The organism is Ralstonia sp. RL, assembly GCF_001683835.1.
Classification (GTDB): Bacteria; Pseudomonadota; Gammaproteobacteria; order Burkholderiales; family Burkholderiaceae; genus Ralstonia; species Ralstonia mannitolilytica.
This window is the reverse complement of the sequence record NZ_LWRX01000044.1, coordinates 1-53,822: the sequence shown is the minus strand read 5'-3', so window position 1 is coordinate 53,822 and position 53,822 is coordinate 1. Positions and strand designations below refer to the sequence as shown.

61 protein-coding genes, 1 tRNA gene and 2 pseudogenes (1 of these 64 running past the window's edge) are annotated in these 53,822 nt (G+C 63.5%); 24 read left to right on the top strand and 40 right to left on the bottom strand.

The genetic code is table 11. The annotated features are described in order from the left end of the window. The 15 genes from ssuD to A6M56_RS04950 form a co-directional block, all read right to left on the bottom strand. Positions 1-954 carry the 5' portion of an FMNH2-dependent alkanesulfonate monooxygenase gene (gene ssuD / locus A6M56_RS05020; RefSeq protein ID WP_045787851.1) on the bottom strand. The gene continues 210 nt to the left of window position 1, outside the view, so the window shows 954 of its 1,164 coding nt (coding positions 1-954); the start codon lies at positions 952-954; its stop codon lies beyond the left edge, outside the window. Between the two features lie 46 nt (positions 955-1,000). Next, on the bottom strand, positions 1,001-2,023 hold the full coding sequence (locus tag A6M56_RS05015; protein ID WP_102079743.1) for a sulfonate ABC transporter substrate-binding protein: 1,023 nt from the start codon (positions 2,021-2,023) through the stop codon (positions 1,001-1,003). A gap of 5 nt (positions 2,024-2,028) precedes the next feature. Continuing rightward, positions 2,029-3,045: a sulfonate ABC transporter substrate-binding protein gene (locus tag A6M56_RS05010; RefSeq protein ID WP_102079742.1), complete on the bottom strand. Its 1,017-nt coding sequence runs from the start codon at positions 3,043-3,045 to the stop codon at positions 2,029-2,031. Positions 3,046-3,153: 108 nt separating this feature from the next. Continuing rightward, positions 3,154-3,777: an NADPH-dependent FMN reductase gene (ssuE, locus tag A6M56_RS05005; protein ID WP_045787849.1), complete on the bottom strand. Its 624-nt coding sequence runs from the start codon at positions 3,775-3,777 to the stop codon at positions 3,154-3,156. Positions 3,778-3,814: 37 nt separating this feature from the next. Then, positions 3,815-4,822, bottom strand: a complete 1,008-nt coding sequence (locus A6M56_RS05000) for a sulfate ABC transporter substrate-binding protein (protein ID WP_045786693.1) — start codon at positions 4,820-4,822, stop codon at positions 3,815-3,817. A 280-nt stretch (positions 4,823-5,102) separates the two neighbouring features. Continuing rightward, on the bottom strand, positions 5,103-7,691 hold the full coding sequence (clpB, locus tag A6M56_RS04995; protein ID WP_062739644.1) for an ATP-dependent chaperone ClpB: 2,589 nt from the start codon (positions 7,689-7,691) through the stop codon (positions 5,103-5,105). Positions 7,692-7,862: 171 nt separating this feature from the next. After that, complete coding sequence (locus A6M56_RS04990; protein ID WP_102079740.1) at positions 7,863-10,040, bottom strand: 3-hydroxybutyrate oligomer hydrolase family protein; 2,178 nt, start codon at positions 10,038-10,040, stop codon at positions 7,863-7,865. A gap of 156 nt (positions 10,041-10,196) precedes the next feature. Further along, positions 10,197-10,577, bottom strand: coding sequence for a fluoride efflux transporter CrcB (gene crcB, locus A6M56_RS04985; protein ID WP_102079739.1), 381 nt, complete (start codon positions 10,575-10,577; stop codon positions 10,197-10,199). Positions 10,578-10,591: 14 nt separating this feature from the next. Continuing rightward, positions 10,592-11,101: a molybdopterin synthase catalytic subunit MoaE gene (gene moaE / locus A6M56_RS04980; RefSeq protein ID WP_102079738.1), complete on the bottom strand. Its 510-nt coding sequence runs from the start codon at positions 11,099-11,101 to the stop codon at positions 10,592-10,594. 13 nt (positions 11,102-11,114) lie between these two features. Then, entirely contained in the window at positions 11,115-11,372 is a 258-nt protein-coding gene (gene moaD, locus A6M56_RS04975) for a molybdopterin converting factor subunit 1 (RefSeq protein WP_102080254.1), read from the bottom strand. Between the two features lie 20 nt (positions 11,373-11,392). Next, entirely contained in the window at positions 11,393-12,652 is a 1,260-nt protein-coding gene (locus tag A6M56_RS04970) for a molybdopterin molybdotransferase MoeA (protein ID WP_062739646.1), read from the bottom strand. Positions 12,653-12,730: 78 nt separating this feature from the next. Beyond that, positions 12,731-13,348, bottom strand: a complete 618-nt coding sequence (locus A6M56_RS04965) for a uracil-DNA glycosylase family protein (protein ID WP_102079737.1) — start codon at positions 13,346-13,348, stop codon at positions 12,731-12,733. Between the two features lie 4 nt (positions 13,349-13,352). Then, the gene (gene thrC, locus A6M56_RS04960; RefSeq protein WP_102080253.1) at positions 13,353-14,798 is read right to left on the bottom strand and encodes a threonine synthase; all 1,446 of its coding nucleotides are present in this window, start codon (positions 14,796-14,798) and stop codon (positions 13,353-13,355) included. A gap of 19 nt (positions 14,799-14,817) precedes the next feature. Next, positions 14,818-16,137, bottom strand: a complete 1,320-nt coding sequence (locus A6M56_RS04955; RefSeq protein ID WP_045786686.1) for a homoserine dehydrogenase — start codon at positions 16,135-16,137, stop codon at positions 14,818-14,820. Positions 16,138-16,230: 93 nt separating this feature from the next. Further along, complete coding sequence (locus tag A6M56_RS04950; protein WP_045787846.1) at positions 16,231-17,472, bottom strand: pyridoxal phosphate-dependent aminotransferase; 1,242 nt, start codon at positions 17,470-17,472, stop codon at positions 16,231-16,233. 290 nt (positions 17,473-17,762) lie between these two features. Here A6M56_RS04950 and A6M56_RS04945 point away from each other — a divergent pair, with 290 nt between their 5' ends. From A6M56_RS04945 to A6M56_RS04890, 12 genes are all read left to right on the top strand, one after another. Continuing rightward, entirely contained in the window at positions 17,763-18,143 is a 381-nt protein-coding gene (locus A6M56_RS04945; RefSeq protein ID WP_045786685.1) for an Mth938-like domain-containing protein, read from the top strand. Positions 18,144-18,147: 4 nt separating this feature from the next. Further along, the gene (locus tag A6M56_RS04940) at positions 18,148-19,818 is read left to right on the top strand and encodes a glycosyltransferase family 39 protein (protein ID WP_102079736.1); all 1,671 of its coding nucleotides are present in this window, start codon (positions 18,148-18,150) and stop codon (positions 19,816-19,818) included. A 112-nt stretch (positions 19,819-19,930) separates the two neighbouring features. Then, a complete protein-coding gene (locus A6M56_RS04935) occupies positions 19,931-20,302 on the top strand; it encodes an SMR family transporter (RefSeq protein ID WP_045786683.1) in 372 nt (123 codons plus the stop codon). Positions 20,303-20,331: 29 nt separating this feature from the next. After that, entirely contained in the window at positions 20,332-21,489 is a 1,158-nt protein-coding gene (locus A6M56_RS04930; RefSeq protein WP_102079735.1) for a DegT/DnrJ/EryC1/StrS family aminotransferase, read from the top strand. Between the two features lie 7 nt (positions 21,490-21,496). Then, on the top strand, positions 21,497-22,495 hold the full coding sequence (locus tag A6M56_RS04925) for a glycosyltransferase (protein WP_045786681.1): 999 nt from the start codon (positions 21,497-21,499) through the stop codon (positions 22,493-22,495). Continuing rightward, entirely contained in the window at positions 22,492-23,421 is a 930-nt protein-coding gene (locus A6M56_RS04920) for a formyltransferase (RefSeq protein WP_045786680.1), read from the top strand. Before A6M56_RS04925 ends, A6M56_RS04920 begins: the two co-directional genes overlap by 4 nt. A gap of 16 nt (positions 23,422-23,437) precedes the next feature. Next, positions 23,438-24,496 (top strand): bifunctional UDP-4-keto-pentose/UDP-xylose synthase, encoded by a 1,059-nt coding sequence (locus tag A6M56_RS04915; RefSeq protein ID WP_052698604.1) that lies wholly within the window; start codon positions 23,438-23,440, stop codon positions 24,494-24,496. 21 nt (positions 24,497-24,517) lie between these two features. After that, a complete protein-coding gene (locus tag A6M56_RS04910) occupies positions 24,518-25,411 on the top strand; it encodes a 4-deoxy-4-formamido-L-arabinose-phosphoundecaprenol deformylase (RefSeq protein ID WP_062739651.1) in 894 nt (297 codons plus the stop codon). A gap of 94 nt (positions 25,412-25,505) precedes the next feature. Beyond that, complete coding sequence (locus A6M56_RS04905; protein WP_286757829.1) at positions 25,506-25,970, top strand: peroxiredoxin; 465 nt, start codon at positions 25,506-25,508, stop codon at positions 25,968-25,970. A 438-nt stretch (positions 25,971-26,408) separates the two neighbouring features. Next, on the top strand, positions 26,409-28,127 hold the full coding sequence (locus A6M56_RS04900) for a PhoH family protein (protein WP_062739652.1): 1,719 nt from the start codon (positions 26,409-26,411) through the stop codon (positions 28,125-28,127). Positions 28,128-28,246: 119 nt separating this feature from the next. Then, entirely contained in the window at positions 28,247-28,672 is a 426-nt protein-coding gene (locus A6M56_RS04895) for a hypothetical protein (protein ID WP_045786676.1), read from the top strand. 141 nt (positions 28,673-28,813) lie between these two features. Next, a complete protein-coding gene (locus tag A6M56_RS04890; RefSeq protein ID WP_102079734.1) occupies positions 28,814-29,563 on the top strand; it encodes a C40 family peptidase in 750 nt (249 codons plus the stop codon). Positions 29,564-29,632: 69 nt separating this feature from the next. Here A6M56_RS04890 and A6M56_RS04885 read toward each other — a convergent pair whose 3' ends face one another. The 9 genes from A6M56_RS04885 to A6M56_RS04845 form a co-directional block, all read right to left on the bottom strand. Continuing rightward, positions 29,633-30,643, bottom strand: a complete 1,011-nt coding sequence (locus tag A6M56_RS04885) for an inorganic phosphate transporter (RefSeq protein WP_045786674.1) — start codon at positions 30,641-30,643, stop codon at positions 29,633-29,635. A 14-nt stretch (positions 30,644-30,657) separates the two neighbouring features. After that, a complete protein-coding gene (locus tag A6M56_RS04880) occupies positions 30,658-31,284 on the bottom strand; it encodes a DUF47 domain-containing protein (protein WP_045786673.1) in 627 nt (208 codons plus the stop codon). Positions 31,285-31,433: 149 nt separating this feature from the next. Beyond that, positions 31,434-32,825: a replicative DNA helicase gene (locus A6M56_RS04875; protein WP_045786672.1), complete on the bottom strand. Its 1,392-nt coding sequence runs from the start codon at positions 32,823-32,825 to the stop codon at positions 31,434-31,436. A gap of 142 nt (positions 32,826-32,967) precedes the next feature. Then, positions 32,968-33,420 carry a 50S ribosomal protein L9 gene (gene rplI / locus A6M56_RS04870; protein WP_045786671.1) on the bottom strand — a complete coding sequence of 151 codons (453 nt, stop codon included), beginning with the start codon at positions 33,418-33,420 and terminating at the stop codon, positions 32,968-32,970. 24 nt (positions 33,421-33,444) lie between these two features. Beyond that, on the bottom strand, positions 33,445-33,723 hold the full coding sequence (gene rpsR / locus A6M56_RS04865; RefSeq protein ID WP_180964250.1) for a 30S ribosomal protein S18: 279 nt from the start codon (positions 33,721-33,723) through the stop codon (positions 33,445-33,447). 12 nt (positions 33,724-33,735) lie between these two features. Continuing rightward, a complete protein-coding gene (gene priB, locus A6M56_RS04860; protein ID WP_045786669.1) occupies positions 33,736-34,062 on the bottom strand; it encodes a primosomal replication protein N in 327 nt (108 codons plus the stop codon). A 41-nt stretch (positions 34,063-34,103) separates the two neighbouring features. Further along, positions 34,104-34,472, bottom strand: coding sequence for a 30S ribosomal protein S6 (gene rpsF / locus A6M56_RS04855; protein ID WP_286757828.1), 369 nt, complete (start codon positions 34,470-34,472; stop codon positions 34,104-34,106). A 93-nt stretch (positions 34,473-34,565) separates the two neighbouring features. Next, complete coding sequence (locus tag A6M56_RS04850) at positions 34,566-35,558, bottom strand: asparaginase (protein WP_045786667.1); 993 nt, start codon at positions 35,556-35,558, stop codon at positions 34,566-34,568. Between the two features lie 139 nt (positions 35,559-35,697). After that, a complete protein-coding gene (locus A6M56_RS04845; RefSeq protein WP_286757826.1) occupies positions 35,698-36,474 on the bottom strand; it encodes a ferredoxin--NADP reductase in 777 nt (258 codons plus the stop codon). A 243-nt stretch (positions 36,475-36,717) separates the two neighbouring features. Between A6M56_RS04845 and lexA the strand changes: the two genes are divergently transcribed. Further along, on the top strand, positions 36,718-37,371 hold the full coding sequence (gene lexA, locus A6M56_RS04840) for a transcriptional repressor LexA (RefSeq protein WP_045786666.1): 654 nt from the start codon (positions 36,718-36,720) through the stop codon (positions 37,369-37,371). 136 nt (positions 37,372-37,507) lie between these two features. Beyond that, on the top strand, positions 37,508-37,693 hold the full coding sequence (locus A6M56_RS04835; RefSeq protein ID WP_045786665.1) for a hypothetical protein: 186 nt from the start codon (positions 37,508-37,510) through the stop codon (positions 37,691-37,693). 309 nt (positions 37,694-38,002) lie between these two features. Here A6M56_RS04835 and A6M56_RS04830 read toward each other — a convergent pair whose 3' ends face one another. Both A6M56_RS04830 and A6M56_RS04825 read right to left on the bottom strand, forming a co-directional pair. Continuing rightward, entirely contained in the window at positions 38,003-38,314 is a 312-nt protein-coding gene (locus tag A6M56_RS04830) for a cupin domain-containing protein (RefSeq protein ID WP_045786664.1), read from the bottom strand. 16 nt (positions 38,315-38,330) lie between these two features. Continuing rightward, positions 38,331-40,061, bottom strand: a complete 1,731-nt coding sequence (locus A6M56_RS04825; protein WP_062739655.1) for a dipeptidase — start codon at positions 40,059-40,061, stop codon at positions 38,331-38,333. A 134-nt stretch (positions 40,062-40,195) separates the two neighbouring features. Between A6M56_RS04825 and A6M56_RS04820 the strand changes: the two genes are divergently transcribed. Then, a complete protein-coding gene (locus A6M56_RS04820) occupies positions 40,196-40,588 on the top strand; it encodes a nuclear transport factor 2 family protein (protein WP_102079733.1) in 393 nt (130 codons plus the stop codon). A gap of 140 nt (positions 40,589-40,728) precedes the next feature. Here the strand turns inward: A6M56_RS04820 and A6M56_RS04815 are convergent. After that, positions 40,729-40,833: pseudogene (locus A6M56_RS04815) on the bottom strand (SDR family oxidoreductase); the annotation flags it as partial. Between A6M56_RS04815 and A6M56_RS04810 the strand changes: the two are divergent. Beyond that, positions 40,831-41,088 (top strand): annotated as a pseudogene (locus A6M56_RS04810) (4-hydroxylaminobenzoate lyase); the annotation flags it as partial. The pseudogenes A6M56_RS04815 and A6M56_RS04810 overlap by 3 nt on opposite strands. Positions 41,089-41,481: 393 nt before the next feature. On the opposite strand, the gene A6M56_RS04805 reads toward A6M56_RS04810, so the two are convergent. Together A6M56_RS04805 and dusA are read right to left on the bottom strand one after the other, a co-directional pair. Then, positions 41,482-41,557: transfer RNA gene (locus A6M56_RS04805), tRNA-His, on the bottom strand. A gap of 86 nt (positions 41,558-41,643) precedes the next feature. Continuing rightward, the gene (dusA, locus tag A6M56_RS04800; RefSeq protein WP_102079731.1) at positions 41,644-42,663 is read right to left on the bottom strand and encodes a tRNA dihydrouridine(20/20a) synthase DusA; all 1,020 of its coding nucleotides are present in this window, start codon (positions 42,661-42,663) and stop codon (positions 41,644-41,646) included. 139 nt (positions 42,664-42,802) lie between these two features. Here dusA and A6M56_RS04795 point away from each other — a divergent pair, with 139 nt between their 5' ends. The 6 genes from A6M56_RS04795 to A6M56_RS04770 all read left to right on the top strand — a co-directional run bounded on the left by A6M56_RS04795 (position 42,803) and on the right by A6M56_RS04770 (position 47,001). Further along, positions 42,803-43,885 carry a site-specific integrase gene (locus tag A6M56_RS04795; RefSeq protein ID WP_102079730.1) on the top strand — a complete coding sequence of 361 codons (1,083 nt, stop codon included), beginning with the start codon at positions 42,803-42,805 and terminating at the stop codon, positions 43,883-43,885. A 231-nt stretch (positions 43,886-44,116) separates the two neighbouring features. Next, on the top strand, positions 44,117-44,458 hold the full coding sequence (locus A6M56_RS04790) for a hypothetical protein (protein ID WP_102079729.1): 342 nt from the start codon (positions 44,117-44,119) through the stop codon (positions 44,456-44,458). A 10-nt stretch (positions 44,459-44,468) separates the two neighbouring features. Continuing rightward, on the top strand, positions 44,469-44,762 hold the full coding sequence (locus tag A6M56_RS04785; protein WP_102079728.1) for a hypothetical protein: 294 nt from the start codon (positions 44,469-44,471) through the stop codon (positions 44,760-44,762). Positions 44,763-44,810: 48 nt separating this feature from the next. Next, positions 44,811-45,746 carry an SOS response-associated peptidase family protein gene (locus A6M56_RS04780; protein ID WP_102079727.1) on the top strand — a complete coding sequence of 312 codons (936 nt, stop codon included), beginning with the start codon at positions 44,811-44,813 and terminating at the stop codon, positions 45,744-45,746. A 115-nt stretch (positions 45,747-45,861) separates the two neighbouring features. Next, a complete protein-coding gene (locus A6M56_RS04775) occupies positions 45,862-46,299 on the top strand; it encodes a gamma-glutamylcyclotransferase family protein (RefSeq protein ID WP_102079726.1) in 438 nt (145 codons plus the stop codon). 123 nt (positions 46,300-46,422) lie between these two features. After that, positions 46,423-47,001: a cysteine hydrolase family protein gene (locus tag A6M56_RS04770; RefSeq protein WP_102079725.1), complete on the top strand. Its 579-nt coding sequence runs from the start codon at positions 46,423-46,425 to the stop codon at positions 46,999-47,001. A gap of 134 nt (positions 47,002-47,135) precedes the next feature. Here A6M56_RS04770 and A6M56_RS04765 read toward each other — a convergent pair whose 3' ends face one another. The 3 genes from A6M56_RS04765 to A6M56_RS04755 all read right to left on the bottom strand — a co-directional run bounded on the left by A6M56_RS04765 (position 47,136) and on the right by A6M56_RS04755 (position 48,905). Continuing rightward, on the bottom strand, positions 47,136-47,924 hold the full coding sequence (locus A6M56_RS04765) for a hypothetical protein (protein WP_102080251.1): 789 nt from the start codon (positions 47,922-47,924) through the stop codon (positions 47,136-47,138). A 202-nt stretch (positions 47,925-48,126) separates the two neighbouring features. Beyond that, complete coding sequence (locus tag A6M56_RS04760; protein ID WP_102079724.1) at positions 48,127-48,567, bottom strand: DUF4279 domain-containing protein; 441 nt, start codon at positions 48,565-48,567, stop codon at positions 48,127-48,129. 71 nt (positions 48,568-48,638) lie between these two features. Then, positions 48,639-48,905 carry a CPCC family cysteine-rich protein gene (locus A6M56_RS04755; RefSeq protein ID WP_102079723.1) on the bottom strand — a complete coding sequence of 89 codons (267 nt, stop codon included), beginning with the start codon at positions 48,903-48,905 and terminating at the stop codon, positions 48,639-48,641. 215 nt (positions 48,906-49,120) lie between these two features. On the opposite strand from A6M56_RS04755, the gene A6M56_RS04750 reads away from it, so the two are divergent. Together A6M56_RS04750 and A6M56_RS04745 are read left to right on the top strand one after the other, a co-directional pair. Then, positions 49,121-49,303, top strand: coding sequence for a type II toxin-antitoxin system HicA family toxin (locus A6M56_RS04750; protein WP_102079722.1), 183 nt, complete (start codon positions 49,121-49,123; stop codon positions 49,301-49,303). Between the two features lie 60 nt (positions 49,304-49,363). Then, complete coding sequence (locus tag A6M56_RS04745) at positions 49,364-49,765, top strand: type II toxin-antitoxin system HicB family antitoxin (RefSeq protein ID WP_102079721.1); 402 nt, start codon at positions 49,364-49,366, stop codon at positions 49,763-49,765. Positions 49,766-49,817: 52 nt separating this feature from the next. Here A6M56_RS04745 and A6M56_RS04740 read toward each other — a convergent pair whose 3' ends face one another. From A6M56_RS04740 to A6M56_RS04705, 8 genes are all read right to left on the bottom strand, one after another. Next, positions 49,818-50,429, bottom strand: coding sequence for a hypothetical protein (locus A6M56_RS04740; RefSeq protein WP_145997189.1), 612 nt, complete (start codon positions 50,427-50,429; stop codon positions 49,818-49,820). 16 nt (positions 50,430-50,445) lie between these two features. Continuing rightward, positions 50,446-51,024, bottom strand: a complete 579-nt coding sequence (locus tag A6M56_RS04735) for a hypothetical protein (RefSeq protein ID WP_219622885.1) — start codon at positions 51,022-51,024, stop codon at positions 50,446-50,448. A 116-nt stretch (positions 51,025-51,140) separates the two neighbouring features. After that, on the bottom strand, positions 51,141-51,404 hold the full coding sequence (locus A6M56_RS04730) for a hypothetical protein (RefSeq protein ID WP_145997188.1): 264 nt from the start codon (positions 51,402-51,404) through the stop codon (positions 51,141-51,143). Positions 51,405-51,564: 160 nt separating this feature from the next. After that, positions 51,565-52,053, bottom strand: a complete 489-nt coding sequence (locus A6M56_RS04725; protein WP_102079718.1) for a hypothetical protein — start codon at positions 52,051-52,053, stop codon at positions 51,565-51,567. Positions 52,054-52,087: 34 nt separating this feature from the next. Beyond that, entirely contained in the window at positions 52,088-52,450 is a 363-nt protein-coding gene (locus A6M56_RS04720) for a DUF2750 domain-containing protein (protein ID WP_102079717.1), read from the bottom strand. After that, positions 52,447-52,971, bottom strand: coding sequence for a DUF2199 domain-containing protein (locus tag A6M56_RS04715; protein WP_102079716.1), 525 nt, complete (start codon positions 52,969-52,971; stop codon positions 52,447-52,449). Before A6M56_RS04715 ends, A6M56_RS04720 begins: the two co-directional genes overlap by 4 nt. Before the next feature lie 8 nt (positions 52,972-52,979). Next, positions 52,980-53,237, bottom strand: coding sequence for a T6SS immunity protein Tdi1 domain-containing protein (locus A6M56_RS04710; protein WP_102079715.1), 258 nt, complete (start codon positions 53,235-53,237; stop codon positions 52,980-52,982). An 88-nt stretch (positions 53,238-53,325) separates the two neighbouring features. Beyond that, a complete protein-coding gene (locus A6M56_RS04705; RefSeq protein WP_102079714.1) occupies positions 53,326-53,703 on the bottom strand; it encodes a hypothetical protein in 378 nt (125 codons plus the stop codon). Between the last annotated feature and the right edge of the window lie 119 nt (positions 53,704-53,822).

Genomic DNA, 53,822 nt, shown 5'->3' with positions numbered 1-53,822 from the left:
CACGGTCTGCGGGTCGCCCACCAGGGCCGTGCCGGCACCGCCGCGCACCAGCCCCACCCCGGCCCACAGGTTCGGGCTGATCTCGAGATCGGCACGCGTGCGCTTGACGCCGTTGGCATGCAGGGCGGCCATGCGTTGCTGGCCGGCCGAATCCATCTTGCGGAAGGCCTCCTGCGCGCGGGCGACGGTGTCGTCGTCGAGCTTGCTGATGAGCTTGTCGGCGGCCGCCCATGCCTCGTCTTCCGTCTCACGCACGATCACGTGCAGGCGGATGCCGAACTTGACCGTGCGGCCATGCCTGGCGGCGCGCTTGCGCACGTCGGCCAGCTTGTCGGCCACGGCCGCAGGCGGTTCTCCCCAGGTCAGGTACGTGTCGACCTGCTCGGCGGCGAGCTCATGCGCCGCCTCCGACGAACCGCCGAAATACACCGGCGGATACGGCTTCTGCACCGGCGGGTACAACACCTTCGCGCCCTTCACGCTGAGGTGCTTGCCGCTGTAATCGAGCGCGGCGCCTTCGTGGCTCGCGGCCAGGGTTTCACGCCAGATGCGGATGAACTCTTCCGATGCCTCGTAGCGCTGCGCGTGGTCCAGGAACAGGCCATCGCCGGCCAGCTCGGCCGGATCGCCACCGGTGACGAGGTTCACCAGCAGGCGGCCGTTCGACAGGCGGTCATACGTCGCCGCCATGCGCGCAGCAAGGGTCGGCGCCATCAGGCCCGGGCGCACCGCCACCAGGAAGCGCAGGCGCTTCGTCACGGGAATCAGGCTCGCTGCAACGATCCACGGGTCTTCGCACGAACGCCCCGTCGGGATCAGCACGCCCTCGTAGCCGAGCGTATCGGCGGCCACGGCCACCTGCTGCAGATAAGTGTGATCGACCTGGCGTGCGCCCTCGGCCGTGCCGAGGTAACGGCTGTCGCCGTGGGTCGGGATGAACCAGAAGACTTGCATGACAGCTCCTTGGATGGTGTTGTTCTCGCCGTTCTGGGCCGGCCCCTCACGCGCGGGCAATCGCCAGCTGCGCCGGGCTGGGATGCCAGACCAGCTCGATCGGCTTGACCGCGCGCGGAATCAGCCCCAGTCCGTGGAACGCATCGGCCACGCGCTGCTGCTCGGCAATGGCCTCGGGCGTGACGGGCCGCACCGGAGACTGCGGCCGCCGCGACAGGAACAGATGCACCGTCGCGAGCGACAGGCCCGAGAAATCGGCAATGCGCTGCGCGGCTTCCTTGCGGTTCTCCTGCACGAGCCGGTCTGCGCGCGAGAGTTCGGCAAAGATCGCGGCGATGGTGTCGCCGTGCTGCTCGGTAAAGGCGCGCGGCGCGAAATAGAACGAGTTGTTGGACGACAGCGTGCGCCCCGTCGCCAGCACGCGCGGCTTGATGGCCAGCTCCGTGGCGGCGTAGTAAGGGTCCCAGATGCCCCAGGCGTCCACGGCGCCACGCTCGAAGGCGGCGCGCGCGTCGGCGGGCGTCAGGTACACGGGCTGGATATCGGCAAAGCCGAGCCCCGCTTTCTGCAGGGCGCGCACGATCAGGAAGTGCGAGCTCGATCCTTTCTGAAACGCCACGCGCTTGCCCTTCAGATCGGCCAGCGTCTTCAGTGGCGAGGCCTGCGGCACCAGAATCGCCGAGCTGTCCGGCTTGGGCGGCTCCACGCCCACGTAGCGCAAGTCCTTGCCGGCGGCCTGTGCAAACACCGGCGGGGTATCGCCAGTGAAGGCCAGGTCAAGGCTGCCTGCGGACAGCGCCTCCAGCTGCTGCGGCCCGGCCGGAAACTCCAGCCAGCTCACCTTCGATTCGGGAAAACGCTGCTCCAGCGCGCGGCTTTCCTTGACGATGACGAGGTTGACCGCGCTCTTCTGGAAACCGATGCGCAGTTGCGCAGGCGGGGTGATCTTCGGCAGGTTGGCCGGCACGCCCGCAGCGTTGGCCGCCTGCGACACCGGCGCCAGCGTTGCCAGCGACGCACCGGCCACGGAAGCGCCCAGCAGACGACGACGTTGGATATCGATGGTCATGGCAGTCAGCGAGCGGCTTGTTGCGTGGCGGCCGGCGCGACCGGCTTCCAGGCGGAATCGGCCACCTTCACCTGACGCGGAATCAGCTTGAGCGTGTGGAACGTATCGGCAATGCGCTGCTGGTCGGCCAGCGCCTCGGCGCCGACCGGCTGGATGCCGTACGCAATGCGCGACACCGAACGCGCCACCACCGCCGGCTCCAGGCCAAGCTGCGGGCCCAGAATGGTCGTCACCTCCTTCGGGTTGGCCGCGGCCCAGGTGTCGGTCTTCTTCAGTTCATCCAGCACGATGTTCAGCACATCGGGCCGCGCGCCCGCATAGCCCTTCGATGCCAGGAAGTACTGCGAGTTGTTGACCACGCCCGTGCCGTCGGCCAGCACGCGCGCGCCCAGCTGCTGTTCAGCCGCGGCAAAGAACGGATCCCAGATCACCCAGGCGTCGACGGCGCCGCGCTCGAAGGCAGCGCGCGCATCGGCGGGCGTGAGGTACACGGGCTGGATATCGCTGTACGGCACGTTGGCCTTTTCCAACAGCTTCACCAGCAGGTAATGCACGTTCGAACCCTTGTTGAAGGCGACGCGCTTGCCTTTCAGATCAGCCACGCTCTTGAGCGGCGAGTTCTTCGGCACGATGATCGCCTCGCCGGTGGGCGCAGGTGGCTGGTTGCCGACATAGACGAGATTCGCGCCGGCAGCCAGCGCGAAGATCGGCGGCGCTTCACCCGTGGTGCCGAAATCGATGGCGCCCACGTTCAGGCCTTCCAGCAGCTGCGGGCCCGCGGGAAACTCGGTCCACTTCACTTCGATGCCCTGCGCGGCAAGGCGCTTTTCCAGCGTGCCGCGTGCCTTGAGCACCGTCAGCGTGCCGTACTTCTGATAGCCGATGCGCAGTTGCTTGGCAGCGGTTGGCGGCGGGGCATCGCTGTTGGCAGACACGGCCGGTGCACCGAGCGTGGCGAGCAGCGCTGCGAGCGTCAGGGAAGCGCGGGTCAAGGTCCTGCGCAGTTGTGAGTGGTTCTTCATGGCAAGTTCGGTCGATGCGAAATGTTGGGGCGGCACGATCCGCGCGCAGGCGCTGCGCGGGCATGACAACAACGGGAAACTCAGGAACAGGCGTGCGCGATCAGCGCATCACGCCAGACATCGCATTCGTTCTTCGTCGGCGGCCTGGAACGTGGCACGCACCGCGCTGCGGCTCGAAACGATGACCTGCGCCACGGCCGGATGCCGTGCCAGCGCCAGTGCCTGATGCACGCGCTCCACGCCGTCATCCAGGCGCTGCTGCAGCGCCGGGTCGACGCTCACGCCGTCATCTGCCACGACGATCTGCGAGTCGACTGCAAAGATGCCCGGCAGGATCGAGCGCGCCGCCAGCGCCGTCAGTACGGGGCGCAGCGCGTAGTCGATCGCCAGCGTATGGGCAAGGCTGCCGCCGGTGGCAATCGGCAGCACGACCTTGTCGCGCAGCCCGCTCTGCGGCAGCAGATCGAGAAATGTCTTGAGCAGCCCGCTGTAGGCCGCCTTGTAGACCGGCGTGGCGAGAATCACCACGCCCGCCGCTTCCACCCGCGCCACCGCATCGGCGATGGCGGGGTCCGACACCTGCGCGCCGAGCAGCGCGTCGGCCGGAAGGCTGCGCAGGTCCAGGTGGTCCGCCTGCTCGCCGGCGCGTTCGAGCTGCGCACGCACGTGGCCCAGCAGGCGCGCAGATCGCGATTGCGCCGAAGGGCTGCCGGAAATCGTCAGGATTTGCATGATGCGGATCACCCGATGTCGTTACGTCATGTGGGCCTTACTTGCCCGGTTGGTAGAGCTGGTCAAACTGCCCGCCGTCGGCAAAGTGCGTCTTCTGCGCCTTCTGCCAGCCGCCGAACGTGTCGTCGATGGTCACAAGCTTCACCTTCGGGAATTCGCTCTCGTGCTTCTTCGCCACGGCCGGGTCGGTCGGGCGATAGAAATTCTTCGCACCGATCTCCTGCCCTTGCGGCGTGTACAGGAACTTGAGATACGCCTCCGCGGCCTTGCGCGTGCCCTTCTTGTCGGCCACCTTGTCCACCACCGCCACCGGCGGCTCGGCCAGGATGGAAATCGACGGCACCACCACGTCAAACTTGTCCTTGCCTTCCACGCGTGCCGCCAGCAGCGCCTCGTCTTCCCACGCGATCAGCACGTCGCCGATACCGCGCTCGGTAAAGGTGGTGGTCGCACCGCGCGCGCCCGAATCGAGCACCGGCACGTTCTTGTAGAGCTTCTGCACGAAATCCTTGGCGGTGGCGTCCGAACCGCCCGGCTGCTTCAGCGCATAGGCCCAGGCGGCCAGGTAATTCCAGCGTGCACCGCCGGAGGTCTTCGGGTTCGGCGTGATGACGGCGATGCCCGGCTTGACCAGGTCATTCCAGTCCTTGATGCCCTTCGGGTTGCCCTTGCGCACCAGGAAGACGATGGTCGACGTGTACGGCGAGGCGTTGTGCGGCAGGCGCTTCTGCCAGTCCTTGCCGGTCAGCCCCTTCTCGGCGATCGCGTCGATGTCGTAGCCGAGCGCCAGCGTCACCACATCGGCCTCCAGCCCGTCGATCACGGAGCGGGCCTGCTTGCCCGAACCGCCATGCGAAGCGCGCAGGGTGATGTCCTCACCCGTTTCGGCCTTCCACTTCTTGGCGAATTCGGTGTTGATTTCCTTGTACAGCTCGCGCGTCGGGTCGTACGACACGTTCAGCAGTGTCGTTGCCGCATGCGCACCCACGGTTCCCCCCGCCACGATGGCAGCCGCGATGGTGTTGAAGACAAACTTGCGAATCATCTTGCAGCTCCGTTTCTGATCTCTGATGGATTTGGAATAGGAGCAAGACTACCGAGCGGGTCTTGTACGGGGAACGAATGGTTTCAGGGAATGTTCATCGTTTTTTGCATAAGGTGGAGGTGGGGGCTGCGCGGAGGGGGGCGGTCTGTGCGTGGGGGGTGTTTGTGGTGCATCCCTTGTTTCGCCCCCGGCAGGGGGGTGAAACAAGGGATGCACCACCAACAAAAAAAGCCGCTCCAGAACCCTCCGGAGCGGCTTTTCAACGCACCAAACCACAGCCTCAGTGCACAACCCTCTCAAACGTAAACTGACCATCCCGATAATCCACCGGCACCACATCCTTGGGCGCGAACTTGCCCTCCAGGATCATCCGTGCCACCGGATTCTCAAGCTGCTGCTGGATCGCCCGCTTCAACGGCCGTGCCCCAAACACCGGGTCGTAACCCGCTGAAGCGAGCTTGGCCACCGCTTCGTCGCTGATCTCCAGCGTCAGGTCCATCTGCGCGAGACGTGCCGCCAGGCGCTTGAGCTGGATCCGCGCGATCGATTCGATGTTGCGTTGGTCCAGTGCGTGGAACACCACCACCTCGTCGATCCGGTTCAGGAATTCGGGCCGGAAATGCGTCTTCACTTCCTGCCACACGGCACCCTTGATCACATCCGCGGGTTCGGTCGCCATCTGCTGGATGAGCTGCGAGCCGAGGTTCGACGTCATCACGATCACCGTGTTCTTGAAGTCGACCGTGCGGCCCTGGCCGTCGGTCAGACGGCCATCGTCCAGCACCTGCAGCAGCACGTTGAAGACGTCCGGGTGCGCCTTCTCCACTTCATCGAGCAGCACCACGCTGTACGGCTTGCGGCGCACGGCTTCGGTCAGGTAACCGCCTTCCTCGTAGCCGACATAGCCCGGCGGCGCGCCGATCAGGCGGCTCACGGAATGCTTCTCCATGAACTCGCTCATGTCGATGCGGATGAGGTGGTCTTCCGAATCGAACAGGAAACTGGCCAGCGCCTTGCACAGCTCGGTCTTGCCGACACCCGTGGGGCCGAGGAACAGGAACGAGCCGTAGGGCTTGTTCTCGTCCGCGATGCCGGCGCGTGAGCGGCGGATGGCATCCGCCACCAGGCGCACGGCCTCGTCCTGGCCGACCACGCGCTCGTGCAGGCGGTCTTCCATCTTCAGCAGCTTCTCGCGCTCGCCGGTCATCATCTTCGACACGGGGATGCCCGTGGCGCGGCTGACGACTTCGGCAATCTCTTCGGCACCCACCTGCGTGCGCAGCAGCTTGTTCGGCTGCTTCTGGCTGGCCGACTCGGCGGCGGTCGCGGCCTTCAGCTTACCTTCCAGCTCGGGCAGCTTGCCGTATTGCAGTTCGGCTACCTTGTCGAGCTTGCCTTCGCGCTGCAGCTTGGTGATCTCCAGCTTGATCTTGTCGATCTCCTCCTTGAGCGCGGCCGCACCTTGCGCGGCGCCTTTCTCGGCCTTCCAGATTTCGTCCAGATCGGCGTATTCCTTCTGCAGGCGTTCGATCTCCTGCTCGATCAGCTCCAGGCGCTTCTGCGAGGCTTCGTCGGTTTCCTTCTTCACCGCCTCGCGCTCGATCTTGAGCTGGATCAGGCGGCGGTCGAGCTTGTCCATCGCCTCCGGCTTCGAGTCGATTTCCATCTTGATGCGCGCCGCAGCCTCGTCGATCAGGTCGATGGCCTTGTCCGGCAGGAAGCGGTCGGTGATGTAGCGGTGGCTGAGTTCAGCCGCGGCCACGATCGCCGGGTCGGTGATCTCCACGCCATGGTGCAGTTCGTACTTCTCCTGCAGACCACGCAGGATGGCGATGGTCGCCTCCACGCTGGGCTCATCAACGAGCACCTTCTGGAAGCGGCGCTCCAGCGCAGCATCCTTCTCGATGTACTTGCGGTATTCGTCCAGCGTGGTCGCGCCGATGCAATGCAGCTCGCCACGTGCCAGCGCCGGCTTGAGCATGTTGCCGGCGTCCATCGCGCCCTCGGCCTTGCCCGCGCCCACCATGGTGTGGATCTCGTCAATGAAGAGGATGGTCTGGCCCTCTTCCTTGGCGATGTCGTTCAGCACGGCCTTCAGGCGCTCTTCGAACTCGCCGCGGTACTTGGCGCCGGCCAGCAGGCCCGCCATGTCGAGCACCAGCACACGCTTGTTCTTCAGGCTCTCGGGCACTTCGCCGTTGACGATGCGCTGCGCCAGGCCTTCGACGATGGCCGTCTTGCCGACGCCCGGCTCGCCGATCAGCACCGGGTTGTTCTTGGTGCGGCGCTGCAGGATCTGGATGGCACGGCGGATCTCGTCATCGCGGCCGATGACGGGGTCGAGCTTGCCGATGCGTGCACGCTCGGTGAGGTCGATGGTGTACTTCTTGAGCGCTTCACGCTGGCTCTCGGCCTCGGCGCTGCCGACGGTCTGGCCGCCGCGCACGGCGTCGATGGCGGCTTCGAGCGGCTTGCGCGAGAGGCCGTGTTCGCGCGCAATGCGGCCGGCCTCGCCCTTGTCGTCAGCCACGGCCAGCAGGAACAGCTCGCTGGCGATGAACTGGTCGCCGCGCTTGATGCCTTCCTTCTCGGTCTGCTGCAGCAGGCTGCCGAGGTCTCGGCCGACCTGGACTTGCTCACCGCCCTGCACCTGCGGCAGGTGCTTGATGGCGCGGTCCAGCGCCGTGTCGAGCGCGCTCGTGTTGACGCCCGCCCGAGCGAGCAGGTTGTTGGTCGCCCCATCCGGCTGGCGCAGCATGGCCAGCAGCAGGTGGACCGGTTCGATGTACGGATTGTCGTTGCCCAGCGCCAGGCTCTGCGCGTCCGCCAGCGCTTCCTGGAAGCGGGTGGTCAGTTTGTCCAAACGCATTAAAAAACCCCTTGCGGAAAATGTTTCACTGACCCGAAAGATAGGGAGCTTCGGTGCCATTTCAAGCACAGAAGCGCCGGTTTTCATGCAGTTTTTGCGCAAGAACAAGCGGCGGCACGCCTGCCGACGCGCCGCCGCCCGAAGTGCCTCAAAGCCGTCCCGGCTACGGCATCAGTTCGGCACCGACACCGTCACCACCCCGCCCGACACGTTCACCGAAATGCGGTCGCCCGCGGCTGGCGTGTTGGTGAAGTTCGGCACGTTCGTCGCGCTGATGGCCGGCGCAGCACCGGGCGTGCCGCCGCGCGGCGTGGTGCGCACCACCTGGGAAGGCGGCAGCGGCGTGCCGTTCTTCAGGTACGCATACATCGCGTCCAGCGCGCGCTGCTCGTACAGCACCAGCGGCACGAACAGCGAGTCGTAACCCGGGACGAGGTCGATGAAGCCGTCGAAATGCTGCGCGTTCATCACCTCGATGTACGACAGCTTGCTGGAGCCGCCTTCCACCTTGGCATTGAGGCCCAGATACGGCCGCGCGCCGTGGTTGACGGGCAGCAGCGCATCGTTGCGGCCCTGCACGATCAACGCAGGCTTGCCCTGCAGGTTGCCGGTGCGCAGCGTCTGGCTGATGCCGGTCTGCAGCGATTGCGACGCCGCGTCGCTGCCGGTCAGCAGATTGCGCAGGCACAGCGCGCCATCGAGGTTGGCCGCCTGCGTGCCGCTGGAATCGATGGACTGGTTGCTGCGCATGGGACCGCCCTGCGCGTTGTTGTTGACGAGCTGCACGCCGGAGGTGGGCGGAATGCCGTTGCCCAGCGCCGCCATCTGCGCCAGCGATGTGGCGTTCACGGCGGTCGGGTGGAACGCGGCATCCGTGGCGGCAAAGCTGAAGCCACACAGGTTGTCGGCCACGCTTGCGCGCGAGAGCGCATTGCCGAAGGTCGTCGCCACGGACGGATCGATCTCGTAGAACGACATCGATGCGTGCACGAGGTCAGACTCGGGCTCCCAGCCGTAGGCGCGCATCTTCTGCAGGGCTTCGTCGGCCTGGGCGGCAGGCGTGGCCGCCGTCAGCAATCCCGCCGCCTTGAGCGCGGCGCAACGGTTGGCCTGCACGCCGGCCGGGAACGTCGTCAGGCTCGTAAAGAAGGCCTGTGCCGGCGCCGCCCCCACGCTCGCGGACGAGGCTGCGCACAAGCGGAAGACGTTGGCATAGCTCACGTAGTCGAAGAGCGGTTTGCCCGTGGTCGGCAAGGTTGCGCCGCCGCGCACCACCTGCACGCCGGTGTTGGGCGGCAGGTTCAGGCCCGGCTCGCCGACGGCCACACCGTCGATCCAGCCGCCGGTGTCCTGCTCGGCCGCCGCAATCGCGGCCCCGCCCCCGTTGGAGATGCTCGACGCGATGACGATGGTGTTGTCGGGCCGTACCGGTAGCGCGCTGCCGACGAGCACGCCATTGGTCGGCGTGATCTTGTCGTTGATGGCCCAGAACGCGAACTGCACGGCTTGCAGCGTGAACTGGCCCCAGTCTTTCTCCGGGTTGCGCTGCGAATGCGCGTGCTTGAACGCCAGCCGGTTCGGCGTGGCCGCATTGAAGGCCGCGAGCTGGCTGCTCGTGAGCGGCGCGGCAAAGTGCGCATTGGTGCCGGCGGCGTTGCGCGTGGTGCGCGTGCCGTCCTGCAGGGCGACGGTATCGGTGGCAAGGTCATGCGGGCCGGCGCCGGTGCCCTTGTCGGTGTAGGCGACGGCGCACTTGCGCTTGAGCCCCCATTCGCCGGTCGAAATCGCACCGTAGACGCCGCGCGAGCCCGACGAGGTGGCGGTGATGATGCAGGGGTTGTTGACGTCGAAGCTGTCCGGAATCTGCACAAGCAGCACGACGTTCTGCTGCCCGGTGCCGTCATCGGAGTACGCCACGTATTCGGTGCCGGCGATCATGCCGGAGCCGCCGGTCGGGTTGCCGTTGACGTCGACACTCGGGCCGTACAGCGTGCCGTAGCCGCCCTTGGCCGCGGTGTCGACCAGCGCGCGGTAGTTGGCCCAGATCGCGAGACGGCGCAGCTCGGCTGCCGTGGGCGATGTTGCATTGGCAACGGCGGGCGCGGTGGCCGACGCCAGCCCATTGGCGCCCAGGCCCGCGGTCAGCAGGTCATCGGAGGTGCCGTCGTAATGCGTGATGGTCACCTTACCGACGAAGGCCGGCTTGGTGTTGCCCGGCACGTTGTTGCCGTCGTTGCCGCCGCCGCAGGCACTCAGCACGCCGCAGCCGGCCAGCAGCATCGCGGTGGCCGTGACGAGGTTGCCGGCCGAGACGTGCCGTCGCAGGCGCGCGGTTCGGGTTGGTTTCATTGCGTCTCCTTCTCGTTATGGATGGAACAACACAAGACACCCCGCGGCAGCCTCCGGGACTGCCCGTCCTACGCCGCCGCGGGCGCTACCAGTATGTGAACCGTACGTATCATGCGCAAGGACAAAAAACCCGTAAGCCCAACGGGCGGCCTGCCATCAACTGAACGTACGCACCGTCCAGAGACCGAGCAGCGTGAGGAACAGAGAACCGCTCAGATGCACTGCCACGTGCAGCGCGCCAACCACGTAGTCGCCGGCCAGGATATTGGCGACCACCTCGCTCGAAAAGGTCGAGAACGTCGTCAGCCCACCAAGGAAGCCCGTCACAGCCAGCAAACGCCATTCCGGCGGCAGCCCGGCATGTGTATCAAAGAAGCCGACCGCCACGCCGATCAGGTAGCCGCCGAGCAGATTGGCGGCCAACGTGCCATACGGCAGCGCCGGATTGATCGCATTCCACAGCACGGCAAACAGCCAGCGCAGCCACGCCCCCAGCGCAGCCCCCACCCCGACGGCCACAAACCCCATCCCGCTCATGCGGTTGCTCCTTGTTATTCGTCATCGTTCGGCTGCGCGGGGGCCTCCGGGCTGCCGGCAGCGTTGTTCGTGGTGATGCCCCAGCGGGCGAGCGCCTTGTCGTCGGTCACGCGGGCGTCCACCCAGCGCGCGCCTTCGGGTGTCTGCTCCCTCTTCCAGAACGGCGCCTCGCTCTTGAGGTAATCCATGATGAATTCGCACGCCGCGAAGGCTTCGCCGCGGTGCTTCGATGCCACCGCCACCAGCACGATCTGGTCTTCGGGCTTGAGCTTGCCGACGCGGTGGATGACGAGCGCGTCGATCAGGTCCCAGCGCTGCATTGCCGCATCGACGATGTTGGCGAGCGCCTTCTCGGTCATGCCGGGATAGTGCTCCAGCTCCAACTCGGACACGCCGCTGCCATCGTTGACGTCGCGCACGGTGCCGATGAAGCTCGCCACCGCGCCGATGCTCGGACGGCCGGCACGCAGGGCTGCGATTTCAGCGCCAAGGTCGAAGTCGGCTTCTTGTACGCGGACGGTCATGTCGATCCCCGGCTCAGCCGCCCGTGACTGGCGGAAAGAATGCGACTTCGCAGCCATCGTGCACGGCCGTATCGGCGGACACGATCTGGTGGTCCACCGCCATGCGCAGCGCGCGGCCCTCGGCCAGTGCTTCACCCCACACGGGACCACGCTGCGCCAGCCAGCGGCGCACATCGCCGACCGTGCGCACGGTGTCCGGCACGGTGGCCGTCTGCTGCGAGAGCCCCAGCTGCTCTCGCACACTGGCAAAGAAGCGGAGTTCGATCTGCATGCTCATCGCTCCTTCACTCCTTACACCAGCCCCGCGAACGGCAGGAAGCTGACGACATCGCCCTGCGCGATCGGCTGGTTGGGCGGGTTGTCGATCAGGCCATCGCCCCACACGGTGGAGGTCAGCACGCCCGAGCTCTGGTTCGGGAACAGGTCCAGCCCGCCGTTGGCATTGATGCGTGCGCGCAGGAACTCGTTGCGGCGATCGCCCTTGGGCAAGGCAAAGTCGGCGCGCATCGGGATGCGCTTGGGCGCCACGTCCTGCACGCCCTGCAGGCGCAGGATGAACGGCCGCACGAACAGCAGGAAGGTGACGAAGCTCGACACCGGATTGCCCGGCAAGCCAATGAAGAACGCCGTCGGGCCGCCCACCATGCCTTCCGGCCGACGCACCTCGCCAAAGGCGAGCGGCTTGCCCGGCTTGATGGCGATCTGCCACAGGTTCAGGCGCCCTTCGGCTTCCACGGCGGGCTTGATGTGGTCTTCCTCGCCGACGGACACGCCGCCCGACGTGATGATCAGGTCGTGCGCCTCGGCAGCTTCGCGCAACGTCTCGCGCGTGGCTTGCAGCGTATCGGGCACGATGCCGAAATCGGTGATCTCGCAGCCCAGGTTTTCGAGCAGCGCACGCAGCGTGAAGCGGTTGGAGTTGTAGATGGCGCCGGGCTTGAGCGGTTCGCCCGGCATGGCGAGCTCGTCGCCGGTAAAGAAGACGGCCACGCGCGGGCGGCGCACAACCTGCAGATGGGCGCAGCCCACAGACGCCGCCAGCCCCAGTTGCTGCGCGCCAAGGCGCGTGCCACGCGGCAGGATCTCCGCACCCGCGGCAATGTCCTCGCCGGCACGGCGGATCCACTCGCCCGACTCCGGCACATGTTCGATGACGACGGTGCCGGTGTCCGGCTCGGCCTTGCATTGCTCCTGCATGACCACCGCATCGGCGCCCGGCGGAATCAGCGCGCCGGTAAAGATGCGTGCGGCCTCGCCGGCATTCAGCGGCTGGCCGACGTGGCCGGCAGGAATGCGCTGCGCCACCGTCAGCCGCGTGCCCGGTGCGCCAATGTCCGCCGTGCGCACCGCGTAGCCGTCCATCGACGTGTTGTCGGCCGGCGGCACGTTCAGGCTGCTGTGCACCGGTTGCGCGAGGATGCGGCCATTGGCGTGCAGCGTCGGCACGGTTTCGATGTCATGCAGAGGGCGCGCAGCAGCAAGCAGTTGCGACAGTGCCGCATCGAGCGTCAGCAGAGACGGTTTGACGGCGGGAGCATCGTTGGCGGACATGCGAGGCGGGAACACGAAATCGGTAGAGATTTCGATTGTATCGGTTCCACGCGGGCGCCATGCATCAGCGCAGGCGTATCACGCGAATGCGTTGGCCAGCGCGGCCCGCAGCGCGGGCACGATGTGCGCGTCAAACCACGGGTTGTGTTTGAACCAGGCGAGATTGCGCGGGCTCGGATGCGGCAGCGGAAACAGCACGCGGCGCTGGGCGTCGTGCACGGGCCCGTTGCGCACCACGTCGCTGAGCGACCAGTCGCGCGGCACGGCGAGGTAATAACGCTGGGCGTAGGCGCCCACCAGAAGGGCGAGCTTCACGTCGGGCATGGCCGTCAGCAGCGGACGATGCCAGCGCGGCGCGCATTCGCGGCGCGGAGGCAGGTCGCCATTCGCGCCGGTGCCGGGAAAGCAGAACCCCATCGGCACGACGGCGATGCGCTTGTCGGCGTAAAAGTCGTCGTACGGGATCTGCAGCCACTGGCGCAGCCGATCGCCGGAGCGGTCATTCCACGGGATGCCCGTTTCATGCACCATGCGCCCGGGCGCCTGCCCGACGATCAGCACGCGGGCGCGGCGGTCCGCCACGACCACGGGGCGAGGCGTGTGTGCGAGCGCCCCGCTGCACGTGCGGCACGCGCGGATGTCGCGCAGGCAGCGTTCGAACGCTGCCGCGGTCGCGCCATCCGGCACCGCCATCACCGCGTCAAAGACCCGTGTGTTGCGCGATGTAGGCCTTCACGCGATCCACATCGGCGGGCATGACTTCGAAGCGCTGCGGCAGCGATTCGATATCAGCGTAGCCGGCCGGGCGCTCCGGCTCGCGGTCCAGCGCTTCGCGGATCGTGTCGCCAAACTTGGCCGGCAGCGCGGTTTCCAGCACCACCATCGGCACGCCTGGCGTCAGGTTTTCGCGCGCGACCTTTACGCCGTCTGCGGTGTGCGTGTCGATCATCGTGCCGTAACGGGCAAACACGTCGCGGATCGTATTGACGCGATCTTCGTGCGTGCTACGGCCCGAGACAAAGCCGAACTCGCCGATGCGGTCGAACTCCGGCTTGCCGGTCATCGAGAAGCCCCCCTTCTCGTCCACGTCGCGGAACAGTTGTGCCAGGCGTGCCGGATCGCGATCCAGCAGGTCGAACACGAAGCGCTCGAAGTTCGAGGCCTTGCTGATGTCCATGCTCGGGCTGGACGTGTGGTATGTCTGGGCGGCCGAGCGCACGCGGTACGTGCCGGTGCGGAAGAACTCGTCCAGCACGTCGTTCTCGTTGGTCGCCACGACGAGCTTGTCGATCGGCAAACCCATCATGCGCGCGATGTGGCCCGCGCAGACGTTGCCGAAGTTGCCCGATGGCACGCAGAACGACACCTTCTCGCCAATCGACGGGGCAGCCAGCAGGTAACCTTTGAAGTAGTAGACGACCTGCGCCACGACGCGCGCCCAGTTGATGGAGTTGACCGTGCCGATCTTCTGGCGCGCCTTGTACTCGTGATCGTTCGACACCGCCTTGACGATGTCCTGCGCGTCGTCGAACACGCCTTCGATGGCGATGTTGAAGATGTTCGCGTCCTGCAGGCTGAACATCTGCGCGGTCTGGAACGCGCTCATCTTGCGGTGCGGGCTCAGCATGAACACGCGCACGCCGCGCTTGCCGCGCATGGCGTATTCGGCCGCGCTGCCGGTGTCGCCGGAGGTGGCGCCGAGGATGTTCAGTTCGGCGTGCTCACGGTCGAGCGCGTATTCGAACAGGTTGCCCAACAACTGCATTGCCATGTCCTTGAAGGCCAGCGTCGGGCCGTTGGACAGGCACAGCAGCGACAGCGAGGTGCCGCCCTCGTCGCCAAGCTTGTGCAGCGGCGTGATATCGGCGGTGTTGTCGCCGGCGCGTGCGTTGCAGTAGACCTCGGGCGTGTAGGTGCGGCGAGTCAGCGCACGCAGGTCATCCTCGGGGATGTCGGTGGCGAACTTGCGCAGGATCTCGAACGCGAGGTCCGCGTACGGCAGGTCGCGCCAGCGGGTCAGTTCCTCAACGCTGACCTGCGGGTATTGCTCGGGCAGGTACAGGCCGCCGTCCGGCGCGAGGCCGCCGAGCAGGATGCGGGAGAAGCTCTGCGGCTCTGCGTGGCCGCGGGTCGATCGGTATTGCATGCTCATCTCTTACGCGTGCTCAGTTCAGTTCTTCCATGCGGATGCGCGTGACCTTCGACAGCACGGTCGGCAGCGCCTCGATGGCGGCGATGGCACCGTTGACGTGCTTCTCGACGGCCGTGTGCGTCAGCATGATGATGTCGGTCTGCGGCTCGCCTTCGCGCGATTCCTTCTGCAGCATCGCGTCGATCGAGATACCGGTCTTGGCGAGAATCTGCGTGATGTCGGCCAACACGCCCGTCTGGTCGGCCACGCGCATGCGCAGGTAGTAGCTCGAGCGCACCTCGTCGATCGGCAACACCGGCGTGTCGGACAGCGCGTCGGGCTGGAACGCCAGGTGCGGCACGCGGTGCTCCGGGTCGGCCGTGTGCAGGCGCGTCACGTCCACCAGGTCGGCGACGACGGCCGAGGCGGTCGGCTCGGCGCCCGCCCCTTTGCCGTAGTACAGCGTCGGGCCGACGGCGTCGCCGTTGACGACCACGGCGTTCATCGCGCCTTCCACGTTGGCGATCAGGCGCTTGGCCGGCACGAGCGTCGGGTGCACGCGCAGCTCGATGCCCGCGTCGACCCGGCGCGTGATGCCCAGCAGCTTGATGCGGTAGCCGAGTTCTTCGGCATAGCGGATGTCGACGGCTTCCAGCTTGGTGATGCCCTCCACGTACGCGCGCTCGAACTGCACCGGCACGCCAAACGCGATCGCGCTCATGAGCGTGAGCTTGTGCGCGGCGTCAAAGCCCTCGATGTCGAAGGTCGGATCGGCTTCGGCATAGCCCAGGCGCTGGGCTTCCTTCAACACGGTGTCGAAGTCCAGGCCCTTGTCGCGCATCTCGGACAGGATGAAGTTCGTGGTGCCGTTGATGATGCCGGCGATCCACTCGATGCGGTTGGCCGTCAGGCCTTCGCGCAGTGCCTTGATGATGGGGATGCCACCGGCCACGGCGGCTTCGAATGCCACCATCACGCCCTTGTCCTGCGCGGCCTTGAAGATCTCGTTGCCGTGCACGGCCAGTAGCGCCTTGTTGGCGGTGACGACGTGCTTGCCGTTGGCGATGGCACGCAGCACGAGGTCGCGCGTCAGGTCATAGCCGCCGATCAGTTCCACGACGATGTCGATCTCGGGCGAATCCACGACGGCAAACGGGTCGTTCACCACCGGCACGGTCGCGCCGGCTTCCTGCACGATGGCGCGCGCGCGCTCGAGATTGCGCACCGCAATCATGGCGACTTCAATGCCGCGCCCCGCACGACGGCGGATTTCTTCCTGGTTCCGTTGCAGAACCTTGAGGGTACCGCCACCGACGGTACCGAGCCCGAGCAGGCCGATCTTGATGGGATTCATGAGACGTATCGTTGAAACGGAAGGGCAAAAAACAGACAGGGCAGACACTTCGGTCTGCCCCGCAACAACAACTGATCTGGCGGATGACCGAGTCTAGGCTGCCCGGATGCCAGTACCGTGACGCTGACGGTACCGCTCCAGGAAGCGCGCAATTCGGCCGATCGCTTCACGCAGATCGTCTTCGTGCGGCAGGAAGACGATGCGGAAGTGGTCCGGCGAGTGCCAGTTGAAGCCGGTGCCCTGCACCAGCAGCACGCGCTCTTCTTCCAGCAACTGGCGGATGAAGGTCTGGTCGTCCTCGATCGGGTACACGGCCGGATCGAGGCGCGGGAACATGTACAGCGCCGCTTTGGGCTTCACGCACGTCACGCCGGGAATGGCCGTGATCAGCTCGTGCGCCAGGTCGCGCTGACGGCGCATGCGGCCGCCCGGTGCCACCAGGTCTTTGATGCTCTGGTAGCCGCCCAGCGCCGTCTGGATGGCCCACTGGCCCGGCACATTGGCGCACAGGCGCATCGACGACAGCATGTTCAGGCCTTCGATGTAGTCCTTGGCCGGGCGCTTGTCACCCGAGACGACCATCCAGCCCGCGCGGTAGCCGCACGAGCGGTAGCTTTTCGACAGGCTGTTGAACGTGACAGTCAGCACGTCTTCCGACAGCGACCCGATGGCAGTGTGCTTGTTGTCGTCAAACAGGACCTTGTCGTACACCTCGTCGGCGAAGAGCACAAGGCCGTGCTCGCGCGCGATGGCGACGATGCCGCGCAGGAGTTCGTCCGAATACAGTGCGCCGGTCGGGTTGTTGGGGTTGATGACGACGATGCCCTTGGTGTTGGGCGTGATCTTGGCGCGGATGTCGTCCAGATCGGGCATCCAGCCATTGGATTCGTCGCAGTAGTAGTGCACCGGCGTGCCGCCCGAGAGGCTCGTCACGGCGGTCCACAGCGGATAATCGGGAGCCGGCAGCAGCAGCTCGTCGCCCTCGTCGAGCAGCGCGTTGGTCGCCAGCGAGATCAGCTCGGACGCACCGTTGCCGAGATAGATGTCATCCAGCGTGACATTCTTGATGCCCTGCTCCTGCGTGTAGTGCATCACCGCCTTGCGCGCCGCGAAGATGCCCTTCGAATCCGAATAGCCTGCCGAATTCGGCAGGTTGCGGATCATGTCCTGCTGGATTTCTTCCGGAGCATCGAAGCCGAACGGGGCAAGGTTGCCGATGTTCAGCTTGATGATCTTGTGGCCCTCTTCCTCCATCTGCTTGGCCTTTTCGAGCACGGGGCCGCGAATGTCATAGCAGACGTTGTTGAGCTTGGCGGATTTTTGGATCGTTTTCACGGGCAAGGGACGATAAACGACGTCGAGCGGGCTTGGATTGCGACGGATCGGTGCAGCAAAGCGGCGACGGTGACACCGCCTGGCAGGAGAAAGCGCTGCGCTCTTCCTTGCCGGGCGTCGCTTGTGGCGCGGCGGGCAAAGGAGAGAAAAAGATATAATTTAGCCCATTATGACAGACTTCGGCGGGCATTTTTGCAACGCAGCGAGATCCGCCGGACAGTCCGAAACCGCGCCCTTGCCACCGTGTCGCCGCGTGCGCCGCAGCCATCGCGCCTGATGGGATTCCCGCCTTGAAGCTCCATTCGTCCGACCCGTCCGCCATTCTCAATACCGTCACCGCGTATGGCGACGGCTATATCGAAATCAACAAGGTGCGTTACACGCACTCCGTGCTGGTGATGCCCGAAGGCGCCATCGTGCCGTGGGACGTCGCGCGCTTTGAAGACCTGACGCCCGAACACTTCGCCCGCTTGCTCGAACTCGGCGCGGAGGTAGTGGTCTTCGGCACGGGAAGCCGGCTGCGCTTTCCCCACCCGCGACTCACTGCGCCGCTGACCGAGAAGCGTATCGGCGTGGAAGCGATGGACATGCAGGCCGCCGGCCGCACCTACAACATCCTGATGCTGGAAGGCCGCAAGGTGGCCGCGGCGCTGCTCATCGAAACCGCCTGAGCGCATGCCGATCGACCGCTCGACCAACGCGCCGGCCCTGCCCTGGCGCAACGCTTCCCTGTGGCTGCTCGCCACGGCACTGTTGGCCATCTGGCTCGGCACGCTGGGCTACCGCCACCTGATCCCCACCGACGAAGGCCGCTACGCCGAAATCGCCCGCGAGATGTTCACCTCCCGCGACTGGGTGACGATCCGCTACAACGGCCTCAAGTACTTCGAGAAACCGCCCCTGCAGATGTGGGGCACCGCGCTGGCCTACACGCTGTTCGGCGTTGGCGACTGGCAGGCGCGGCTGTTCACGGCGCTCTCGGGCATCGTCGGCATCGTCTTCACCATGCTGGCGGCGGCACGCTGGTGGGGCAAACGTGTGGCGGTCGTCAGCGGCCTGGTGCTCGTCAGCGCGCCGATGTGGAATGTAGGCGCGCATTTCAACTCGCTCGACATGGGCGTGGCCGGCTGCATGACGATGGCGCTGGCGGCGCTCCTCCTGGCCCAGCACCCGGACGCAAGCCGTGCCCAGCAGCGCGGATGGATGTGGGCGTGCTGGGCGTCCATGGCGCTGGCGGTGCTGAGCAAGGGGCTTATCGGCGTGGTGCTGCCCGGCTTCGTGCTTATCGTCTATACGCTGGTCGCGCGGGACTGGGCGCTGTGGAAACGCCTGCATCTGGTGAGCGGCCTCATCGTGTTCTGTGCCGTGGCAGCGCCCTGGTTTGTGCTGATCTCCGCTCGCAACCCGGAGTTCGCGTGGTTTTTCTTCGTGCACGAGCACTTCCAGCGCTTCACCTCGACTGTGCACAACCGCAATGCGCCGGTCTGGTATTTCGTGCCGCTGCTGCTGGCCGGCTTCCTGCCATGGCTTGCGCAGTTGCCCGGCGCCGCCAGGCTGACCTTCGCGCGCACCGAGACCGCGGCCAACGGCTTCCGCCCGACGCTCGTGCTTGGCCTGTGGGCGATCCTGATCTTCGTGTTCTTCAGCATTTCCGATTCGAAGCTGCCGGGCTACATCTTCCCGATCATCCCGGCGTTGGCGATGCTGGCTGCCCTGGTGCTCGAACACGCCAGCGAGCGTGCCTGGCGCTGGCAGCTCCGCGCTTTCCTGGCCTTGGCGCTGGTCGGGCTCGCCGCCAGCGGCTACGTGGCGACGATGTCGTCGGCGATGTATCCGAATGCGGTGTTCGCGCGGTTCGCGGTGTTCCTGGCCGTGGCGTTCGGGGCGGGCGCTGCGTTCACGTGGATCGCGTTGCGCCGGGCGAACGGGCGCTTTGAGAGCCTCGCCGCCTTTGCATGTGCGTGGTTCCTGACATTCACGGCGGCCACCCTCGGCCATGAAGCGTTCGGGCGCTCGATGTCGGGTATCGACCTCGTACCGGCCGTCAGACCGTGGCTCAAGCCGGATGTGCCGTTCTATGCGGTAGAGCGCCTGGACCATACAATGCCGTTCTACCTCGGCCGGCCGACCATCATGGTGCAGGAGCCTGACGAACTGGCCTTCGGCGTGCAGCAGGAGCCGGCCAAGTGGATTCCGACCACGGAGGCCTTCGTGGCCCGCTGGAAGGAGGGCGGCCAGGCCATCGCGATGATGGGCCCGGGCACGTATGACCGCCTGGCAGCCCAGGGCGTCCCGATGGTGCCGGTGGCCCGCGATGCCCGCCGCGTGATCGTTCGGCGCCAGTAGCGGGACCAAAGCGACGCGGCGAAAGAAGCGCGCAAGCGGAATTGTCGTAACATGCGGCCCGGCGGTGGGGTCTCGGGGAAGCCACCGCAGTCGGAACACTACAAAACAACCTATGAATCTGGTCACATTCGGGCTGATCCTGACAGGTGTCATGCTCAATGCCTGCGCTCAGCTCTTGCTCAAGGCGGGCGTCAACAATATCGGCCGCTTTGCGTTTTCGGCCGACAACATCGTGCCGATCGGCATCAAGCTTGCAACGCAGTGGCCCATCATCGGCGGGCTGTCGTGCTACGTGATCTCCGTGGTGGTGTGGATCCTCGGGCTCTCGCGCGTGGATGTGACCATTGCGTATCCGATGCTCTCGCTGGGCTACGTGGTCAATGCCTTCCTGGCGTGGTATCTGTTTGGCGAAGTGCTGTCGGTGCAGCGCCTGATCGGCATCGCCATCATCCTTGTCGGCGTTTTCGTGCTGGCTCGCTCATGAGCGGCGCGCGCCCAACCTTCTCTGCTGCCATGACGCAAACCAACGCCACCGAACTGCCTTTCCTGCCCTTCGTGCGTCCGACCATCGACGAGGCGACCATCGCCGCCGTCGCCGAGGTGCTGCGTTCGGGATGGATCACCTCGGGCCCCAAGGTTGCCGCCTTTGAAGCCGCACTGTCGGAGTACTTCGGCGGCCGCATCGTGCGGACGTTCGCCAATGGCACGGCCACGATGGAAGTCGCGCTGCGCATCGCAGGTATCGGCCCCGGGGATGAAGTCATCACCACGCCGATCTCGTGGGTCGCCACGTCGAACGTGGTGCTGACGGTCGGCGCCAAGCCGGTCTTCGTCGACGTGGACCCCGTCACGCGCAACATCGACCTGAGCAAGGTCGAAGCCGCCATCACGCCGCGCACGAAGGCGATCATCCCGGTGTACCTGTCCGGCCTGCCCGTCGACATGGACCGCCTGTACGACATCGCCCGCCGCCACAAGCTGCGCGTGGTGGAAGACGCCGCGCAGGCCATCGGCTCGCGCTGGGGCGACAAGCGCATCGGCGAGATCGGCGATCTCGTCAGCTTCAGCTTCCAGGCCAACAAGAACATCACGACCATCGAGGGTGGTGCGATCGTCCTGAACACGCCCGAAGAAGCGGTGCTGGCCGAAAAGTACCGCCTGCAGGGCGTCGTGCGCACTGGCTTCGACGGCATGGAAGTCGACCTGGTGGGCGGCAAGTTCAACCTGACCGACGTGAACGCCGCCATCGGGCTGGGCCAGTTTGCGCAACTCGAAAACGTCACCGCGCGCCGCGCCGCGCTCGCCCGCCGTTACTTTGCCGCCATGCGCGCCGCCGACATCGAATCGTTCGGTGTCGAACTGCCGGTCGAGAATTTTACGAACACCAACTGGCACATGTTCCAGATCGTGCTCCCGCTCGATCGCCTGAAGGTCGATCGCGCCGGGTTCATGGCCGGCCTGAAGGCGCTGGGCATCGGCGCGGGCGTGCACTATCCGCCGATCCACCTGTTCAAGCTCTACCGCGAACTCGGCTGGAAGCCGGGCATGTTCCCGGTGGCCGAACGCATCGGCCGCGCCATCGTTACGCTGCCGATGTTTGCCGGCATGGAAGATTCCGACGTGGACCGCGTCGTCAACGCGGTCCGCCAACTTTGCGCCCAGTACCAATAATCCAATAATGAAGACACCTGCTCTCTCGGTTGTCATTCCTGTCTACAACGAAGAAGACGGGCTTGCCGCGCTGTTTGCGCGCCTGTACCCCGCGCTCGACGCACTCGGCATCTCGTATGAGGTGGTGTTTGTCAACGACGGCAGCCGCGACCGCTCCGCCGCCATGCTGGCCGAGCAATTCCGTGCGCGCCCCGACACGACGCGCGTCGTCCTGTTCAATGGCAACTATGGCCAGCACATGGCCATCCTGGCCGGCTTCGAACATGCGCGCGGCGAACGCGTCATCACGCTCGACGCCGACCTCCAGAATCCGCCTGAAGAAATCGGCCGCCTGGTCGAGAAGCTCGACGAAGGCTACGACTACGTCGGCACCATCCGCCGCAACCGCCAGGACAGCTGGTTCCGTCGTACCGCGTCGCGTGCCATGAACTCGCTGCGCGAGCGCATCACGCACATCAAGATGACCGACCAGGGCTGCATGCTGCGCGCGTACAGCCGCACCATCGTCGACACCATCAACCGCTGTCGCGAAGTCAACACGTTCATTCCGGCACTGGCCTACACGTTCAGCAAGAACCCGACGGAAATCGAAGTCGATCACGAGGAGCGGTTCGCGGGTGAATCGAAGTATTCGCTCTACAAGCTCGTACGCCTGAACTTCGACCTGGTGACGGGTTTCTCTGTGGTGCCGCTGCAGTGGTTTTCGGCGATCGGCATGCTGCTGTCGCTGGCCTCGGCCATCCTGTTCATCCTGCTGGTGGTACGGCGCTTCGTCCTTGGCGCGGAAGTCCAGGGTGTGTTCACCCTGTTCGCCATCACGTTCTTCCTGATCGGCGTGCTGCTGTTCGGCATCGGCCTGCTGGGCGAGTACATCGGCCGCATCTATCAGCAGGTGCGCGAGCGTCCGCGCTACCTTGTGCAGGGTGTGCTGGAAGACACGCCGCACCTGCACGAAGCCAGCGCGGCGGACCTGAAGGGCGGCGGCCCACAGCGAGGTGTGGCATGACCCGGCGTGCCGTCGTCTTTGCGTATCACAACGTCGGCGTGCGCTGCCTGCGCGTCCTGGCAGCGCGCGGCATCCGGGTCGAGCTCGTCGTCACGCACGAAGACAACGCGGCGGAGAACATCTGGTTCGGCAGTGTGCGCGCCACGGCGCAAGAGCTCGGCATCCCGTTCGTCACGCCGGACGACGCCCACGGTGAAGACCTGCACGCGCGCATCGCAGACATCGCGCCGGATTTCATCTTCTCGTTCTACTACCGGCACATGATCCCGATGCGCCTGTTGAGCCTGGCCAAACTTGGCGCGTTCAACATGCACGGTTCGCTGCTGCCCAAGTACCGCGGCCGCGTGCCGATCAACTGGGCGGTGCTCCACGGTGAAACCGAGACCGGCGCGACCCTGCACGAGATGGTCGAAAAGCCCGATGCCGGTTACATCGTCGACCAGACCGTCGTGCCGATCCTGCCGGACGACACCGCGCACGAAGTCTTCGAAAAAGCCACCGTTGCCGCCGAGCAGACGCTCTGGCGCGCCCTGCCCGCCATGATTGCCGGGCAGATTCCCAAGCACCCGAACGTGCTGGCCGAGGGCAGCTATTTCGGCGGCCGCAAGCCCGAAGACGGCCGCATCGACTGGTCCAGGCCGGCGCAGCAGGTCTACAACCTCATCCGGGCCGTCGCGCCGCCCTATCCTGGTGCATTCACGGACGTCGGCGGCGAGCGCTACGTCGTCGCGCGCGCCCGTCTGGCACATCAAATCTTTACGAATTTGCCGCCGGGCTTGCACGTCGTGGATAATGCGATGTTTGGCGTGTGCGGCGATGGAGCAGCCATCGCCATCCACGAGCTCTGGCGCGTGGACACCCAGGCTGCCGGCGGATCGTGCGCCGTGACTGCGCAGCAGCTCGCCAGCCAGCTTGCCCTCTCCTGATCTTGAGTTTGCCTTCATGAAAAAAGTACTGATCCTCGGCGTCAACGGCTTCATCGGCCACCACCTGTCCAAGCGCATCCTGGAGACCACCGACTGGGAGGTCTACGGCATGGACATGCAGACCGAGCGTCTGGGCGACCTGGTCAACCACCCGCGCATGCATTTCTTCGAGGGCGACATCACCATCAACAAGGAGTGGGTCGAGTATCACGTGAAGAAGTGCGACGTGATCCTGCCGCTCGTGGCCATCGCCACGCCGTCGACGTACGTGAAAGACCCGCTGCGCGTGTTCGAGCTGGACTTCGAAGCCAACCTGCCGATCGTTCGCTCGGCTGCCAAGTACGGCAAGCACCTCGTCTTCCCGTCGACCTCCGAGGTCTACGGCATGTGCAGCGATTCGGAATTCGATCCGGAAGCCTCGCCGCTGATCTACGGCCCCATCAACAAGCCGCGCTGGATCTACGCCTGCTCCAAGCAGCTGATGGACCGCGTGATCTGGGGTTACGGCATGGAAGGGCTGAACTTCACGCTGTTCCGTCCGTTCAACTGGATCGGCCCCGGCCTCGACTCGATCTACACCCCGAAGGAAGGTTCGTCGCGCGTGGTGACGCAATTCCTCGGCCACATCGTGCGCGGCGAGAACATCAAGCTTGTCGACGGCGGCAGCCAGAAGCGCGCCTTCACGTATATCGACGACGGCATCGACGCGCTGGTGCGCATCATCGCCAACAAGGACGGCGTGGCCTCGGGCAAGATCTACAACATCGGCAACCCGTCGAACAACTACTCGGTTCGCGAGCTGGCCAACATGATGCTCGAGCTGGCCGCCAACATCGACGAGTACAAAGACAGCGCCAAGCAGGTCCAGCTGGTGGAAACGACGTCCGGCGCCTACTACGGCAACGGCTACCAGGACGTGCAGAACCGCGTGCCGAAGATCGCCAACACCATGGAAGACCTCGGCTGGAAGCCGACGACCGTGATGAAGGACGCGCTGGCGAAGATCTTCGAAGCCTATCGCACGCACGTGGCCGAAGCACGCAGCCTGGTCGAAGAAGGCAACGGCAACAAGTAAGGCAATACCCGCGCAGGTTCAATGGCTCTCATCGTCCTCAAGATCGACGTCGACACCCTGCGCGGCACCCGCGAAGGCGTGCCCAATCTCGCGCGCATGCTGCGTGAGCACGAGGCGGGCGCGACCTTCCTCTTCAGCCTTGGCCCCGATCACACCGGCTGGGCGCTGCGCCGGGCGTTCCGCCCAGGCTTCCTCAAGAAGGTTTCGCGTACCTCCGTGGTGGAGCACTACGGCCTGCGCACGCTGATGTACGGCGTGCTGCTGCCCGGTCCTGACATCGGCCGCAAGGCTGCCGCCGAAATGCGCGCCATTGCCGAGGCAGGCTTCGAGACCGGCATCCACACGTGGGACCACGTGCGCTGGCAAGACAACGTCCGCCAGCGCGACGCCGCGTGGACGGCCAACCAAATGCGCGCCGCACACGCACGCTTCGTGCAGATCTTCGGCAAGCCGCCCGTCACGCACGGCGCTGCCGGCTGGCAGATGAACAACCATGCCTTCCGCCAGATCGACGCCTGGGGCATGGCTTACGCCTCCGACGGCCGCGGCACGCATCCGTACATCCCGAGCGTCGGCGGTCAACCGCTGAACCACGTGCAGCTGCCAACCACGCTGCCCACACTGGATGAGCTGATCGGCGTGGACGGCCTGACGACGGACACCGTCGCGCGGCACATCCTGAACATGACCGAATCCGATCACGACCAGGTCTTTACCTTGCACGCCGAGCTTGAAGGACAGAAACTCGCCCCGATCTTCCGCGAGTTGCTGCGCGGCTGGCGCGCGCAGGGTCACAGGCTGGCTTCGATGGGCGACTACTATGCGACGCTGGATCGCAATACCCTGCCCGTGCAGCCCGTCACGTGGGGCGAGGTTGCCGGCCGCAGTGGCAGCCTGATCGTCCAGCCGACGTGAGCCCGCGCTGCCGCAAGCACGGCAGCCTACGGAGTTGTAGACGCGCCCGTCCGTGCGCCAGCAGTCTTTTTTCCGCGGTTTTCCGGATCACACCATGCCCGTCTCCCTCGACAAGCCCCTTCCCGATTTCTCCGCGCCCGCGACCAGCGGCGTCACGTTCTCGCCGGCTTCGCAGCGCGGCAAGATCGTCGTGCTGTATTTCTATCCGAAGGACAACACGCCCGGCTGCACGACCGAGGCGATGAACTTCCGCGACCAGTACGAGTTGTTCGAAGCCGCAGGCGCCGTGGTGTTTGGCATCTCGCGCGACAGCCTGAAGTCGCATGAGAACTTCAAGGCCAAGCTGGAACTGCCGTTTGAATTGATCTCCGACGCCGATGAAGCCGTATGCCATCTCTTCGACACCATCAAGATGAAGAAGATGTACGGCAAAGACGTGCGCGGCATCGAGCGCAGCACCTTCCTGATCGACACCAAGGGCGTGCTGCGCCAGGAATGGCGCGGGGTTAGGGTGCCCAACCATGTGGAAGAGGTGCTGACGGCGGTACGCGCCCTGTAAAAGGCGCTGCGGCAAGCGCCGGGCAGCGCACGCCCCGCTTGCCTTTCGCCACACTGTTTCATCCATTCGCGCTGTCGCCTCCACACCGGACGTCACATGTGACAGATTGCAAATCACAAAGGGTTCCGATACAGTCGGAACCGATGAGTACGAAATCCGGATGCCATTCCGATAGCCCACGACGGTACCGGCGGCCAAGTTGGCCGGATACCGCTTCAGCGTTTTTCCCGGCAGCCAGACTTGGGAGAACGTCTGAAACGTGCAGCCTGTTGTGGCGTTCATCCAGGCCGCCCCGCCTCTCGCAGGTCATGGCGGCTTTTTTGTGGCCGTCATTCGCGCGGCGCTCCCGCATCCCCTCCCACGTTTCCCGCCAGCATCGCGCCGTGATCAACGGGCGCGGTGTTTTGTCGCTGTTCCACCCAGAGAGGTAATCGAAGCATGCCGCTGCCGACCATGCCCACCCAGCCAGCCCAGTTGCTTGACCCGGCTGAATTCAAGCCTTTCGGCAAAGCCGGAAAGCCCAAGGCGGGTCAGGAACCTCGAAAACCGGTGCCCGCACTCGAACGCGAAGCCTTGTCGGAAACCGGCCGTGCGCAGCCCAAACGCAACGTGACCCGCGCGCGTTCCGGCGAGGCATCGCCCATGGCAAAGGAAGAGTCGCGCGAACATGCCGGCATTCTTGCCAAGGCGGTCGACAAGGTCAGCGCCACGGGCGATTCGACCGAAACCGCCGTGCGCCGCCGCACCCGCCGCGATGAAGGGCCGACCAAGCTGTTCGTGCTCGACACCAACGTGCTGATGCACGACCCCACCTCGCTGTTCCGCTTCGAAGAGCACGACGTCTATCTGCCGATGATGACGCTGGAAGAGCTCGACAACCACAAGAAGGGCATGAGCGAAGTGGCGCGCAACGCCCGGACGGTCAGCCGCACGCTCGACCAGCTCGTGGCCGGCACGGACGGCGTGATGGACGACGGTCTGCCGCTGGCCAAGCTCGGCAACCGCGATGCGCAGGGGCGCCTGTTCTTCCAGACACGCCTGAACGACATCAAGCTGCCCGACGGTCTGCCGCAAGGCAAGGCCGACAACCAGATCCTGGGCGTGGTGGCCGCGCTGCAGCAGCAGCGCCCCGACCGCAACGTCGTGCTGGTGTCCAAGGACATCAACATGCGGATCAAGGCGCGCGCGCTTGGCCTGCCGGCAGAGGATTATTTCAACGACCGCGTGCTGGAAGACACCGACCTGCTTTACAGCGGTGTCATGGCCTTGCCCGCCGATTTCTGGCAGAAGCACGGCAAGAACATCGAGAGCTGGCAGGACCCGAAGACCGGCACCACGTTCTATCGCCTGTCGGGCCCGCTCGTGCCCTCGTTCCTGGTCAACCAGTTCGTGTACCTGGAGCCCAACGACGGCAGCCTGCCCCTGTATGCACAGGTCAAGGAGCTCAACGGCAAGACCGCCGTGCTGCAGACGCTCAAGGATTTCACGCATCAGAAAAACAACGTCTGGGGGGTGACGGCGCGCAATCGCGAGCAGAACTTCGCGCTGAACCTGCTGATGCACCCGGAAGTCGATTTCGTGTCGCTGCTTGGCCAGGCGGGTACCGGCAAGACGCTGCTGGCCCTGGCCGCGGGCCTCGAGCAGGTGCTGGACCAGAAGCTTTACAACGAGATCATCATCACGCGCGCCACCGTGCCCGTGGGCGAAGACATCGGCTTCCTGCCCGGCACGGAGGAAGAGAAGATGCAGCCGTGGATGGGCGCCTTCGACGACAACCTCGAAGTGCTGCAGAAGTCGGACGACAACGCCGGTGAATGGGGTCGCGCAGCCACGCAGGAACTGATCCGTTCGCGGATCAAGGTCAAGAGCATGAACTTCATGCGCGGCCGCACGTTCGTCAACAAGTTCCTGATCATCGACGAGGCGCAGAATCTGACGCCCAAGCAGATGAAGACGCTGGTCACCCGCGCGGGCCCGGGCACCAAGATCGTGTGCCTAGGGAACATTGCGCAGATCGACACGCCGTATCTGACCGAAGGTTCGTCGGGCCTGACCTACGTGGTCGATCGCTTCAAGGGATGGAGCCATAGCGGGCACATTACGCTCGCGCGCGGCGAGCGCTCGCGACTGGCCGATCACGCCACTGACGTGCTGTAACCGTCACCACACGGCGAATCTGTCCGCCCCAAACCGTTGTGCCAAGGGGCCGCGCATGTGCGCGGCCCTTTTCTTGCTGCAGCGTCTAGGTCACTCCTTTCTTTTGACGGAGGCCCACGATGCCCATGCAGCGAAATCCGCACAACCGATCGCACTTCACCCTGACCTCGGCGGCGCTGGCGATGATGCTGTCCGCCGGCGCGTCCGTTGCGCTTGCCGGCAGCCAGACCCCGCAAACGGCTGGCCAGATCAGCTATGTCTGTGGCGGCGTTGCACAGGATGAACAGCAGGCGTTGAATGCCGAGGCACGCAATTACAACCTGTCCCTGCTCTTCACGCAGGGGCCGCGCGGTGAGTACCTTGCCGACGTCGACGTGAAACTCACGCGGCACGGCAAGGAGGTTGCAAGCTTCCGCGCCGATGGACCGCGCTGCCTGATCAAGGCCCCGCCGGCCAGCTACAACGTCATCGCCACATACGAAGGCACCACCAAGCGCGCAACCGTGCAGACCGGCAGTACGCGCAACGTCCAGCTGCGCTGGTAAAGCTTCCCGCAAAGCGCGACGCCATCGGGCCAGAATCCTGCGAGCCGCACCCCGCTTGGCGTTGCGCCTCGCCAACACGCCGTTTGGCTTTCCGACGCCGCACGCATAGCATGCGACCTATCCGGACTTTTCTGACGGCGCATGCTGACGCGGCACGGTTTTCACTCAGGCAATCTTCGACTGGCGGGCGCCGCCCTGCTGGCGCTGACGTGCCTGCTCTCTGCCTGTTCGTCGACGCCCTCCCGCCCCACCGCCTCGCGCGACATGGGGTTGCGCACGCGCGGCGCGCCTATCCAGGACCCGAGTGCCGGCCTGGAGGAAATCTCCATCGAGGCGATGGCCTTGGTAGGCACGCCGTACCGCTACGGCGGCAACACACCCGATAGCGGCTTCGATTGCAGTGGACTCGTGCGCTACGTGGTGCAACGCGCGGCCTCGGTGACGTTGCCCCGCACCGCCGCCGAGATGGGCCGGCGCGGCACGCCGCTGGACCGCAGTGAGGTCGCCTCGGGGGATCTCGTCTTCTTCAATACGACCGGCCAGCCGAACTCGCACGTCGGCATCTATGTCGGGCAGAACCGGTTTGTCCACGCGCCGGCCACGGGCGGCACGGTGCGTCTCGAAGACATGACGAAGTCCTACTGGGCGAGCCGCTACGCGGGGGCTCGCCGTGTGGTGGCGGCAGGCAGCCTGCCCGATATCCCGGCCCCCGCTCCGACTGTCACGCCCAGCCCTGCGCCGGCCCCAGTGCGGCCAGTGGAGGAAGACCCGCTCGGCGCCCTGGCCCGCGCACGCAGCGCACAAGCGGACAGCTTGATGTCCACCCGTGCCCCCGCCGCTGCGACACCCGCCGTCGACGACGACCCCATCGCGCGGTTCGCAACCCAATAACGAATCGCTGGCTTCCATGCAAAACGCCCACCGTCTGGTGGGCGTTTCGTTGGGGTGCTGCAGACCCGCTTACAGGACGTGCTTGCCGATCCACCAGGCGATCGCAGCCATGAACGCCGAGGCGGGGATCGTCAGGATCCATGCCCACACGATGTTGCCTGCCACGCCCCAGCGCACGGCCGACGCCTTCTGCGCCGCGCCCACACCGACGATCGCACCCGTGATGGTATGCGTCGTCGATACCGGCACGCCCAGCGCGGAGGCGAAGAACAGCGTCAGCGCACCACCGGTTTCAGCGCAGAACCCCCCTACCGGCTTGAGCTTGGTGATTTTCTGACCCATCGTGCGCACGATGCGCCAGCCGCCGAGCAGCGTACCCAGGCCGATCGCCACGTAGCAGCAGACGATCACCCAGATCGGCGGCTCGTGCGTCGTCGCCGATGCATAACCGCCGGCAATGAGCAGCATCCAAATGATGCCGATGGTCTTCTGCGCGTCGTTACCGCCATGGCCGAGGCTGTACAGCGACGCCGACAGCAACTGCAGGCGCCGGAACCACCGGTCCACCTTGGACGGCGGCGTTCGGAAGAATAGCCATGACACCGCCACCATCAACAGCGAGCCGAGGATGAAACCCAGCAGCGGCGAAATGAGGATGAACGCGACCGTCTTGAGCAGCCCGCTTGCGACCAGGGAACCCGTGCCGGCCTTGGCCACGGCCGACCCGACCAGCCCGCCGATCAGCGCGTGCGACGAGCTCGACGGAATGCCGTAATACCACGTGATGATGTTCCACACGATGGCGCCCACAAGCGCGCCAAAAATGACGTAGTGATCCACGATCGCCGGGTCGATGGTGTCCCGCCCGACGGTGCTCGCCACCTTAAGGTGGAAGATGAAAATGGCGATCACGTTGCACGCGGCGGCCATGGCCACTGCCTGCTGCGGCTTGAGCACGCCCGTCGAGACCACCGTGGCGATAGAGTTGGCGGCATCGTGAAAGCCGTTCATGAAGTCGAACACGATGGCCAGCGCCACCAGAAGGACGACCACCCAGAGACTGATCTGAAGCGTATGCATGAGGCGTCGTCTCGTCAGGCGTTTTCGAGCACGATGCCTTCGATGATGTTGGCGACATCCTCGCAACAGTCGGTGATGCTCTCCAGCTGCTCATAGATGGCCTTGAGCTTGATGAGCAGCTTGATGTCGCTTTCTGTGCGGAACAGCTTGGCCATGGCGGCACGCATCACGCGGTCGGCCTCCGACTCGAGCCGATCGATCTCCTGCGCGATGGTCAGGATCTGGCGGCCGTTGTTCATGTCGCTGAGCAGCGCCACCGCCTTGCGGACTTCCTCGCAGCACGCCACGCAGATGCCCGCGAGCTGGCGGGCTTCATCCGTCACGTTGGTCACGTCGTACAGCGAGATCGTGAGCGACACGTCCTCCATCAGGTCGAGGATGTCGTCCATGGTGGTGATCAGCTTATGGATCTCGTCGCGGTCCAGCGGCGTAATGAACGTCTTGTGCAGCAGTTCCACCGTGTCATGCGTGATGCGGTCGGCCTTCTTCTCAAAGTTCTGCACATTGCGCGCATGCATTTCGGCATTGGGCAAGTCGTTGACCAACTCCTTGAGCGCGTGGGCCGCCTTGACGGCGCACTCTGCGTGCTGGTTGAAGTATTCGAAAAACTTGCCTTCGGTGGGCATGAAGCGACCGAACATGATGATCCTTGGAAACGGAAAAACGCAGGAGTCGTAGAAACAGCGCCAGTCGGGATCGCCGCTGGCGCTGTCATCAAAACGCAATATTTTACCGGAGCCAGCCGCGTGCCACGCGCGGCACGTTGTGGCAGGCCGACACGTCCGGCAGCTTACGTGTCGTTGTCAAAGAAGGCATTGCCTCCGGTGAAGTTGTCGAACTTCGTGTATTCACCCAGGAAGGTCAGCCGAACGGTACCGATCGGGCCGTTACGCTGCTTACCGATAATGATTTCCGCCGTGCCCTTGTCCGGTGAATCGGGGTTGTACACCTGGTCACGATAGATGAACAGGATCACGTCGGCATCCTGTTCGATGGCGCCGGATTCACGCAAGTCCGACATCACCGGACGCTTGTTGGGACGCTGTTCCAGGCTTCGGTTCAGCTGCGACAGCGCAATCACCGGGCAATTGAGTTCCTTGGCCAAGCCCTTGAGTGAACGGGAAATTTCGGAGATTTCCGTCGCGCGGTTTTCGCCACCGCCGCCTGAGCCCGACATCAGTTGCAGGTAATCGATGATGATCAAGCCGAGCTGGCCGCACTGCCGTGCCAGCCGGCGCGAACGCGCGCGCAACTCCATCGGGTTGAGCGCTGGCGTTTCGTCGATGAAGAGCTGAGCATCGTTCATCTTCTGGATGGCGTGCGTCAGGCGCGGCCAGTCTTCGTCCAGCAGGCGCCCCGTGCGCAGACGGTGCTGATCCAGCCGGCCGACCGAACCCAGCATCCGCATGGCCAGCTGCGTGCCGGCCATTTCCATCGAGAACACCGCGACGGGCAAGCCCTGCTCCACGGCAACGTGTTCGCCGATGTTGAGCGAGAACGCGGTCTTACCCATCGACGGCCGGCCCGCGACGATGATGAGGTCGCCCGGCTGCATGCCGCTGGTCATGCGGTCCAGGTCGACGAACCCCGTCGGCACACCGGTGATGTCGTTCTGATTGTCGCGGTGATACAGCTCGTCGATGCGCTCGACGACCTGCGTAAGCAGCGGCTGGATTTCAAGAAAGCCCTTCTGCCCCCGTGCACCTTCTTCGGCAATCGCAAAGACCTTCGATTCGGCCTCGTCCAGCAGTTGGCGCACATCGCGGCCCTGCGGATTGAAGGCGCCCGCGGAAATCTCGTCGGCAATCGTCACCAGCTGGCGCAGCACGCCGCGGTCGCGGACGATCTCGGCATAGCGACGGATGTTGGCGGCACTCGGCGTGTTCTGCGCCAGTGCATTCAGGTACGCCAGGCCGCCTACCTCTTCCGCCTTGCCCGCGGCCTGCAGCTGCTCGTACACGGTGATTACGTCGGCCGGCTTGGCCTGCGAGATCAGCTTGCCGATGTGGTGAAAGATCAGCCGGTGGTCGTAGCGGTAGAAATCGTGCTCGTTGATGAAATCGGCAATGCGATCCCATGCGGCGTTATCCAGCAGCAACCCGCCGAGTACCGACTGTTCGGCCTCGATGGAATGCGGAGGCACCTTGAGGGAATCGAGCTGGGGATCGGAGGGCGCATTCATGGCGGGATTATAGCGGCGCTGCTCGGTCTTCAATCTGAACCCTCGATACAAAAGACAACAAAAAAAGGCAGAGACTTTCGTCCCTGCCTTCTTGACTCGCGCCAGCCAGTTACCCGGCCGTCACGAGGTACAGCGTACGTGCTTAGACAGCCTCGCCCAGCACCGACACGGTCACATCGACTGCCACATCGGTGTGCAGCGACACAACGACCGGGTGATCGCCAACGGTCTTCAGCGGACCGTTCGGCAGACGCACTTGACCCTTCTCGACCTTGAAGCCTTGCGCGTTCAGCGCCTCGGCGATGTCGTGGTTGGTGACGGAACCGAAGAGGCGACCATCCACACCTGCCTTTTGCGACAGTTGCAGCGTCAGGCCGTTGAGCTTCTCACCTTCGGCTTGTGCGGCGGCCAGCTTTTCAGCAGCCAGCTTTTCCAGCTCGGCGCGGCGGGCTTCGAATTCCTTGATGGCAGCTTCGGTAGCACGGCGGGCCTGCTTTTGCGGGATCAGGAAGTTACGGGCGTAACCGTCCTTCACGCGCACCACGTCGCCCAGGTTGCCAAGGTTGATGACCTTTTCCAGCAGAATGACTTGCATCGTTTGTTCTCCTTGTCCCGCCGATTACTTCTTGTGCTGATCGCTGTACGGCATCAGCGCAAGGAAACGCGCGCGCTTGATGGCCGTGTCGAGCTGGCGCTGGTAGTGAGCGCGCGTGCCGGTCAGGCGGGCCGGGGTGATCTTGCCGTTCTCGCCGATGAAGTCCTTCAGCGTTTCGACATCCTTGTAGTCGATCTGCTCAACGCCTGCCACCGTGAAGCGGCAGAACTTCTTGCGCTTGAACAGCGGGTTTTGCTGCTGGAAGCGCTTCTTGTTCTTCGCGTCGCGCTGCTTCTTGTTCATGAATGCCATGATTCAATCCTTTACGAATACGTTACATCCGGAGATGTGAAAGACCAGTGTCTTGCTGCTGCGGTGCTTGCGGGCCAGGAATCCGACGCAATCCAGGACAGTGCCTGGTGCAATGCGATCGACAACGGAAGCCACCTTGCCGGCCGCCAGCGCTTCGATCGAAAACTCGATCTGCCGCACTGTCTGCGCCTCCACCGCCGGCCCGCTATAGCTCAGCAGGCAATTGACGATGGGAACGCCGGCCGGGGTGTACCGCATGACCTCGCGCTCGACCAGCGTGGCGACGAGTTGCAGACGGTTGATGACGCTATTCCCCTGGATTCCGTCCATGGCCGCGGTGCGCGATCTAGATCACGCCGCACCGCGCGACATCAGGCGGCCTGTTCAGTTTGAGCGGCGGCCTTCTTGGCCTCTTCGCGCTGCACTTCCTTCATCATCGGCGACGGAGCCGTCTCAGCCTTCTTGGTCTGGACGATGAGGTGACGCAGCACGGCGTCGTTGAACTTGAATGCGTGCTCGAGCTCGGCCAGGGTTTCCTTGCCGCATTCGATGTTCATGCACACGTAGTGAGCCTTGGCGAGTTTCTGGATCATGTAGGCCAGTTGACGACGGCCCCAATCCTCGACGCGATGCACTTGACCGCCCTGCGCGGTGACCGTGTTCTTGTAGCGCTCGATCATCGCGGGCACTTGCTCGCTCTGGTCCGGATGGACGATGAAGACGATTTCGTAATGACGCATTGACGCTCCTTATGGATAAAGCCGCCCGGGCGTCACACTCCGGTGCGGCAAGGTTGAATAGCCTGCCATTATACGCAGACTCGGCGGATTTTTTCAATATCGATCAATGACTTGCTGCAGGGCGCCTGCTTCTTGCCCGATGCGGCCCGAGGCCAGAAGCAACGCGAGCAGCACACGTGCCTTGTACGGATTGAGCGAACCGCTCGACGCCCAGCCCTTTCCGTCGGGCTGCGCTGGCACCACGCCTGCGCCGGTGCGCGTCGACCGAACAACGAACACGCCCTGCTGGCTGGCCCGGTTGAGCGCCGCTTCGAGGTTCGCGTGGATGGAACCCGCGCCCGTTGCAGCAACCACGATGCCCTTCACGCCGGCGGCGACCAGCCCATCGACCAGGCGCGCATCGGGTTGGGCGTAGCTGGCAACCACCTCCACCCACGGCCACTGGCCGGCAGGCGGCATCGGCAAGACATCGGTGGCGGCAAGCGGGCGCGCAGACCGCTGAAACTGCACGTGCGAATCGAGCACGAAGCCCAGTGGGCCCATGTCGGGCGAAACGAAGGCCTCCACCGCGTACGTGTGCCCCTTCTGCACATCCCGCGCGGCGTGCACGCGCTGGTTGAGCGCCACCAGCACACCTTGCCCACGCGCGGCGGGACTGGCCGCCAGCCGCACCGCATTGAGCAGATTCAACGGACCGTCAGCGGAGAGCGAAGTCGAAGGCCGCATCGCGGCTGTCATGACGATGGGCGTATCGGTCTGCTGGGTCAGGTGCAGCAGCATCGCGGTTTCTTCGAGCGTATCGGTGCCATGCGTGACGACCACGCCGTCCACCCGTTCGACGTCGATCCAGTGCCGGATGCGCGAGACAAGCTTCTCCCACACGTCGAACGACACATCCTTGCTGTCGATCTGGGCGACCTGCTCGGCACGTATGTTGGCAATGCGCTCTAGGCCGAGCTTGCTCGCGGCCAGCAGTTGGTCGATGGGGACAGCGCCAGCGCGGTAGCGTGCGGCAGAGCCAGCGTCGTCAGCGGAACCGGCGATTGTGCCGCCGGTGGCGAGGATGGCAATGGTAGGCAGGGACATCGTTGCGGACATGCGTGGTGGGCAAGCCGCGCATTGTATCTGTCCGTCACGCCCTTGTTGACGGGGGATTGCCCTCGGCGAGGGCGGCCAAAAGAAAACGCCGGCACTCAGGCCGGCGTCTGCACGTGAAACACGCAGCTTACTTTTCGACGAAGGCGCGCTCGATCACGTAGTCGCCTGCTTCGCCCATGCGCGGCGAAATCTTGAAGCCGCGCGCATCGAGGAGCTTGCAGGTGTCTTCGAGCATGGCGGGGCTGCCGCAGATCATGGCACGGTCCACGGCAGGATCAAGCGGCGGCAGCCCGATGTCCGCCGAGAGCTTGCCGCTGTCGGCCAGATCGGTCAGGCGGCCCATGTTGCGGAACGGCTCGCGCGTGACGGTCGGGGAGTAGATCAGTTTTTCGCGTACCTGGTCGCCAAAGAACTCGTTGTTCGGCAGTTCGCTGGTGATGAAGTCGGCATAGGCCAGTTCGCTCACCTGGCGCACGCCGTGCAGCAGCACGACCTTTTCGAAGCGCTCGTAGGTTTCCGGATCCTGGATGATGCTCATGAACGGCGCCAGACCCGTGCCGGTGCCGAACAGGTACAGGTGCTTGCCGGGCAGCAGATCGTCCAGCACGAGCGTGCCGACCGGCTTCTTGCTGACGAGCACCTTGTCGCCCACCTTCAGGTGTTGCAGGCGGGAAGTCAGCGGGCCGTTCGGCACCTTGATGCTGAAGAACTCGAGATGCTCTTCGTAGTTCGGGCTGGCGATGCTGTACGCCCGCATCAGCGGCTTGCCCTCGACTTCCAGCCCGAGCATGACGAAGTGTCCGTTATGGAAGCGCAGTGCCTGGTCGCGCGTGGTCTTGAAGCTGAACAGCGAGTCGTTCCAGTGGTGGACGCTCAGAACGGTCTCTTGATTGAAAGCGGACATGGTGACGTTCGGGCCGGCCAATGAGGCTCTACGGCGGTGCAAAAATCGGTCAAGGCCTTGATTTTATGCGATTCTCCGCCGCCGCGCCTGCATGGATTGCGCATAAGCTTCTAACTGGCGGCACAGGTTTTGACCTGGATCAGGCGCGCTTCCGCACTCGCGCAACATGTTTCAACGAAATCACTTGCGCTTCCCACGCCACTGTATAAAATCACAGCACCTGTTCAGATATACAGTGCACCGATGGCCACCCTCACCGCCCGCCAGCAGCAGATTTTCGACTTGATCCGCCAGACGATCCAGCGCACCGGCTTTCCGCCTACACGCGCCGAGATCGCCGCGGAGTTCGGCTTCTCGTCGCCCAACGCGGCAGAAGAACACCTGCGGGCGCTGGCGCGCAAGGGGGTGATCGAACTCACGCCCGGCGCATCGCGCGGCATCCGCCTGCGCACGGCGGGCGACGAGGCCGGCCAGCACCAGTTTTCATTGCCGTCGATGGGCCTGATGCAGCTTACGCTTCCACTGGTCGGCCGCGTGGCCGCCGGCAGCCCGATCCTGGCGGCCGAGCATATCGACCGGCAATATCAGGTTGACCCGTCGCTGTTTTCCGCCCAGCCGGATTTCCTGCTCAAGGTGCGCGGCATGAGCATGCGCGACGCGGGCATCCTGGATGGCGACCTGCTGGCGGTACAGCGCGCCACGGAAGCCGCCAACGGCAAGATCGTCGTTGCCCGGCTGGGCGACGATGTCACGGTCAAGCGCTTCCAGCGCAAAGGCCGCCATGTCGAGCTGATTGCCGAGAACCCGGATTTCGAACCGATCCACGTCGACCTGGATCGTGACGAATTCCACCTGGAGGGCTTGGCGGTCGGTCTGATCCGGCCTGCCGCCCCGTAACCCGACGGGCGCACGTCGCGACCTGAACTTCGGCGCCCACATTCTCCGTTGTTCCTCTCAACCCCGGAGGTGAGCCCCTGGCTCGCCAAGGCGGAGTTTTGCCGCCCGCTTTCCACCCGAACTCACGAGGTCTGCCATGCGACTCGGATCGATGTCCTCCCGCCGCCGCCCGGTGCATCCGGTGCCCTTTCGCCAAACCCAGGGCGTGCGTATCTATCAAGGGGAACAGCGCCGCACGATGGTAGGCAGCATGGCCGCCATCTGCCGCATGCTGGATGCCATTCCGGCAGCTTCGCGCGCAGCGGGCGCTGAAGGTTACTGAGCGATGGAATCCCGCCTTGGCAGCCGATCAGGGCATACCCCAATGCTGCCGCCGCAACTGATTTCATACACTGGCCGTGCCCTGAGGACAGGGCTTTCTTCAACTGATTTTCGGCCCGCCCTTTGAGCGGGCTGTTTTTTCAGGCCGCGTGTTGCCGCAGCGCCACATTCGCGGATGTTCCGTCAGCAAAACAGACGTTTACCCGGATTTTGTTTGGCGTGGGTGACAGTAGTATTGCCAGTGCCCTCAGGGGCAATTGAGATCGCTGAATTCGAAGCCCGCTGACTGCGGGCTTTTTTTTGCCCGCGGCTAGACGCTACCGGCAGTTTCCACGACGAGGATCCGCGCCGCGCCGCGCGGATGTGCGACGTGCTCGCATCCGACGCCGGCAAAGAAGATGTCGCCGACGGCCAGCGTAGCGACCTTCTCCTTGCCGGCCTCCCGGTAATGCATGTCGACGGTGCCGTCGAGCACCACGAAGACCTCCTCCCCGTCGTTCACGTGCCAGCGGTAAGGCTGATCCGTCCAATGCAGGCGCGTGGTGATGCCACCCATGTTGGCGATGTCCAGCGCGCCCCAGGCGCGATCGGCGGTGAATGACTTGGCGCGGATGATCTTCATGGCGATCGGCCGGTGCTTACTGCATCGACTGCAGGTTGCCGATACGCACGAGCATCTCGGTAAACATCTGCATGTCGAGGTCCAGGTCCGGCACTTCCTTGTACTCGTTGGCGTTGTGCGCGGTGTACTTCTTGCCCGGCATGGCCGGACCGAAGTTGATGGCATTCGGCATCAGCTTGGCGGTGGTGCTGCCCGCCGTCGGCACGGGCTTGGCGTCGAGGCCGGTGGTGTCGCCATAGATGTTGAGCAGCGTCGCCAGCCATGCGCCCTTCGGGTCGCGCGCCATCCAGTTGCCCTGGTCGTGCGTGATTTCAAGCGCGATGTGGTTGGCACTGGCCCAGGCGTTGATCTTGCCGGCAATCTCGCCGCGTAGCGCATCGGGCGTCTTGCCGCGCGGCATGCGTACGTTGGCGACGACCTCAACGCGGCCGTTCTTGTCGCCGATCACGTTGGGCGAGATGGTGAGCGGGCCCATGAAGTCGTCCTTGTAGGCCACGCCCATGGTGCTGCCGAGGTAATCGGTCCCGTAGAGATCGATGATGTAGCGCACCGCGTGGGCGTACGCGTTGTCGGCCAGGCCGAGATCGGCCGAATTGAGGAACAACGCCAGGCGCGGCAGCGGGTTGACGCCCTCTTCCGGACGCGAGCCGTGAGCCGACGCTCCGGTGACCTTCACCACAACGGCATCCGCATTGCGCGTGATGTCGATGGAGAACTTGCCCTGGGCGGCCAGGCCGCTGACGAACGCGTCGCGCTTGGCTTCTAGCGCCGCGACGATCGCACCGAGATCGCCGCCCTTGAGCGTGGCGGTGGCCGTCTGCGGAACGGAGTTGGCCGACGCTGCGCCCGACATCGAAACGATGGCCGTGCGCGAGGCATCTCCGGCCTGCGCGGGGAACCCGACCTTCAACGCGCCCGAGCCCTTTTCAGCCACCACGGCCGGGTACTTGCTGTCGAGGACGATGTTGTACGCGGGCAGTTGCGTGCGCTCACGGTAGTACTTCATGCCGTCGCCGCCGGTTTCCTCGGTGGTTTCGATCATCAGGCGAATGGTGCGGGCCAGCGGTACGCCGCTGTCCTTGACGGTCTTCATGGCATAGAGCGCGGCGGCAATCGAACCCTTGTCGTCAATCGTGCCGCGGCCGTACAGCAGGTTGCCGACACGCGTGACCTTGAACGGGTCAAGCTTGGTGCCGTCGCCGAGCACCCACTCCTCCGCCTTGGCGGGCACGACGTCGGCGTGCGTGAGGATGCCGAATTCGTCGGAGCCCGTGCCGGGCAGCGTCACCTCGAACACGCGGTTGTCGACGTTGCGATACTTCAGGCCGAAGTCCTGCGCCATGCCTTCGACCAGCTTGCCGAATGCGACGATGGCAGGGTTCTCGTGCTGCGGGATCTTGTCGTCGCGCACCGTCGGCAGGGCGACCATCTTCTCGATCGTGCCGATCACCGCCTGCTGGTTGTGCAGGCGGTTGTAAAGGCCGAGAAGCCGGCCGATGTTGACGAGGTCGTCGCCAGAGAGCGGCGCCTTCTTCTGGTACGCGGCCACGCTGCCCGCCACTTGCGGATCAGCCTTGGCGGCCGCGGCGAGGAAGCTGTTCAGGTCGGCCGACGCCTTGGATTGCTGGGCGGCGAGCAACGCATCGAGTTGCGGCTTCTGAAGCGTGGCGGCCAAGGCCCCGGCGCCGAACGTGAGGGACAGCGCGATGGTCAGGGCAGACAGGCCAATACGGGCAGGACGTTGCATCGAAACGGTTTCTGGAAAAGGCGAAGGCGCCATCATAGGGGCGAAGCGCACGGCATGCATTGTGCAGCGCGAAAAACACCGGCCGGGGCCCGCGCGCGTTATCGTTATGCTTGACGCTTTCCCAGGAGGCCTGCATGGAACCGTCTCTGGATACCGCCCCCGAGCTGCGCCACGTGCTCGAAGACCTGCGGCGGCGCGAGCCCATCTTCCACCGCCCGGAGTTCGGTACGCGTCGCGAAGATTTCGAGCGCATGACGACCGAAGACTTCTGGGAGGTCGGTGCCTCTGGGCAACGCTACAGCCGCAGCTATGTGCTAGGCGTGCTCGATGCCCGGCACGGGCACATCGGTGAGGACTTCTGGCAGACGCGCGATTTCCGCTGCCAGGAGATTGCGCCGGACAACTACTTGCTGACGTACACGCTGGTGCAGTCGAACCGCACCACACGGCGGGCGACGCTGTGGCGGCGTACGCAGGATGGATGGAAGGCGGTCTACCACCAGGGCACGGTGGTCGCCGACGTCTAGAGGCACGCGGCACGCAAACGCGGGCTTTTTTTCGGTGCATCACCGGCAGAGTTCAACCGACTGTGGCGTCGAAACTTTCACACCAGTTGCCGTACGACGCGTGGCCGCCCCAAGCCTTGAAGTGGCCCGCAGTCGATCGATCAGAATGCCGCCTTGCCCACCGACGCGCCACCGTCAACGAACAACGTCTGGCGAGCGATAAAGCCGGCATCCTCTGACAAAAGAAATGCCACGGCCGCGACCACGGCGTCGACAGCCCGTTGTACAAGAACCTTGCGCGCCCCATCAAGCTGGGCGTGGAAGAAGGCTGGGCGGCCAACGTTGAAATAGCCGGCCCGAAATATCGCCGCGCAAGGCTCGTTTCGCCCGGTGAGGAAACCCTCTTCTTCAGCGTGACCGCCGTGCTGATGAACAGCACCGGCAACACGCAGGGCAACCCGGAAGGCGCGTTCCGGGGTGACTACCACTCGCATCCTTATGGCGAGTTCAATCTCGTCGTGCAAACCGCCGGTTGGCTGAGTCAAACACCGACGCGGGCGTAGCATGTGCCAGACGTCGCGCGTCGTGGCCGGAGGCCGCTCTACAGTGGCTCGGGACCTATCCGCTTTCCGGTCGCCCTCGCTCGCGGCTGGACACAAGCACCAGCCCTTTCGGGCCTCCACGCTCGCACTTTCACGACGGTATCGACAACGGCTGGCTGGCGCTCGCGCCGGAACTGCGAGATGACCCTGTCGCACCGGCTATTCCGGAATCGCTTCGGCGACCACAACAGGAAGGGGACAATCAGGAGGCTCGCCGATGCTCTATTCCCATGGCGGAAATATTTCACGGGTTCGCGGCCCATAAAGAAAAACAGCGCCTTGTATAAGGCGCTGTTTCTTCAGGAAATTCGGTGGGGTGGCTGATGGGACTCGAACCCACGACGACCAGAATCACAATCTGGGACTCTACCAACTGAGCTACAGCCACCGTCGTCTAATCCGCCAGAACTGACTGACCGGCGAAAAACGCGATTATACAAACATTCTCCAGGCGTGACTAGGGGGTGGCGCAATTTATGCGGCAACCGCCTCTTCGCCGGACTCCGCCCCGCGCCGCAGATGGCTGCGCGCCTCATCGAACAGCGCATGGGCATCGGCCAGCGTCTTCACGCGGCCGAGCGCCTTGGCATCCGACAGCACGCGCCGCCAGCCGCGCGCACCGGCCACACCGCGGTACAGGCCGAGCATGTGCCGCACCGCTGCGCCGGCATAGCCACCCCGCTGCACCCAGCGGCCGACGTAGGCAATCATGGCGTCTTCGACATCGGCGCGCGTGAGCGCTTCGGTATCGGCACCGTAGTAGCGCGCATCGAACGCGGCCATGAGGTACGGATGGTGATACGCCTCGCGGCCGATCATCACGCCGTCGACCTGCGCGAGATGCGCGTCGATCTGCTCCAGCGTCTGCACGCCGCCGTTGAGCAGGATTTCCAGGTGCGGGAAGTCGCGCTTGAGCTGGTAGACGACCTCGTAGCGCAGCGGCGGGATCTCGCGGTTCTCCTTCGGGCTCAGTCCCTTGAGGATGGCATTGCGCGCGTGGACGATGAAGGTCTCGCAGCCGGCTTCGGCGACCGTGCCGACGAAGTCGCGCACGAAGTCGTACGTCTCGATCGCATCGATGCCGATGCGGTGCTTGACCGTGACCGGTATCGACACCGCATCGCGCATCGCCTTCACGCCCTCGGCAACGAGCTTGGGCTCGGCCATCAGGCACGCACCGAACGCGCCGCGCTGCACCCGCTCGGACGGGCATCCGCAGTTGAGGTTGATCTCCTTGTAGCCCCACTGCTGGCCGAGGCGGGCGGCCTGAGCGAGGTCGTCTGGCTCGCTGCCGCCGAGCTGCAGCGCCACGGGGTGCTCCGCCTCGTCGAAATCGAGGTGGCGCGGCACATCACCGTGGAGCAGCGCGCCGGTGGTCACCATTTCCGTATAGAGCCAGGTGTGCTTTGAGATCTGGCGGTGGAAATAGCGGCAATGGCGATCGGTCCAATCCATCATCGGCGCCACACTCAACCGCCTAGGCGTTGATTTCATTGGAAAGTTCTTTGAAGTCAATCGCTTACACCCTATTTCTGCTCGGTCGATTTTGTGAAATTTGTGCTCATTTCCGCTCTTTTTTCGGGGCCAGTGCTACGGTGTTGCACCGAATTTTGACGTGTAGCACCGAGGCAAGATGGGCACTATCACCGAGCGAAAACGCAGGGACGGGAGTATAGGGTACACGGCCCAGATTCGCCGCAAGCAAGGCGGATCGGTCGTGTATACAGAGGCAAAGACGTTCGACCGGGCGCCGGCCGCCCGCGCCTGGCTTGCCAAGCGGGAGAAGGAGCTCAACCAGCCCGGAGCCCTGGAAAGCGCCAAGGCAGAAGACCCGCTCCTTTCCGAGGTCATCTCCCGGTACATGCTCGAATCCAAACGCGAGATCGGCCGGACCAAGGAGCAGGTTCTTGAGGCCATCAAGGCATCGTCACTAGGCGGCAAACGGTGCAGCCAGATCGGTAGCCCAGACTATGTGGCCTTCGGCCAAAGCTTGGGCGTGCTGCCGCAGACCGTCGAGAACTACATGTCTCACCTGAGCGCCGTCGTTGCAGTAGCTCGGCCCGCCTGGAACTATCCTCTGGACGCGCAGCAGCTCGCGGACGCGCGGATCGTGCTGAAGCGCCTTGGCGTCACTGGCAAATCAGCGAAGCGAGAGCGGCGCCCCACTCTTGAAGAGCTGGCTCAATATATGGAGCACTTCGGCGAGATTCGCCGTCGGCGCCCAGCTTCGAACCCCATGCAGGCGATCATCGCGTTTGCCATCTTCTCGACGCGCCGGCAGGACGAAATCGTCCGGATTCAATGGAAAGACCTCGATGAGGCCGGCAGCCGCATATTGGTGCGAGACATGAAGCATCCCGGAGAAAAAATCGGGAACGACAACTGGTGCGATCTTCCGCCCGAAGCCCTGCGCATCATCCTCGCCCAGCCCCGGACAGCAGACCGGATCTTTCCCTACTCAACAGACTCCATCTCCGCTGCATTCACCCGCGCCGGCAAAGTGCTTGGGATCGAAGACCTGCATTTCCATGATCTCCGGCACGAGGGAGCGAGCCGGCTTTTCGAGATGGGCTGGAGCATCCCGCACGTTGCGGCGGTGACCGGGCACCGGAGTTGGGCAAGCCTAAAACGCTACGCTCATCTCCGGCACGTCGGAGACCGCTTCGACGCGTGGCCATGGCTCGAGGTTGTGGCACCCATTCGCACTAGCGCCTGACGGTTGAACGGCTACCCTAAGCCCTCCACGCTATAGACGTCCTTCGGGCCAACAAGGCGTCCTACTGGAAGCAAAACCCTCGAGTGCTCGATGGCGTCGTCGAAGCTCCGTCCGAGGGGTTGCCGCGCATACTCGCACCCCACGGAGAGGCTCTTACCGCACGTCTGCATTGTCTACGTTGACGCGCAGCATCCGGCCTACGATACTGTATAAACATACAGTACTCGTGCCATGCCCTACCCCCTCCGCATCGAATATCCCGCGCTCACCCGTGCGCAGCTCGCCATCATCGGTGACCGCTACGGCGACGATCCCGTCGTCCGCCGATTGCTCATGGAAGTCTGCGCGCTGCGCAACCTCGTCCGCCGCGTGCACCAGGTGGCGGAGGCGGCCGGGCCCTCGGGCGGCACAACGGAATTTGGCATCGCAGTCGCCGCGCTTCGCCGCGAGCTCGCCGCCGAAACATGGTTCCAGGAAGAGCTGGCGGAGAAAGAAGCAGCACGGGCCGGAGCGGCCGCTGAAGACGTGGCGCCCCACATAGAGCGCGCGCAACGCCGCCGCAGCAAATGGTGACGGGGCGCCCATGTCGAATCCTGTCCGCGAGCGCTTCCCCGCGCTCACGCTTGGCGAGCTGCACCAGTTGGCCGAGGAACACCGCGATAACAAGATCATCACCCGGCTTCTGTGGGAGATCCGCGCTCTCCACGTCGTCGCCTACAACGCCTGGCGGGTGGAGTCGGAACACTACTTCGTCTACCCCGACAACCCACGAGGCGAGGCCCTGTTCGGCCTGCGCCGAGCGCTTGAGAAAGAGCGCTGGCTACCCGAAATGGTCGACAAGGTGAACGGGAAAGGCACCTTCAAACGACACGATTAAGCCGCCAACGGGGTACCATGAGACACGCAATCCCCCGGGCGCGCACCCATGTGCTACTCCGCACAAATTGAGGCCGACTACCGCCGCTTCGTGAAAGAGTACGGCGCCATCATGTCGCTCGAGGACTTCACGCGCATGGTGGTCGAATACTTCGCCAACCCGAAGATGCGCGTGCCGAGGGCGATGACTGCGCATTTCCTCGAATCGCCCGAGACCGACGAGGAAAAGAAAATTGCCGAGGTCATCCGCGCGCGCATGGCCGCAGACGAGATCGCGCTGCTGCAGGAGCTGGCCAAGCAAACCGAACGGCTGGAGAAGGCTCAGCAATCCCTCGCCGCCAAGGCCACCAAGAAGGCCGCCGAAGACGTCCGCATCGCCACCAACAAGATCGCGGCGGCCAAGGGCAAGCTCGAAGAACTCAAGAGCACAGAGCTCAAGCCGCGCGACTCGCGCATCTACCCCGGCTGGTACGCGCCCGTGATGGTCATGGAGAACGGCCGGCGCGTCGTCAAGCCGATGCGCTACCAGTGCCGTCCCGCCGGCAAACCGGCGTTCTACGACGAACAGTACCCCGGCACCTACAACGCCCGCCGCGACAACCTGCGCGGCTTCTGGAAAGGCCAATACGGCCACACGCACGGCCTGATCCTGGTCGACGCGTTCTATGAATACGTTGCCCAGCCAGACGGCACGAACGCCATCGTCGAATTCCGCCCCGACCCGCCGCAGACGCTGCTCGTCGCCTGCGTGTGGTCACACTGGCGCGCGACCAAGCCCGGCGAGAAGGATCTGCTGTCGTTCGCCATCATCACCGACGATCCGCCGCCTGAGATTGCGGAGGCTGGGCACGACCGCTGTCCGGTGCCGATCAAGCCCGAGAACATTGATGCGTGGTTGAACCCTGAGCCGCGCGACCTCGATGCGGCAGACGCGATTCTTGAGGACAAGCTGCGGCCGTATTACGCACACCGGCTTGCGACTTGACGTTTGTTTTGACCTGAAGCCGGGCCCGGGGAGGCTCCGGGCGCACCCCGCGCGAAACCCGGCGGCTACAATCGTTCACAGATAAACGTTGCTCGAAATGCGGAGGGAGTGAGAGATGAGCGAGTCCGATAAGTCCATCGTTTTCGTATTTGGGACTTTGAAGGAGGGATTCCCCAACTTCGCGACAAATCGGGGCCAGCGCATTCCGGGAGAGTATCGAACGGTGCAAAGGTACCCCTTGTACTTGGTTGGAGATCGCCACTCTCCGTGGATGATCGACACTCCCGGCCAAGGTCAACACATTACGGGTCAGCTATTCATCGTCGACGGCCAAGCACTGGCTGACATGGACAGGCTGGAGAGGATCAGCGCGGCAGATGGCTATCGACGCAGGCAGATAGACGTGACGCCAACTCAAGGCGAAGGCGCCAACGATTTCACCCGCGCTTTTGTATACGTCAAACCGCACGATCAACTGGTGTCAGCCTCGATTCGCAAGGGCCCTCTGCCGAGCTATGAGCTCGAGCACGCTGCGCTCTATCGGCCTCGCTGACCCGTGGCAGACGGACTGATGAATGCGCGGCGGCATATCCCACTTGAAACCGTCCGAGTCGATCGTGTCTTCGACATAGCCAAGAACGCATAACATGCCGTTTTCCTTGAGAGAAATTTGCCCATGACTACGTTGGCCGACCGTCCCAACACAGCGCTTCTGGTGATCGACCTCCAGAACGACGTCGTAGCTGGCGCGTATCAACGCGATGAAATACTCGCCACCGTCGACAAGCTCATCATGCGGGCGCGTAGTGCCCGCGTGCCGGTCGTCTGGGTTCGCCACTCGGATGAATCGCTAAAGGCTGGAAGCGAAGCGTGGCAGATCGTTGCCGAACTGACACCGGCGCCCGAAGAAATCATTGTCGAAAAATGCTATCGCGATGCCTTCGAGGACACCAACCTGGAGCAGGTGCTATCGAGCCTAGGCGTTGGCAAACTGATCGTGACCGGTGCCCAGACGGACATGTGCATACGGTCTACGCTGCATGGTGCCTTGGTGCGCGGCTATGACGCGACGTTGGTCAGCGATGCGCATACGACAGAGGATCTGACTAGCAGGGGCGCACCGCCACCGGATGCTGTGATACGGCACACCAACCTGTACTGGGCCAACCAAAAGGCGCCCGGCCGGTCGGGCGGGGTCATCAAGAGTGGCGACGTCGATTTTGCGTTCAAGCCGCTCACAGTGAAGCACGCGTAACCGTCACGATCAATCGCCGCATTGGGAACGACCGCTTCTGGCCGGTTGCGGTCAGTGATTTTGCTTAGCTGCGAGCGGCAGCTTCCGAGCCGAAGGCAACCTTCCGCTCGTTTGGTGGCGGACCTTCATCCTTGCTATTCCCTCGCAGGCTCATAGCGAAGTAACTCCGCGCCGACAAAGTAATTTCCGTAATACTCACCTGGTCGAGACCCCGGATTAGCTTCGAAATCAATATACGGTGCAGTGCAGTGGGGGCAGCGAAACGGGTTTGCATAGCGGTATTTTGTACCGTCCGGGGCTAAGGGAAGAGCGGCTTCAAGGGCTGCAAGTTCGCTCAGGTTGGGCTCTGATAGCGCTGCTGGGCACCCCGCTATACGATCATTAACAGTAATGGTGAATTTCCCGGAACCCGAATAGAAGTATCCCGCATTACTAAAACCTGCGTGATATGAGCGAACCTGGAAAGATTTCTTGCATCGATCGCATTCGCAGGAGAGAACCACATTACCGGGGGTAATCGTACCATTGAAGTGCAGGCCGCGTGCGAATAGCCCCTTACCGTGCAACTCCTCATTTCTGGTCATCGCGCCGGAGATAAAGAATGGCTGAAAACGGATGCCGGATGCTCTTCCCTGGGTAAGGGCATCCGAATCAAAGTCTTTGGAGTCCGTTATAACGCAATCTACTTGGCAAGCCCGATTTTGATGAACTCTAATTGAAAAGTGATACCAGCCCCGGGCTTCTCCAAGCTCGTGTTTGTGCGTTACTCCTTTTTCATCAATAAACTCTATGATTCCATTTGGGCCAATCTGCATTGCTGGGGTCTTTTCACAAGGAATGTCCGATTCGACCACAGCACAAAGCGTCTCCCCGTTAACTTTGATGATAAGAAGCGGTACGGTATTTTTAAAAATTGAGAACATATCATCCCTGACTGATAACAGGTGATAAACGGACTCGCTGAATCCATGGTCGTATATGGACCGGATCTCCGAGTCGCCACACTGCACTGGAACGCACCCGGCAGTGACATTGACTCTGGGTTGGTCCTTATCAACGGCCGCTACTGCCCGATAGCAGCCGTCCAGCGCACTGAACAAAGCCACCACGTCGGCAAGTTGCGCACTATATATCGGCGTCGCTACGCGGCACCTCGTCGTCTGGCCCGTAGATGTCAAATCCAATTTCGATCTCCCGCACCGCTAGGGCAAGCAAAGAGCCAGGTGACAGCAACAAGCCCTCGTTACCGGTCTTCATGAATAGGCCACAGAACAGGTCGACCTTGTAGCGCTGGCCAATAGTCCGCCAGACCTCCAGGTCATCGGAGAGCTGCCCGAGAATTTCCGAGATCTGGCTGTCAACGTCTTTGGGCTCCCGTGGCGCTGCCTGGAGCCTCCACATACCAAACTGGGCAATACGTGCCTGGCCGGTGTTGTGACCGACGATTGCCTCGCCTTTGCGCTGCGCAGTTGTGGGCTTGCCGCCAAGCTGGCGGCTGATCTCTTCCGGGTCAAGGTCGTCCCCGGCGATGCGTAAGGTTGCTCTAGAACGGGACAAATGCGCCATGGTAATTGTGCTGACAACCTATGTCGGTTCGGACGCCGTGTGACAACTGCTTTGCTGGAAGGCAGCCTACATCAAACCTGACGAGGCACATACCGATAGCGGCCCCGCTCCTCAACCGGCAGAACCTTGGACCGCATCGCCTCACAGCATGCCCCTATGCGCGCAAAATTGGCCCGCGCTTGCCGCAGGGTGAGGCCGTGGTTTGCACCCGACCACGAGTCGAGGTCGTCCAATCCGAAGCCGTCATCTTCCCAAAAGCCCACAGGACAGATTTCCCATTCCCCTCTCGCGCCCACGGTGAAGTAGTCACAGCAATTGCATTGGTACTCGAGATCCATTGGGGTCGGCCAGACGTCGCAAAGCGATGATTCTCACTCAATGGGTGCATGGTAACGATGACCCTAAGTCCAACTGAGGGTCATTCGCGCCGCTCGCCCGCGTACCGCCACCGCGCCTCGTGCCCCAAACAGCCCCGACACACATAACTACACATTTTCTCTTGCCTCCGCCACATCCGTGTGTAGAATTACACACAGAACAACCGGAGACCCCCATGCAGTCTGGGCAGTTAATCCGGATGCTCCTCGATGACGGCTGGCAGTTGGTGCGCACCACTGGCAGCCATCATCACTACAAACATCCGGAAAAGCGGGGCCTTGTGACGGTGCCACACCCGAAGAAGGATCTGCCAATCGGAACAGTTCGAAGCATCCAGAAAGCCGCCGGCCTGAAGTGAGGCCGGCGGTTTTTCGCAGAGGTGCAAAACCGGTCGCGTAACAACCTAGGAAGAAAAGTCATGCAATTCCCCATCGCGATTCACAAAGACGAGGGGAGCGTCTATGGCGTCACGGTGCCGGATATTCCCGGCGTGCACTCGTGGGGCGATACCGTCGATGAAGCCATCCGCAACACGCGGGAGGCCATCGCGGGTCATCTGCAGACATTGGCAGAGCTCGGCGAAGACGTAGACGTAACCTGCTCGACCATTGAAGACCTGACCAAGCAAGACGAGTACGCGGGCGCCATCTGGGCATTCGTTGAAATCGACGACGAGGAGCTTGACCGCACCCCGGAGCGCATCAACGTGTCACTCCCCCGCTTCGTGCTCAGAAAGCTCGATCGATTTGCCGAGAAACGACATGAAACACGCAGCGGGCTTCTGGCTCGGGCGGCCTTGGAGCTGATGGCGCATGGGTAGGACGGGCGGCCGGTTGGTCGCCCTTTTTTCTCTCCGAAAAGAGCATGTGGACTCATGTCCTGACGGCTCCTGAGTCCGGTCGCTGACCCTTTTGCCATCGTTTTGCCAACGCAAACGCGCGGTGCCGCAACGGTTGCGGCATATGGTGCAGTCTAGCGATCTCAAGTAGCAGTTCTGCGAGCTGGGCGTCCACCGGCAGGCCGCACTCCATCCATCCAACGGCAAGATCGACCCAGTAATCGATGCCCGACGTAAGGCCAGCCACAACAGACTCCCTTACAGTCGACCCGTCATGGCTCACCGTTGCATATGGCTTCTCGAGCGGAAGAAGCTTCCTGCTCGGGTGCTCGCGTCGGGGTTCGGTCATTGTGTAGGTTTCATGGCCGGGAGCCGGCGTCCACTTCGTGGGAAACACCAGCCCCACTCCGTATTCGTCGCACAAGAAACCCTCCTCGGGAGCATTGTGCGGAGTTCCTTCTGTTGACCAGTAGCGCAACGAGGGCACCTCGCGCTGTATGTCATCGCGCAGCGCCGGCACCAAGACATCGCGCATATGCACGACTTGGTGAACCTTTGTCCACCCCTTCGTAATCTCTCGCACTGCGTTTCCCGCACCAACTGCGATGCGCACAGCGCGCTCAATATGCGGTGACTTGACTGTCATTTAGGTATTGCGGCGTCTAGCCAAGTGCAACTTCGTCGAACTCAGCGGCAACAAAATCCGAGCCTAGCAGCACAAGAAAGTCATCGGAATCGTCGAGCAACCCATGCGACGCAATGAGGCTAAGCCCTCCATCCAACGTTAGCCGCAGGCCAACCTCACTTGGGCGTGTGCTCTGCTTGGCGGTCATCGTTTTCCTCTTCAGGACTGATAGCGCGCTCAATGTCAATCCTGCGAGCCGCGACCACTCTTTTGTCGAAAAGCGCTCATCCGATGCCAAGATCGGAAACAGCTCGCTGTCCTCATCTAAAGGAGGCCCCAGCCTGTCGGCTGCCGGGCGCCGTTCGTCCCAGACGATGACCGAGTTGAGAGACGGATCACTGGCCATCCCAAGGATTCGACCGTCTTCAAAGTGGATCGCCACCGGTCCGGCCGTCAGAGAAAAAGCTTGTTCGTCTTCAACGTTGCAGTTGAGGGCGACCTCCATCGCTGGCCACCAGCTATAGCGAACTAGCTGTGAAATCCTTGCGCCGATAAACGTCCGAAGAAAATCAGACGCTGCCGACGGCACGGCGGAAGATGTAATGCGCGATGTCATGAAGCGCCCTCGCTGAATGAGCAATCTCGACCGATAACAGGTGCAGTCAGACGATCCTCGGCACCCCCGGGCGGCGATCACCCGGGGCCTCGCCACGCGCGATCACGCCCAGCAGGTTAAGCAAGGTGTCGGCCATCGCTGCGCTCCCCCACCACCACAACATGCTCGGTGCTTTCAAGAACAGCCTGCCGGGCGTCAAGGATGCAACGCAAGACTTGCTTCGAGACGACATGCTCGCTTCTCATGGAGTCGGCCTTCAACGCCACGTAGTCGTACAGCGCCTGAAATGCCGACGCATCAACTATCTCAACTTTTCGCAGCCGACCGACCGACGCCTCGTACAGCTCAGCCAGTCGATCGTCGTAGTTAGATGCGCTCACGTTGAGTGTCCAGAGGGGTTGATCCGTAGCAGTTGCCAGCGACCACGCGTCGGCGCTGTGGGGTCGCATCGCGGGCCGGGGTGGTGGCGGTGCGAGTCATTTGCGATGACCGCTCTTGGCCGAAAGCAGACGCTTATGGGTACATCGACCAGTAAGTTGGTCAGCTTACACCTGCGTCCGCACACTTGAACCCGCGCAGCATACTCAGCGCTTTCCATGCTTTCCACGCACGTGCAAGATTGAATATCGCTAATAGCAGTGCTCCGAAGAATAGTATCGACGGCCCGACATCAAAGTCCCACTTCCCAACGCCGAATAGAGGCATCAGATATATCGGGTTAAGCGCGATCAGCAAGATACAAAGAGCCGCATACCAAACGCTCAACAACGGAGAGCGAACACCCGCGATCGCCCCTTTGTCATGATCTACCCAGCCCATTAGCGTTTGCCAGTTCCCTGGCTCCCTGAGCAGAGCCGTGACGGTCATGCCCTTGTGGATGTCGACCTTGCCCCAAATGGTCACGGCATATTCATGCTTACCGTTTGCAGTGAAGTTGAACGAAGTCGTTTCGGGGACGTATCGCGAAGCTGGGCGGTACAAGATCTGCGAGACGTCGTCGAACGTGACGGTTATGAGCTGCGGATTCATAGTCCTCTCAAATTGTTCAGGCACCGGGCACCCGTCAGATGCTCCACGTACGCAAAGCTTCTACATTGGACTGCAGATCCCCGGGAGCGACGTCAAAGCCCATCGCATTGGGCGCAGACCAATTGACGCCGGCTAGCAGCCCGTCTCGGATCAAGCCCGGCACCCAACGTTCGCAGAACTCCGCCCATGAGATAGCAACGGGCAGGAAGTCCGCATACGCTGGAACGTCTCGCACTATCGCCAGCGCTCTCGATTCACTGGACCAGAAAGGCATGGCTCGATGTCCGTCGGGGTTTAATGGGGCCGGGAAGCCTTTGCTATCCCGGACGGACCACACCAAGCCCGATTTCGCAACTTCACTGTAGAACGCAAGAGCGTGAGGCGCGGCGATGCTCATTGTTTGCTTGTTCCTGGCAGCACACCGTGAACCATAAGGGCATAGATCTCTGCCACCCCTTCAACGGAAATGCCGTTTCTTTGCTCGACGGCCAAGGGATGGTCCGTCGGCTCTAGCTCGATGTAAGGCCGAATACCATTGTCACGCAAGTGAACCCGAGTCTTCAGATTTATGGTGTCGGCATACGGCTTCAAAGATGCATTGAGCCAGCCAAAGAACGGCCCAACATGAGAGCGAGACGGCTCCTCAAAATACTTCAGCCACTCAATGAAGCTGGTTCGGCTGAGCGACACCCAAACTCCCCACGAGAACGGCTCGGCTTGACCGTGGACCGGGATCTCGATGCAGCCGCGGACGAAGAAATACTCTCCATCGATCACGCAGTCGTCGCTCCCCATGTCGCAACGCGCTTCTCTTTCCACTGCTGGAATTTCGTAGTAGCTCACCGGAGCAGCCGCGACAAAGCTGGGCATGCCTTCGTGCGTGTTTCCGCACGTGGCGCATTCAAAGGCGAAGGTCATAGCGGGTATCAGTCAACAATCGAAAGCTTGATCGGCGTACCGTCCGGGAGACTGGCAATCTGCTGAGCTATGTCGCCAGAGAAGCGTATGAGCTCCTCCATCGAGATTGTTCCGAGGTTATCGCCACCGTACTCACCGCCGAGCACTCCCGGGATTTTGAGACAATACTTCCGCCCCGACGCTAGCGGACCAAACCGTTGCGCTGCTTGGTCCACCAAGGCACTTATCTGCCAGTCCACCAAAAACTTACTATCGGCGGCCAGCACCTCATATGTCCCCTGATCTGCCGCAACAAAGTATAGTTACCCTCAGCTCAACTGAGGGGCATTCGCCCTTAACCCACCGTATATTGGATCAGCCCGCAGCGACCTCATAGGGTTCGTAGCCCAGCTGCTGCCATCGGACAATAGTCTCACGCACTAGGTCGCCTGTGCCTCCAACATGGGCGTCCGCCTCATGGCACAACGTAAGTTCAAAGTCGTGAGATTTGACGAAGATGTCGCCCCGGCCGACTTCAACAATTCCGGACTGTTCTGCTTGGATGACGCTCTCAAGAAGCGCATCCACCCTTACGGACTGCTCTTGCCACATGTCGTCGATGTCAAGATTGCAATCCCACCCAAAGCTAAGCTCAACCTCGCCAACCCCAGCTTCCGCTAGTTTGGCGATCACGAATTCCAGTTCTTGAAGTAGCAATCCCCGATTCAGTGGCTTAGTCCTGTTCTCGATCATTCTCGACCTCACGAATCGATTTCTCGTGTCAACGGCAGTGAAGCCCCCGTCACAGGATACCCGCTCACAGCAACCAAGACAGGCTGCCCCGTTACACCCACACATTGCACCCTCCTACC

What these genes read in the sequence shown, in the direction of transcription:
- A6M56_RS04775 (WP_102079726.1), top strand. Translation starts at nt 45,862, where the DNA reads ATGAGCGAGTCCGATAAGTCCATCGTTTTCGTATTTGGGACTTTGAAG.
- A6M56_RS04765 (WP_102080251.1), bottom strand. Translation starts at nt 47,924, where the DNA reads ATGTTCTCAATTTTTAAAAATACCGTACCGCTTCTTATCATCAAAGTT.
- rpsR (WP_180964250.1), bottom strand. Translation starts at nt 33,723, where the DNA reads ATGAACAAGAAGCAGCGCGACGCGAAGAACAAGAAGCGCTTCCAGCAG.
- A6M56_RS04830 (WP_045786664.1), bottom strand. Translation starts at nt 38,314, where the DNA reads ATGAAGATCATCCGCGCCAAGTCATTCACCGCCGATCGCGCCTGGGGC.
- A6M56_RS04770 (WP_102079725.1), top strand. Translation starts at nt 46,423, where the DNA reads ATGACTACGTTGGCCGACCGTCCCAACACAGCGCTTCTGGTGATCGAC.
- A6M56_RS04735 (WP_219622885.1), bottom strand. Translation starts at nt 51,024, where the DNA reads ATGACATCGCGCATTACATCTTCCGCCGTGCCGTCGGCAGCGTCTGAT.
- A6M56_RS04925 (WP_045786681.1), top strand. Translation starts at nt 21,497, where the DNA reads ATGAAGACACCTGCTCTCTCGGTTGTCATTCCTGTCTACAACGAAGAA.
- priB (WP_045786669.1), bottom strand. Translation starts at nt 34,062, where the DNA reads ATGGACGGAATCCAGGGGAATAGCGTCATCAACCGTCTGCAACTCGTC.
- A6M56_RS04905 (WP_286757829.1), top strand. Translation starts at nt 25,506, where the DNA reads ATGCCCGTCTCCCTCGACAAGCCCCTTCCCGATTTCTCCGCGCCCGCG.
- dusA (WP_102079731.1), bottom strand. Translation starts at nt 42,663, where the DNA reads ATGAAATCAACGCCTAGGCGGTTGAGTGTGGCGCCGATGATGGATTGG.
- thrC (WP_102080253.1), bottom strand. Translation starts at nt 14,798, where the DNA reads ATGCAATACCGATCGACCCGCGGCCACGCAGAGCCGCAGAGCTTCTCC.
- A6M56_RS04850 (WP_045786667.1), bottom strand. Translation starts at nt 35,558, where the DNA reads ATGTCCCTGCCTACCATTGCCATCCTCGCCACCGGCGGCACAATCGCC.
- A6M56_RS04725 (WP_102079718.1), bottom strand. Translation starts at nt 52,053, where the DNA reads ATGAATCCGCAGCTCATAACCGTCACGTTCGACGACGTCTCGCAGATC.
- A6M56_RS04825 (WP_062739655.1), bottom strand. Translation starts at nt 40,061, where the DNA reads ATGCAACGTCCTGCCCGTATTGGCCTGTCTGCCCTGACCATCGCGCTG.
- clpB (WP_062739644.1), bottom strand. Translation starts at nt 7,691, where the DNA reads ATGCGTTTGGACAAACTGACCACCCGCTTCCAGGAAGCGCTGGCGGAC.
- A6M56_RS04880 (WP_045786673.1), bottom strand. Translation starts at nt 31,284, where the DNA reads ATGTTCGGTCGCTTCATGCCCACCGAAGGCAAGTTTTTCGAATACTTC.
- A6M56_RS04895 (WP_045786676.1), top strand. Translation starts at nt 28,247, where the DNA reads ATGCCCATGCAGCGAAATCCGCACAACCGATCGCACTTCACCCTGACC.
- ssuE (WP_045787849.1), bottom strand. Translation starts at nt 3,777, where the DNA reads ATGCAAATCCTGACGATTTCCGGCAGCCCTTCGGCGCAATCGCGATCT.
- A6M56_RS04755 (WP_102079723.1), bottom strand. Translation starts at nt 48,905, where the DNA reads ATGGATCTCGAGTACCAATGCAATTGCTGTGACTACTTCACCGTGGGC.
- rpsF (WP_286757828.1), bottom strand. Translation starts at nt 34,472, where the DNA reads ATGCGTCATTACGAAATCGTCTTCATCGTCCATCCGGACCAGAGCGAG.
- crcB (WP_102079739.1), bottom strand. Translation starts at nt 10,577, where the DNA reads ATGAGCGGGATGGGGTTTGTGGCCGTCGGGGTGGGGGCTGCGCTGGGG.
- A6M56_RS04955 (WP_045786686.1), bottom strand. Translation starts at nt 16,137, where the DNA reads ATGAATCCCATCAAGATCGGCCTGCTCGGGCTCGGTACCGTCGGTGGC.
- A6M56_RS05015 (WP_102079743.1), bottom strand. Translation starts at nt 2,023, where the DNA reads ATGACCATCGATATCCAACGTCGTCGTCTGCTGGGCGCTTCCGTGGCC.
- A6M56_RS04705 (WP_102079714.1), bottom strand. Translation starts at nt 53,703, where the DNA reads ATGATCGAGAACAGGACTAAGCCACTGAATCGGGGATTGCTACTTCAA.
- A6M56_RS04900 (WP_062739652.1), top strand. Translation starts at nt 26,409, where the DNA reads ATGCCGCTGCCGACCATGCCCACCCAGCCAGCCCAGTTGCTTGACCCG.
- A6M56_RS04875 (WP_045786672.1), bottom strand. Translation starts at nt 32,825, where the DNA reads ATGAATGCGCCCTCCGATCCCCAGCTCGATTCCCTCAAGGTGCCTCCG.
- A6M56_RS04930 (WP_102079735.1), top strand. Translation starts at nt 20,332, where the DNA reads ATGACGCAAACCAACGCCACCGAACTGCCTTTCCTGCCCTTCGTGCGT.
- A6M56_RS04740 (WP_145997189.1), bottom strand. Translation starts at nt 50,429, where the DNA reads ATGACAGTCAAGTCACCGCATATTGAGCGCGCTGTGCGCATCGCAGTT.
- A6M56_RS04940 (WP_102079736.1), top strand. Translation starts at nt 18,148, where the DNA reads ATGCCGATCGACCGCTCGACCAACGCGCCGGCCCTGCCCTGGCGCAAC.
- A6M56_RS04715 (WP_102079716.1), bottom strand. Translation starts at nt 52,971, where the DNA reads ATGACCTTCGCCTTTGAATGCGCCACGTGCGGAAACACGCACGAAGGC.
- moaE (WP_102079738.1), bottom strand. Translation starts at nt 11,101, where the DNA reads ATGACCGTCCGCGTACAAGAAGCCGACTTCGACCTTGGCGCTGAAATC.
- rplI (WP_045786671.1), bottom strand. Translation starts at nt 33,420, where the DNA reads ATGCAAGTCATTCTGCTGGAAAAGGTCATCAACCTTGGCAACCTGGGC.
- A6M56_RS04885 (WP_045786674.1), bottom strand. Translation starts at nt 30,643, where the DNA reads ATGCATACGCTTCAGATCAGTCTCTGGGTGGTCGTCCTTCTGGTGGCG.
- A6M56_RS05010 (WP_102079742.1), bottom strand. Translation starts at nt 3,045, where the DNA reads ATGAAGAACCACTCACAACTGCGCAGGACCTTGACCCGCGCTTCCCTG.
- A6M56_RS04795 (WP_102079730.1), top strand. Translation starts at nt 42,803, where the DNA reads ATGGGCACTATCACCGAGCGAAAACGCAGGGACGGGAGTATAGGGTAC.
- A6M56_RS04790 (WP_102079729.1), top strand. Translation starts at nt 44,117, where the DNA reads ATGCCCTACCCCCTCCGCATCGAATATCCCGCGCTCACCCGTGCGCAG.
- A6M56_RS04750 (WP_102079722.1), top strand. Translation starts at nt 49,121, where the DNA reads ATGCAGTCTGGGCAGTTAATCCGGATGCTCCTCGATGACGGCTGGCAG.
- A6M56_RS04780 (WP_102079727.1), top strand. Translation starts at nt 44,811, where the DNA reads ATGTGCTACTCCGCACAAATTGAGGCCGACTACCGCCGCTTCGTGAAA.
- A6M56_RS04970 (WP_062739646.1), bottom strand. Translation starts at nt 12,652, where the DNA reads ATGTCCGCCAACGATGCTCCCGCCGTCAAACCGTCTCTGCTGACGCTC.
- A6M56_RS04785 (WP_102079728.1), top strand. Translation starts at nt 44,469, where the DNA reads ATGTCGAATCCTGTCCGCGAGCGCTTCCCCGCGCTCACGCTTGGCGAG.
- lexA (WP_045786666.1), top strand. Translation starts at nt 36,718, where the DNA reads ATGGCCACCCTCACCGCCCGCCAGCAGCAGATTTTCGACTTGATCCGC.
- A6M56_RS04890 (WP_102079734.1), top strand. Translation starts at nt 28,814, where the DNA reads ATGCTGACGCGGCACGGTTTTCACTCAGGCAATCTTCGACTGGCGGGC.
- A6M56_RS04835 (WP_045786665.1), top strand. Translation starts at nt 37,508, where the DNA reads ATGCGACTCGGATCGATGTCCTCCCGCCGCCGCCCGGTGCATCCGGTG.
- A6M56_RS04820 (WP_102079733.1), top strand. Translation starts at nt 40,196, where the DNA reads ATGGAACCGTCTCTGGATACCGCCCCCGAGCTGCGCCACGTGCTCGAA.
- A6M56_RS04910 (WP_062739651.1), top strand. Translation starts at nt 24,518, where the DNA reads ATGGCTCTCATCGTCCTCAAGATCGACGTCGACACCCTGCGCGGCACC.
- moaD (WP_102080254.1), bottom strand. Translation starts at nt 11,372, where the DNA reads ATGCAGATCGAACTCCGCTTCTTTGCCAGTGTGCGAGAGCAGCTGGGG.
- A6M56_RS04720 (WP_102079717.1), bottom strand. Translation starts at nt 52,450, where the DNA reads ATGAGCATCGCCGCGCCTCACGCTCTTGCGTTCTACAGTGAAGTTGCG.
- A6M56_RS04915 (WP_052698604.1), top strand. Translation starts at nt 23,438, where the DNA reads ATGAAAAAAGTACTGATCCTCGGCGTCAACGGCTTCATCGGCCACCAC.
- A6M56_RS04990 (WP_102079740.1), bottom strand. Translation starts at nt 10,040, where the DNA reads ATGAAACCAACCCGAACCGCGCGCCTGCGACGGCACGTCTCGGCCGGC.
- A6M56_RS04845 (WP_286757826.1), bottom strand. Translation starts at nt 36,474, where the DNA reads ATGTCCGCTTTCAATCAAGAGACCGTTCTGAGCGTCCACCACTGGAAC.
- A6M56_RS04920 (WP_045786680.1), top strand. Translation starts at nt 22,492, where the DNA reads ATGACCCGGCGTGCCGTCGTCTTTGCGTATCACAACGTCGGCGTGCGC.
- A6M56_RS04745 (WP_102079721.1), top strand. Translation starts at nt 49,364, where the DNA reads ATGCAATTCCCCATCGCGATTCACAAAGACGAGGGGAGCGTCTATGGC.
- A6M56_RS04760 (WP_102079724.1), bottom strand. Translation starts at nt 48,567, where the DNA reads ATGGCGCATTTGTCCCGTTCTAGAGCAACCTTACGCATCGCCGGGGAC.
- A6M56_RS04935 (WP_045786683.1), top strand. Translation starts at nt 19,931, where the DNA reads ATGAATCTGGTCACATTCGGGCTGATCCTGACAGGTGTCATGCTCAAT.
- A6M56_RS05000 (WP_045786693.1), bottom strand. Translation starts at nt 4,822, where the DNA reads ATGATTCGCAAGTTTGTCTTCAACACCATCGCGGCTGCCATCGTGGCG.